A 57,671-nucleotide genomic window follows, 5' to 3' on the forward strand; every position below is an offset into this window, starting at 1 on the left:
TATAGGGATTTTTTTACGCCACGCAAGGGATTTTTTCAAAAAAATGACAAAAAAGTTTAGTTTGTGGAAAAATCATACAAAACAATTCGCTTTTAATTGAGTTCTATCACATCTAAAGATTCAAATCCCCACAAATTTAGTACTTGATTGAACTTTAATTCTTCATCAAAATGTTGGGTGCAAAACATTTTATTATATTTGTTATTTTTATCTTTCGCTTCTACTCCCATCAATAGAGATTGAACTCGCTTTGCAATCGCAACCCCTGATTCCATAAAATGTTTTACTTGTGGCAAACAAAATTGAATCTCTTCTTTAATTAACGGGAAATGTGTACATCCAAGAATTAATGTATCTAAATCTATCATCCCTATCCAAGGTTGCAACTCATTTTTTAATTTCACCATATCGACTGACTGCCCACGAATTTTTTGTTCGGCGATTTCAACTAATTTTGTTGAACCTAATCGTTCCACTTGGCAATCCATCGCAAATTTATTGATAAGCTCATCCACATAAGGACGCTTTACCGTGCCCTTTGTTGCCAATAAACCAATATGTTTTGTGTTTGAAATCTCTGCAGCCGGCTTAATTGCGGGAACAGTGCCAATAATAGGGATAGAAAAATTTTCACGTAGCGCCGGTAACACGACTGTACTTGCCGTATTGCATGCAATAACAATCGCATCTAAAGGATGAATAATATTAATCAGCTGGCATATCGCTAACATTCGCTGAATAATGCTTTCTTCACTGCGCTCTGAATAAGGAAAACCGCCATTATCAAAACAATAAAGATAATGCCAATCAGGTAATAATTTTTTTGTTTCGCGATACACGCTAAATCCGCCCATTCCTGAATCACAAAAGAGTATCGTTGGGCGCTCTTTTTTTATATCCATGAAAAACTCTTCCTTTATCGACTGCACTTTAAGCGTTTGAGTAAATTTCTTTATTCTTTAACCAGCGTTGAATTAAACTTTCCGCAACATCCGGATATTGCTGAATAAGTTGTTTGGCGTAATGTTGCACCGTTGGAATCATTTTACGATCACGCATTAAATTTGCCACTTTAAATTCAGCAATCCCTGTTTGTTTTGTACCTAGTACCTCACCCGGACCACGGATTTCCAAATCTTTTTCAGAAATGAAGAAACCGTCTTGGCTGTCTCGCAGCACTTGTAAGCGTTTTTGTGAAACTTTTCCTAAAGGCGGCTTATACATTAATACACAAAAAGATGCTGTGCTGCCTCGTCCGACACGTCCGCGTAATTGATGAAGTTGCGATAGCCCTAAACGTTCGGCATTTTCGATAATCATCAAACTCGCATTCGGTACATCTACACCAACTTCAATCACTGTCGTTGCCACGAGCAAGTCTAACTCTGCATTTTTAAACTGCAACATGACCTCTTGTTTTTCTTGTGGTTTCATTCTTCCGTGCACCAAACCAATTTTCAACATGGGTAAGGCTTTCGTTAAATCTTCCCAAGTGGCTTCGGCGGCTTGAGCCTCTAATACTTCAGACTCATCAATCAAAGTACATACCCAATAGGCTTGGCGCTTTTCCGTTAAACAGGCTTTCTTCACCCGTTCTACTATTTCGTCACGACGTTCTTCCGAAATCACCACCGTTGTAATCGGTGTACGTCCAGGAGGCAATTCATCAATAATAGATGTATCTAAATCTGCATATACTGTCATCGCTAATGTTCTTGGTATCGGGGTCGCCGTCATAATTAACTGATGGGGGTAAAATCCTGCTTTTTCCCCTTTATTACGAAGCATTAAGCGTTGATGCACACCAAAACGATGTTGTTCATCAATAATCACAAGAGAAAGCGCAGCAAATTCTACCTCTTCTTGAAACAGTGCATGAGTACCAACGATCATTTGTACCGTACCATTTTTGATTTTTTCCAACTCAGTTTGACGTGCTTTCCCCTTCACCTTGCCAGCTAACCAGCCTACATTAATCCCCAAGGACTCAAACCAATGACGGAAATTATTAGCATGTTGCTCTGCTAAAATTTCTGTCGGCGCCATCAGCGCCACTTGTTTACCATTGTCAATCGCAACTAACGCGGCTAATGCAGCTACCAACGTTTTACCTGATCCCACATCCCCTTGCACCAAGCGCATCATAGGATAATCTTTGGCTAGATCTTGTTCAACATCAGCGATAACCCGAGTTTGTGCATGAGTTGGTTTAAAAGGCAAGCTCATCAAAAATCGTTGTTTCAAATCCGTTTGGTAATGTAAAGGCAAAGATAAAAATTGTTGTGAACCTAACCGCACTTTTTGCATGGCAAGATTATGTGCGAGTAACTCTTCAAAAATTAATCTCTGCTGAGCAGGATGCTGCCCTTTTTCCAGTGCTTCTAAGGAAATATCCGGTGGCGGTCGGTGCAATAGATGCAATGCATCTTTTAAGTTGAATTGATGAGGATTAAATTCATTAGGCAAAATTTCAGCAATTTGTACTTTATCCAGTAAATTTAAGGCTTGCTCTACTAGCTTTCGTAACGTATTTTGCTTTAGACCTTCTGTAGTGGAATAAATAGGTGTAAGCGTTTCTTCCAATATAATCGGTGTATTGTCACGAATGATTTGATACTCCGGATGATGAATTTCCGGCATATAACGCCCCCGTTTGACTTCGCCAAAAGCCTTAACACGAGCACCGATTTGAAAGCTGTTACGCATTCCCGCATTAAAATTAAAAAAACGTAACATAATTTTTGATGTGCCATCAGACAGGCTGACTGACAAAATCGGACGGCGGGCAAAAGTGACCTCGCAAGTTTGCACAATCCCTTCAATAGTGAAATATTGATCAGGCCGTAAATCTGCAATTGGTGTAATACGCGTACGATCCTCATAACGGATCGGCAAATGAAAGAGCAGATCTTGTAAATTATGAATACCGATTTTGCTGAGTTTATTAGAAACTGCCGCCCCTACACCTGAAAGCGTGGTAAGTGGAATGGCATCAAGAAGTGAAAACCCCATACTATATTAGGCATTAATATTGCGCTTTGCACTCACCACGCCGGTAATTCTCTTAATACGAGATAAGATATTGGCGAGGTGTTTTGTATCTTTCACGCTAATTTGCAAAATTACCAACAACAAATTATTTTCCAACCCTTCCGTCCAAATGTTTTGAATACTGCCTTCACTTGCCCCGATCGCTGTCATTAAACTTGGCAAAGCACTTTTTTCATTTAAGATTTCAATTTGTAATTCAGCATCAAAATTAACCGCACTTTGCATTTTTTCCCATTTAGCTATGACTAATTGCTGGGCATTTCTAAGATTTTCACATTGTTGGTGATGAATAATGATCCCATGATTCGGCGTACTGCACCCCATAATCGGATCATTCGGAATCGGGTGGCAACATTTGGCAAATTCTATGTTAGCCATTAAAGTAGGCGCAATTGTTAAAGTGTTTGAATGATTTTCCGTATTACCATCCACATCAATTTCTATCGGTTCTCCTACTAGCTGATGTGCAATCACAGAGGCAAGTTGATTACCTAAACCAATTTCACGTAATAACCCATCAAGTGAAGAAAGTTTTCGCTCATCCAAAACCCTTTGAATTTGTTGCGGAGAAAGATCAGACAAACGATGCGGTTGCAAGGCAGCATTTAGTTCTCTTTCACCTATTTTTATCGCATCATCTTCACAGCGTTGTTTTAAATAGTGGCGTATACGGGTTTTCGCACGGGCAGTAACTACAAAATTCAACCAAGAAGCTTTAGGATGCGCATTTGGCTCTGTGATAATGTTCACTGTTTGACCGGATTCTAACGCCTTTGATAACGGATAAGGTTTATACTCAACCATTACACCGACACAAGTATTACCGATATCCGAATGTACCGCATAAGCAAAATCTACTGCGGTTGCCCCTTTCGGCAATTCAACAATACGTCCTTTTGGTGTAAAAACAAAAATTTCTTTTGGAAAAAATTCCGATTTTACATTTTCAATGAACTCAAAGGAATTTCCGACACTTTGTTGAATTTCAACCAAATTTTGTAACCAGCGTTGAGCCCGAATCTGAGCCGTTGTACTGTCATTTTTACCACTTTCTTTATATACCCAGTACGCAGTCACCCCCATTTCAGCCACTTGCTCCATATCTTCCGTATGAATGTGTACATCCACCGGTACCCCATGCGGACCAATCATAGAAGTTTGTAAAGACTGATAGCCGTTTGCCTTTGGCACAGCAATATAATCTTTCACACGTCCCGGGCGAGGTTTATACAGACTGTGCATTTGACCCAATACGCGATAACAATCATCAATATTTTTCACAATAATACGGAACGCATAAATGTCCATAATAGAGTGAAATTCTTGATCTTTCGCCCGCATTTTCTGATAGATCTTATAAAGATGTTTTTCTCGTCCCCACACTCGTGCAACAATCCCCGCATTTTCTAACCGCTCTTTAATTTCATTAGCAATGCGTTCGATAAGGTCTTGACGATTATTTCTTGCTACTTCAACTAATTTTTTCAATACCTTATAACGATGTGGGTACATCGCTTCAAAGGATAAATCCTCTAATTCATTTTTGATATGCTCAATGCCTAAACGATGTGCAAGCGGGCAATAAATTTCAAGAGTCTCTTTAGCAATACGGCGTCGCTTGTCAGGACGTAACGACCCTAATGTACGCATATTGTGCGTTCGGTCTGCAAGCTTAATCAATACCACTCGAATATCACGGGTCATCGCCAAAATCATTTTGCGGAAATTTTCCACCTGTGCTTCTTGGCGTGTCCGGAATTTTAATTTATCAAGCTTTGATACACCCTCAACAATATCTGCAACACTTGCGCCAAATTCCTTTTTAAGATTTTCCTCCGTATAAGGCGTGTCCTCTATAACGTCATGCAACAACGCCGCCATCACTGCCTCATGATCAAGATTCATTTTCGCAATAATGGAAGCTACTGCTACAGGATGGGTAATATAAGGTTCACCACTTGAACGAAACTGTCCCTCATGTGCATTTTTTGCGATAATAAATGCACGTCTGACTAATTCAACTTTATCTTCGGGTAAATACCCTTGAATAATTCGTTCTAAATCTGCAAACAATTCCAAAGGACACCTGGCTTTTTTCGGGTTAAATGAATGGTTGAAATGAAACTGCGGTTGAAACCAACCGCACTTTTAAAATTACTCGGAAATTAATGCCACCGCTGCTGCTTCTACATGCTGAACAGCTGTGATAGCTTGATGCTCTTGGGCATCCATAATCTCATTAGAGATTAATCCTTTTTCAATTTCACGCAATGCGATAACGGTCGGTTTATCATTATCTTCCGGTACTAAAGGATCACGTTGATGTAATTGCAATTGTCTCGCACGGCGTGCTGCGGTCAAAATTAAATCAAAACGGTTGCCAATTTTTTCTACCGCATCTTGTACTGTAACACGTGCCATATTCTATTACTCCGGTTCATCTAAAAATAAGGGATATAAAGAGGAGCTATCATACTAAATCTTATGATTTTTATCTAGTAGCTGATAAATTAAGCTGGTATTTTCTGCTTGTTGATAATTTTTGGTTAAACGTTCCGCACGTAAGATACTCTGTAAATCTGCTAATGCTTGCTCAAAATTATCGTTGATAATGACATAATCGTACTCATCATAGTGGGAAATTTCATTCTTTGCTTTTGCCATACGCTCCATAATTACCGCTTCACTGTCTTGACCACGACCAATCAAACGACGCTCTAACTCCGGCAACGACGGGGGAAGAATAAAGATACTTTTTACCTTTGCCACTTTTTTACGAATTTGTTGCGCACCTTGCCAATCAATATCCAAAAAAACATCAATTCCTTTTGCCAGATTCTCCTGAATTGCCGGCAATGATGTACCATAATAATTTCCACCAAACACCGTAGCATATTCCAAAAATAAATCTTGTTTGATCAAGGACTCAAATTCTTCTTTAGAAACAAAATAATAATGTACACCGTCAATTTCACCGGGTCTCGGAGCACGCGTTGTATGCGAAATCGACACCATTTTTTGTGTGGAAGAATCACGTTCCAATAATGCTGAAATTAACGAAGATTTACCCGCTCCGCTTGGAGCTGAAAGAATGTATAAATTGCCTTGTGACATAGTTTGAACCTTTCCTAAATATTTCAGTCTATTATGCCGATTATTTAATAGAAAATCATTAAAGTGCGGTCATCTTTTCGGAAGTTTTTATCTAAAAAAGTATTTTTAGCGTGATCTAGATCACAAAAAAATCGGATTTCTAGTTTTATCTAAATGCTCGTGCTATAATCCGCTCCATATTCTTTTTCTTTAAGGAGCGTACTTGCTTCTTAAACGTAACGGTTTGTTTAACTTAACTAAGAAGGTAAAATCTTATGGCAATTAAAATTGGTATCAATGGCTTTGGTCGTATCGGTCGTATCGTATTCCGTGCAGCACAACAACGTGATGACATTGAAGTTGTCGGTATCAACGACTTAATTGATGTTGAATACATGGCCTACATGTTAAAATACGATTCAACTCATGGTCGTTTTGATGGTACTGTTGAAGTTAAAGACGGTAACTTAGTGGTTAACGGTAAAGCGATTCGTGTGACCTCAGAACGTGACCCGGCAAACTTAAACTGGGGTGCTATCGGTGTTGATATCGCAGTTGAAGCAACAGGTTTATTCTTAACCGATGAAACAGCACGTAAACACATCACTGCCGGTGCGAAAAAAGTAGTTTTAACCGGTCCGTCTAAAGATGCAACCCCAATGTTTGTGCGTGGTGTAAACTTTGGTGCGTATGCGGGTCAAGATATTGTTTCTAACGCTTCTTGTACAACAAACTGTTTAGCGCCTTTGGCACGTGTTATTCACGAAACTTTCGGCATTAAAGATGGTTTAATGACAACCGTTCACGCAACCACAGCAACACAAAAAACCGTTGATGGTCCATCTGCTAAAGACTGGCGTGGTGGTCGCGGTGCGTCACAAAACATCATCCCATCATCAACCGGTGCAGCAAAAGCAGTAGGTAAAGTATTACCGGCATTAAACGGTAAATTAACCGGTATGGCTTTCCGTGTTCCAACACCAAACGTTTCTGTTGTTGACTTAACTGTAAACCTTGAAAAACCTGCAACTTACGAGCAAATCAAACAAGCAATCAAAGATGCTGCAGAAGGTAAAACATTCAATGGCGAATTAAAAGATGTTTTAGGCTATACCGAAGATGCAGTTGTATCTACTGACTTCAACGGTTGCACATTAACCTCTGTATTTGACGCTGATGCCGGTATCGCATTAACCGATTCTTTCGTGAAACTTGTATCTTGGTATGATAACGAAGTCGGTTATTCTAACAAAGTATTAGACTTAGTAGCGCATGTTTACAACTACAAAGGCTAATCAAAATAACTAATATACTAACCGCTCTTCGGAGCGGTTTTTTATTTTCCAATCCTATTGGGTTCTTATCACACATTGTACAAAAGCTCACTCAAAATCATCAAAAATATTAAAGATTTATCTGGCTTTTCTTTTCGTTTAGCCTTATATTAGCGCACAACTGTTAGCTCAATTAACATTAAACTAAATAAGGTTAATATGAATCTTGATCTTCATTTTATTCATCGTATTGAACAACAAGTAAAAACACGAGGAAATACGACCGCACTTCGCCATAAAGAAAACGGCGTCTGGAAAGATATCACTTGGATCGCATTCCAAAATCAGCTAAACCAACTTTCTCGCGCATTACTCGCTTGTGGCATTCAGGTACAAGATAAAATTGCAATTTTTGCTCATAATATGCCAAATTGGACGATTGCCGATATTGCGGCGTTACAAATTCGCGCGGTTACCGTTCCTATTTATGCAACTAACACGGCGCAGCAGGCTGAGTTTGTATTAAATCATGGCGATGTCAAAATTCTATTCGTAGGAGATCAAGAACAATATGACCACGCTTTAGAAATTGCTTCACTCTGCCCTCAATTACAAAAAATCGTGGCGATGAAACCCAGTATTAAACTTCATACTGACGCTCTTTCTTGTTCTTGGGAAGAGTTTATCAAGCTTGGCACAATGGAGCATCAAGCCGAATTAAATCAACGTTTGCATGATAAGCGAATGGACGATTTATTTACGATTATCTATACCTCAGGGACGACAGGTGAACCAAAAGGCGTGATGTTGGATTATTCAAATCTAGCTCATCAATTAGAAGCGCACGATCTTACACTTCATGTCACACCGCAGGATATTTCTCTCTCATTTTTGCCTTTTTCTCATATTTTCGAGCGGGCATGGGCCGCTTATGTTCTTCATCGTGGCGCAATACTTTGTTATTTGGAAGATACAAATCAAGTGCGCTCGGTTTTAGCGGAAATTCGTCCTACATTAATGTGTGCAGTACCACGTTTTTACGAAAAAATTTATGCCGCCGTATTAGATAAAGTACAAAAAGCCTCGAAATTTCGCCAGATTCTTTTTCACTGGGCGATCGCTATCGGACAAAAACGCTTCACGCTATTAACAGAAAGAAAACCGATTCCTTTCTTACTAAAAAAACAATATGCACTCGCTGATAAACTCGTCTTATCCAAACTTCGCCAATTATTAGGCGGTAGAATTAAAATGATGCCTTGTGGCGGCGCAAAACTAGAACCAGCTATTGGGTTATTTTTTCAGAGCATTGGAATTAACGTTAAACTTGGTTATGGTATGACAGAAACCACAGCAACCGTTTCATGTTGGCACGATAACCAATTTAACCCTCATTCCATCGGGACACCAATGCCGAAAGCTGAAGTCAAAATTGGCGAAAATAACGAAATTCTTGTTCGCGGTAATATGGTGATGAAAGGCTATTACAAAAAGCCGGAAGAAACCGTTCAAGTCTTCACAGAAGATGGTTTCCTAAGAACCGGCGATGCAGGCGAGATCGATGCTGAAGGTAACCTTTTCATTACGGATCGTATTAAAGAATTAATGAAAACCTCTAACGGCAAATACATTGCACCACAATATATCGAAAGTAAAATCGGTAAAGACAAATTTATTGAACAAATTGCCATTGTGGCAGATGCAAAAAAATATGTCTCTGCTTTGATTGTACCTTGTTTTGATAGTTTAGAAGAATACGCCAAACAGCTGAACATCAAGTACCAAGATCGGATGGAATTGATTAAAAATTCTGAAATATTAAAGATGTTTGAACAACGTATTAATGCGGTACAAAAGGAGTTAGCACACTTTGAACAAGTGAAGAAATTTACTTTACTCTCTCAGGCATTCAGTATCAAATTAGGTGAAATTACCCCGACCTTAAAACTCAAACGAAAAGTCATTATGGAACGTTACCGTAATCAAATAGAGGCGATGTATAAACAAAATAACGAGACGTAAACTAGAAAAGTGCGGTCAAAATTGACCGCACTTTTACATACAAACTCAAGAAAAAATCCCCTTATGGGGATTTTTGTTTAATTAATTTTAAGGGGTTCAATTTTCCAAATATTTTTGGCATATTCCAAAATAGTCCGATCTGAAGAGAAAAAGCCCATATTGATGATATTTTGGATAGTGCTTTCAATCCATTGATCTCGATTTTTGTATTTTTCATCTACGAGTTTTTGAGCTTCCACATAACTATGGAAATCAGCAAAAACTTGGTAATAATCGTAGTATTGCAGCCCCTGTAACAGCGGTAAATAGCGTTGAGGTTCTTCTGGTGAGAACACACCGGCAATAATTTGATCAACCACAGTGCGTAATTCTGCATCATTTTGGTAATAATCAAACGGATGATAACCCTCACGGCGAAGCTGTTCTACTTGAGCTACCGTATTACCAAAAATAAAAATATGATCCTCGCCTACATTATCCAAAATTTCTACATTCGCACCATCTAACGTTCCAAGTGTTAATGCTCCATTAAGTGCGAATTTCATATTACTGGTTCCCGAAGCCTCCGTACCGGCAAGGGAAATCTGCTCTGAAATGTCTGCCGCAGGAATAATAAGCTGTGCCAAACTCACACTATAATTAGGAATAAATACGACCTTTAAACGTCCTTGCAAGCGTTCATCATTATTGATGATATTCGCCACATCATTAATGAGGTGAATCGTCTGTTTTGCCGCATAATAAGCTGATGCCGCTTTACCTGCTAAAATAAATACGCGCGGTTGTCAATTTTTTTCAGGATTGGCAAGCATCGCATTGTAACGGGCAACGATATGCAGCACATTTAACATTTGGCGTTTGTACTCGTGAATACGTTTTACTTGTACGTCAAATAGCGCTTTAGGATTCAATTCAATTCCGAGTTCCCGCTTCACATAATCGGCAAGTTTAACTTTGTTGACATATTTAATGTCTGCAATGCTCTCTTTAAACGCCTTTTCATGTGCTACGGTTTCTAACTTTTTGATTTGGCTTAAATCACAACGCCATTCCTGACCAATATATTTATCAAATAATTCAGCTAATTGAGGATTAGCCACGGCTAACCAACGACGAGGCGTAATGCCGTTCGTCACATTAGTAAAACGCTCCGGATAAATACGTGCAAAATCAGCGAAAGTGGATTTTACCATTAGCTCAGAATGAATTGCCGCCACCCCATTAACTTTATGTGACCCGACCACAGATAACCACCCCATACGAACTTTGCGTTGATAGCCTTCTTCAATGAGCGATACACGTCGAATAAATTCATTATCCGTTGTGATATAAGTACGCACATATTCTAAGAAATGATCGTTAATATCAAAGATCATTTGTAAGTGGCGTGGTAAGACTTTCGCCATCATCTCAACCGGCCAAGTTTCCAACGCCTCCGACATCAGCGTATGGCAAGTGTAAGAGAAAATACTGCATGTGATATCCCATGCTTTTTCCCATTCAAAGCCTTCTTCATCAACCAACATCCGCATTAATTCCGGAATCGCTAAGGCAGGATGTGTATCGTTCAAGTGAATCGCCACTTTATCAGCCAAATTATCAAGGCTATTATGAACACGCTTATGGCGTCGAATAATGTCTTGTAAGGACGCTGACACTAAAAAATATTCCTGGCGTAAACGCAATTCACGTCCATTCCAAGTGGAATCATCCGGATATAGAACACGAGATAAATTTTTACTGGAGGCACGAGCTTCTACCGCAGCTAAATGCTCCCCACGGTTAAATTCCGTAAGATTAAAACTTTCTCCCCCATGAGCTGACCATAATCTCAAGGTAGAGGCAGAATCATTTTTATAACCCGGAATCATCTGGTCGTAGGCAAGTGCGGTGACTTCTTCTTGTGGGGTCCATACACATTTTTTTCCTTCAAAATGAATATTTCCACCAAACGAGACATGGAAGCGTTTAGACGGACGTAAAAATTCCCAGGGTGCGCCTTTTTCCAACCACGCATCGGGGCGTTCCACTTGACGACCATCTTCGATTTTTTGACGGAACATACCGTATTCATAACGAATTCCATATCCCATTCCCGGCAATCCAAGTGTCGCAATAGAATCCATAAAGCAGGCAGCCAAACGACCTAAACCACCATTTCCTAGACCCGGGTCAACTTCTTTTGCAATAATTTCCTCTAAATCAACATTTAATTCACTTAATGCTTCTTTTGTTAAACTGTAAACATCTTCCGCAATTAGTGCATTAGAAAGGGTACGACCAATTAGAAACTCCATAGAAAGGTAATAAACTCGGCGAGCATCATCGGCACGGGCTTGACTAGCCGTGCTAATCCATCCTTCGGTAACAAGATCCCGTGCTGTATATAATGTTGCATTTAACCAGTCCCGTTTACTTGCTTCCCGTGGTGAACGACCGATAGAAAAAATTAATTTATAAACGATAGATTTTTTTAATTCTTGAACATCCAATTTAGGACGATGATAAAGAAATGGAGAATCAAAATTATCCATTATCATAGTAATAAGCCTCTGTTAATAAATAAGAAATAGGATAGATAGCTAAACAATGTAAAATTCCGATATGAACCAAGTAGGCGTTGAACAAAAATACCAAACTTCAATACTACTACCTATTTGACTAAACATTCCTGTAGATTAACTATAAAGTATCTAGCCCCATAAAACGCGTAAATTTTAGCCTTTATTAGTTAAAAAACAATCAATTTTATAAGATTTTGGTAATTTTTTAATCATAACTATAAACGCTGATACAAACTAAAATATTCTTTGGCTGCTTTATGCCAACTAAAATCTTGTTCCATTGCGTTGCTTCGAACCATTTCCCATGTACGGTGTTCTTGCCATAGAGCAAAAGCATCTTGTAAGCAATGACGAAGCTCTACAGCGTTCGCATGGTTAAAAACAAAACCTGTTGCAGTACGATCTTTAATGTTTTCTAATGAACTATTTACAACGGTATCAGCCAACCCTCCGGTTTTTCTTACAAGCGGCAACGTCCCATATTGCAAGCCGTAAAGTTGGGTTAAGCCACAGGGCTCAAAACGGCTTGGTACGAGAATCACATCACCACCGGCTATCATCAGATGAGAAAGTGTTTCATCATATCCGATTTTCACTGCAATATTTTGAGGATAAGTAGCAGAAAGTTGTAGAATCGCCTCTTCTAAATGTGCGGCTCCCGACCCAAGAATGGCGAGTTGCCCACCTTGTTTAACAATTTCATCCGCACTTTCAACCAGCAAATCAACGCCTTTTTGCTCCGTTAAGCGGGTCACCATAACAAAAAGTAATGTGTCATTCTCCGGTAAATTAAAGTAAGCCTGAAGTGCGATTTTATTTTTCTGTTTTCCTGCCATGGATTTTAAGTTGTAATGATACTGAATATACCCATCACAGCTCGGATGCCAAATTTTTTCATCCACACCATTTAAAATACCGACCAATCTCCCCTGATCACGCAATCCGCTTAACAAGCCTTGCAAACCGTAAGCAAATTCTTCAGTGGTAATTTCTTGAGCATAAGTCGGACTAACGGCTGTGACTACATCAGAATAATATAAACCGGCTTTTAAATAAGATATTTGACCAAATAATTCCAAACCGTTTATGTGGAACATTCCTTCCGGTAGCCCGATTTCATATAAGTGACGGTGATGAAATAACCCTTGATAAGCCAGATTATGAATGGTAAAGACCGATTTCGCCGGTTTTCCTTTATTAAACAAATACGCAGCGGTAAGCCCGGCATGCCAGTCATGCGCATGTACAATTTCCGCACGCCACCAAGAATCAAGCCCTGTGGACAATTCCGCTCCTACCCAGCCTAACAAGGCAAAGCGCTTATAATTATCCGCATAATCATTGTAATTTACATCATGATAAGGGTTCCCCTCACGATCATATAGATGTGGTGCATCAATTAAATAAATACCCACACCCTGATATTCGCCGTAGCGCAATACCACATGCCCTGCAAAATTATCAAACTCAGCAACAATATGGGTTTCTCCAATGCCTCGATAAATGGCGGGATAAGCAGGCAATAAAATTCTTGTGTCTATTCCTATCTCTTTTTGAGCAAAAGGCAACGCCCCAATAACATCGGCAAGCCCCCCCGTTTTTAATAAGGGATAGAGTTCCGAGCAAACATGTAATACTTTCATTGAATATCCTATTTTCTAATCTCCTCCCCTCTATTTTAAGAGGTTAGGATAAATTTAATTAAGAAAGTGCGGTCAATTTCAACCGCACTTTTCAGTTTATTTTATTAATCTAAATGGTCTTCCGAAGCGACTTCCTCTCCCTTCAATTTTTGTAGCATAGTATGAGTAACCAGAATAACTTTGCCCGTAGAACTTATGCGGAAATGCTTTTTATCTTCTTCGATATCAAAACCGATTCGCATACCATCAGGGATTTTACAATTGCGGTCAACAATACAATTTTTCAAAGAACAATTTTTCCCGATTTCCACTTCCGGTAAGATAACACAATGATCAATATGAGAACCTTCTTCAATTTTGATTCGATCAAAAAGCACAGAATAATTAATGGACGCATCTGTAATCACGCAACCACCACCAATCAAAGAATTGTCAACCGGACGAATATTGGCATTTTTATAGAAGAATTTAGACGGATAGGCTTGCACCGGATTACCGCGAATCGGCCAACTTTGATCATAAATATCCAATTGTGGTTTTTCCGATACTAAATCAATGTTGGATTGCCAAAAGCTATCCAATGTCCCCACATCGCGCCAGTAAATTTCTCCCTCAGTATTGCGTCCCATGCAAGAGCGGCTGAACGGATGAGCATAAAGCGTTTCTTCCATTAAACATCTTGGTAGTACATCTTTACCGAAATCATGGCTGGTTTGTGGCTTATGTACTTCACACTCAAGCATTTTATAAAGATAATCCGCATCAAATACATAAATTCCCATTGAAGCAAGAGATATATCGGGTTTACCAACCATCGCAGGCGGATCTTTCGGTTTTTCAACAAATGCTTTCACTTTTAAGTTTTCGTTTACCGCCATGACACCGAATTCATGAGCTTCTGAACGAGGTACTTCAATACAGCCTACGGTACATTTTGCCCCACTTGTTACATGGTCCATCAACATCACGCTATAATCTTGCTTATAAATATGATCGCCTGCCAAAATTAAAATATATTTCGGACGATAATGATCACGAATAATCGCCATATTTTGATAAACCGCATCAGCCGTACCTCGATACCAGGTGGAATCATCAATTTGTTGACGGGCCGGAAGCATATCAACAAATTCGCCACGTTCCTGTGGTAAAAATGACCAACCGGTTTGTAAATGGCGTAGTAAAGAATGGGCCGCATATTGGGTCACAACACCAATACGATTTCAGCCGGAATTAATACAGTTTGACAAGGCAAAATCAATGATACGACGGTTACCGCCAAAATAGAGCGCAGGTTTAGCGCGTTTATCGGTTAGTTCATGAAGACGTGAGCCACGTCCGCCGGCTAAAATAAGAACCAAAGTATCTTTTACAAGAGCATTTTTATCAGGGCTTTTCATTGTAAACTCCGTTTGTCTTTAATTATTCACTCTATACAACAAACAAAATGCCATACTGCTTACCGTTACTTCCTGTGACTGAATAAATGTTAAGTTTGTTGTTTCCACAAAGGCTTTCCATTGGCTTACAGCACAATTAGGCAATATGAAAGTCTGAGATTCTGCTTTCGCATTAATTAACAGGAGCCATTTGTCGTCCAATAAAATTTGTAACGCTTTAACTCCAAGGTTATGCCAATCTTCTTGCTGCATAGGTATTCCCCACACATTCAACCAGTTGACATTATCATTTGACCACCAAGCATCCTTTTGCAAACTGCGAATTTGCTGACGAAGTGCAATGGTTTGCTTCGTGATTTCAAATAAATTGTTATTAAAGTTTCCCCATTTCAACCAAGCAATTTCGTTATCTTGGCAATAAGCATTATTATTACCGTACTGCGTATTGCCAAACTCATCGCCTGCCAATAACATCGGTGTTCCATTGGCAAGCAGTAAACTTGTCAATAAGGCAATCTGAGCAAAAGTGCGGTCATTTTCTACGGTACTTTTTTGGGGTTCGTCTAAAAATTCCGTGGATCCCTCTACACCGTGGTTATAGCTGTAATTTTCGTTGAGTCCGTCGCGATTTTCTTCACCGTTCGCTTCATTATGCTTGTGGTTATAACTCACTAAATCATGCAATGTGAAACCATCATGCGCCGTGATAAAATTAAGGGAACGATGGGGCAAACAACCATCTCTTTTAAATAAATCGCTCGATCCGGCAAAACGTTCGGCAAATGCGCCGATTTCACCACTTTTCCACAACCAAAAACGGCAAATATCATCACGGAAACGATCATTCCACTCGGCAAAATAATCAGGGAAATTGCCCACTTGATAACCGTAATGCCCGATATCCCAAGGCTCTGCGATCAATTTAATATTTTGTAAACTCGGAGCATTAGCTATATCGACAAAAAGTTGGGCTGAAGAATTAAAATCCGGTTTATCCCGTCCAAGCACGGTTGCCAAATCAAAACGAAAGCCATCAACATGACATTCTTCCACCCAATAACACAGGCAATCGACCACCCATTTCCGTCCTACATCCGAGGACAAATTAAGCATATTGCCACACCCCGTCCAGTTGATGTAATGTCCGTTATCATTCCGCCAATAGTAGGTTTGATCATCGATTCCGCGCTGACAAAATGTAGGGAAATGTTGTTCCGATTCGGCTGAGTGATTAAATACGACGTCTAAAATTACTTCAATGTTTGCTTGGTGAAAGGCTTTCACCATTGACTTAAATTCGCTGAGCGGATCGCCCGTTGCCGCATATTTTGGCTCAACTGCAAACATAGCAAGAGGGTTATATCCCCAATAGTTTTGCAAACCTCGTGCCTGTAAGTGCGGTTCATTTAGATGGAAATTGACGGGCAATAATTCTACCGTCGTCACACCTAATTCTTTCAAATACGCAAGATTCATCGGGTGTGCCAAACCGGTATAAGTGCCTCGTAACGCTTCAGGAATTTTTTCGTTTAATTGGCTAAAACCTTTAACGTGCAATTCATATACGATGGTTTCAGCCCAAGGAATATGAGGTTTTTGATCCCCATTCCAATCAAAATCCTCATCAACAATGACCGCTCTTGGGGCTATATGGGCATTGTCACGATGATCACTGAGTAAGAACCACTGCCATTTTTCCGCACAACTTAAATCAGGCTTATGGCTTACTGCTTTGGCATAAGGATCGAGCATTAATTTTTGTGGGTTCGAATGTGGCCCGTGAATCCGAAAACCGTATTGTGTACCGTTCCGTACACCGATAACCGCCAAATGCCAAATATTATCGGTACAAGCCATGGTGAAACGGGTTTCGGCTTCGCCCTCAAATAAACAGAGCTCCACCTTACTTGCGGCAGCCGAAAACAAACTAAAATTAGTCAATTCCATGCCATTTTCGACTTTTTTCGAATAACCAAACGGAGTCGGCACACCTAAATCAAAAACCTTGAACATCGCCTTATCATCAATTCCTAAATAATTCCCGCCAACCAAATCGGCGAAGATAAAAAATAAACTATCCCAAATATTTCAAATAAATCGTTGCTAATGGAGGAATAGAAACCGAGATTGAATTTCCTCTTTCATGACTTTCGATCGCTTCACTTTGGACGCAACCAAAATTACCTACGTTAGAACCCTGATAATACATTGAATCGGTATTCAGAATTTCTTCATATTTACCTGCCACATTCACCCCAATACGGTAATTATGGCGGGGGACGGGGGTAAAATTGCTGATGACAATAATCCGTTCCCCCTGACTGCTTCGGCGTTCAAAGGCAAAAACGGAATTTGCCGCATCATTTACCACCAACCAATCAAAGCCTTGCGGAGAATGATCAAGTTCAAAGAGCGGTCGATTTTTCTGGTAAATATGATTTAAGTCTTTGACCAGTTTCAACACGCCTTTATGCCAACCACCGCCAATGTTTTCATCAAGTAAAAACCAGTCTAAACTTTCTTCGTAATTCCACTCTCTACCCTGCGCAAATTCATTCCCCATAAACAGCAATTTTTTACCCGGGTAGCCCCACATATAACCGTAGTAAGCCCGTAAATTGGCAAATTTCTGCCATGTATCACCCGGCATTTTGTCAAGTAAAGAACATTTCCCATGAACCACTTCATCATGGGAAAGCGGCAGCACAAAATTTTCACTGTATTGATAAACCATACCAAAGGTCATTTTATTATGATGATATTGGCGATAAATCGGATCGAGCTTCATATAAGAAAGCGTGTCATTCATCCAGCCCATATTCCACTTGAAATTAAAACCTAAGCCGCCATTTTCACTAGGGTGGGTTACGCCGGTAAATGAAGTGGACTCTTCCGCAATAGAAATTGCGCCCTCCATTTCATGGTGAATTTTCCAGTTGGTATGTTTTAAAAATTCAATCGCTTCAAGATTTTCACGCCCACCGTATTGGTTAGGAATCCATTCGCCTTCAGAGCGGCTATAATCCCGATAAATCATGGATGCCACTGCGTCCACACGAATACCGTCCAAGCCAAAACGTTCCAGCCAATAAAGTGCATTACTGGAAAGAAAATTGCGAACCTCATTGCGACCATAGTTATAAATTAGCGTATTCCAATCTTGATGATAGCCTTCGCGCGGATCAGCATGTTCATACAGTGCCGTACCGTCAAAAGCCACTAATCCATGGGTATCACTAGGGAAATGTCCCGGTACCCAATCTAAAATCACATTAATACCGGCTTCATGAGCCCGTTTAACCAAGCGGCGGAAACCGTCTGCTGTGCCGAAACGGCTGGTTGGTGAATAAAGCCCAAGAGGTTGATATCCCCAAGAGCCATCATAAGGAAATTCAGAAAGTGGTAAAAACTCAATATGAGTAAAGCCCATATCTTTCACATAAGGAATGAGTTCATCAGCAATTTGGTCATAATCCAGCCAAAAATTATTCTCAAGATTACGTCTCCATGAGCCCAAATGCACTTCATAAATCGAAATAGGTTGATTCGCTTGATTGGCTTTACGGCGGGCTTCGGTCATTTCCACCACATTCGGTAAGACACTCACTTGAGAAGCAGTATCCGGACGAAGCTGAGAACTAAAGGCATAAGGATCCGCTTTCAAACGGAAATGACCATGGCAATCAATGAGTTCAAATTTATAGAGTTGTCCAAGGCTGACTTTCGGCAGGAATAATTCCCATACCCCACTTTTTGAATGGAATCGCATTGGATGGCGGCGACCGTCCCAATAGTTGAAATCGCCCACAATGGAAACCCGTTTTGCATTCGGCGCCCACAAACGGAAATTCACCCCGCTCACGCCATCACATTCCATAAAATGCGCCCCTAAAACTTCATAAGGACGTAACATTGAGCCTTCAGAAAGCAGCCAATGTTCCAAATCATCAATCATCAGGTGAAAACGGTAAGGATCTTCAATAATCTGCGCTTCATTACCCCAAAAAACTTGTAATTGATAAGCAAAAAATTGATGACAGTTTGGCATCACGCCGGCAAAAAAACCACGTTCGTCTAAACAATTTAATTCGGCAACGGGTTCTCTCGATTCCCGCTCTATTACAATAACGCGATCCGCATCAGGCAATAAAACACGAACTTCGATGCCACGCTCAGTTTCGTGCATCCCTAAGGTTGCAAAGGGATCGCCATTGGTTGCGTCAAAAAAACTATCAATAATAGAATGGGTAATGGCGGTTGTCATAGCTGACTCCTTACACTTTGCGCGCTTCATTAATCATCGCAAAGAAAGTTTGCAATGATTCATTAGTAAAAATTGACTCTAAAGGTTGAGCAAGTTTTTTGCTCCAATTTGGATATTCATCTAAAGTGCCGGGTAAATTAAACATCACTTCTTGGCTTAATAAATTTTCCAGTTGAATACCAATTAATTGACTTTCGCTTTCCGCTAAATACCGATGAATCACAAAATTTAAATTATCGTGCATCGCCATCGAAAGGGCATCGCCTTCATAATTTGGTGGTAAATAATGATCCCGATGTAGGCTGTTAAGCAACGCTTGTTTGTCAATCATCCGTTGATCATATTTTTGTTTTAGCGCTTCGCCCCTTAAAATGTTGAGTTGCTCAAACAATTCTAGATCACGGCAATGCCAGAAACTTTGTAATGAGGGCACATCATGCGTGCCGATAGTGGCGTAAGCATTTTTCGGATAATCTGAAGTATGTGGAAAGTGCAGATCACGCCGGGCAAAATACAGTACAAAATAAGAAAATATCTGAAGTTCGTTTAATTTAGACCGCACTTCATCCGGCACGGTGCCGAGATCCTCACCGATAATTAAACATTGACTACGCACACTTTCAATGGCAAGAATCGCCATTAATTCATCGAAAGGATAATGAACATACGCCCCTTCTTGTGCCGTTTTTCCTTCAGGAATCCACCACAAACGGAACAAGCCCATCACGTGATCGATACGTAATACGCCAAAATATTGCATATTGGCTCGCAACATCTCAATAAAAGGTGCAAAACCACGGGCTTTTAATACGCTTGGATTATAAGGTGGCAAATTCCAATTTTGTCCTACCGGTCCAAGGGGATCCGGCGGCGCACCAATAGAAATATTGACACAATACAATTCAGGATCGCTCCACACATCCACACTACCACGTGAACTGTTTACCGCCAGATCACCATAAATACCTAACTGCATACCGCATTTTTTACAAAGTGTTTGCAACTCGGCAAGTTGTCGCTCCGTCAACCATTGCAACCATGCGAAGAATCTTATTTGTTTTCGATAGGTTTTGAGCAATGTTTTACGTTTTGTCGCACTTAAATGTTGCCATTCTTTACGCCAACCAAGCCAACCGATGGTATTTTCTTTCCCTTGATGATCAGCATGTTCCTGCCCATCTAAAACATTAAACAATCCTTGCAATTGTAGTGCTTCGCCTTTGGATTTTACATATTGTTCAAATAGTTGACGGCGTTCGACAATTTCAGCAGATTTACTCCGATTAAAAAAAGCAAAAAGTTGTTCAAGTGCGGTCAGTTTTAACTGATAAACTTCACTGTAATTCACCGTCTCAGATTCGCGTAAAGTGAGAATTTGAGTTTGAGTCGCTTCAGCGTTGAACCAATTTTGTAATGATTTACAACGTCTAAACTCCGGTAAATTCGGAATATTTAAATAGAGTAAATTCAACCAACGGCGAGAAGAAGAGCTATAAGGACTCGCCCATTCGGGTACGGCTGGATAGGACAAATGCAATGGATTAATGCCCACATAATCTGCCCCTTGTTTAGCACTTTGTTCAATCAAATAGGCTAAATCGCCAAAGTCGCCTATCCCCCAGTTACTCTGAGAGCGTAAACTATAAAGCTGAACATTGATTCCCCAAATTTTTTTGTGTTTTAATAGCGGCGGTTGAAAAGCGCGCTTTGGAGAAACCAGTAGCCGAATCGAATAGCGATGAGATTTTGTTGAAAGCCGTAATTGATAGTAACCAAAAGAAAGGGGAGACAAAGAAAGTGCGGTAGAATTTTGAGTAATTTTTTTTGTTATTGAAATGCCGTTTTCATCAAGCAACTCAAGGGATATTATCGGTTCCGTCAGAGCAATTCGTTCAACATCATAATGAATAGGTTCATTTTCAAAACAAGCCAAAACGTCATCAAATTCCTCCTTTCGGCATTTATTTTCAAGCGGCTTAAGCAATTCAATAAAATGCGATAATGTTTCCGGGCTAGCATAAATAAGCCGTCCATCAATATCATAATGCGCAGGGGCAATTCCCAACTTTTGGGCGGTTTGTTGAAGCAGTTCTAATTCCATACGACTAAACACACTACAATTAACAACTTAGTTTCATTCTAGTCTTGCTTAGAAGAAATACAATGACTTTTATTTAAATTAGTGATCTCTGTCAAAATTTAATTTTCTATCTCCTCGTTTTTCTTAAAAAATTTCCCCAAAATCATGCTTTAAACGACAGAAATAGAGACCCGATACCGAATTTTTTATAAATAAAGCGCTAGAGTTTTTCTATTTTCTGATTTAGAATCGTGCGATTTAATTTTTTATCACTCACATTAATCCATTCATTTGCAGCTAAGGGGTAAAATCATGAAACTTGTCGAAGTTAAGCATCCGCTAGTAAAACACAAATTAGGTGTTATGCGCGAAGCGGAAATCGATACAAAAAAATTCCGTGAACTGGCAACCGAAATCGGCAGTTTATTAACCTATGAGGCCACTGCAGACTTAGAAACAGAAAAAGTGATTATTGACGGTTGGAACGGTCCTGTTGAAATTGATCGTATTAAAGGCAAAAAAGTGACCGTCGTACCTATTTTGCGTGCAGGTCTCGGCATGATGGATGGTGTATTGGAACACATCCCAAGCGCACGTATCAGCGTGGTAGGGATTTATCGTAACGAAGAAACCCTAGAGCCTGTACCTTATTTCCAAAAATTAGCGAGCGATTTGGAAGAACGTCTTGCCATTGTGGTGGATCCTATGTTGGCAACCGGCGGTTCAATGATTGCTACCCTTGATTTATTAAAAGCGAAAGGCTGTAAACACATTAAAGTATTAGTGCTTGTCGCAGCCCCTGAAGGAATCAAAGCGTTGGAAGCTGCGCATCCTGATATTGAGCTCTACTGCGCATCTGTCGATGATCACTTAAATGAACAAGGTTATATCATTCCGGGTTTGGGTGATGCGGGTGACAAAATTTTTGGAACAAAATAATCCCCTGTTCTAAAACATTGAGACGGCTTTCAAGCCGTCTTTTTTCGGGCGGAAAACAGTTCAAAAGCTGACCGCACTTTCAAGTTAATTCAAACAGAGAGTTGAAACTAAAATGACTAATCAAAATCAAACCACTTCTACTCAACCGGAAGAAGTGCAAAGTATTGCAAAACAATCCTTTGTCGGCTTACAAATGCTTTTCGTCGCCTTTGGCGCACTTGTGCTTGTGCCGCTTATCACCGGTTTAGACTCTAACACTGCTCTACTTACCGCTGGCATAGGCACGTTATTATTCCAGCTTTGCACCGGCAAACAAGTGCCTATTTTTCTCGCTTCCTCTTTCGCTTTTATCGCGCCTATTCAATATGGCGTACAAACTTGGGGCATACCAACTACAATGGGAGGGTTAGCTTTTGCCGGATTGGTCTATTTTGCGCTTTCCGCACTGGTTAAAATTCGTGGTAGCCAAGCCTTAGAGCGTATTTTCCCACCGGTTGTGGTCGGCCCGGTTATCATCATTATCGGTATGGGACTCGCCCCTGTCGCCGTCAATATGGCATTAGGCAAAGACAGCGCCTATGCTTATAACGATGCCGTACTGGTTTCCATGATCACCTTAATCGTCACCCTTTCCGTTGCGGTTTTCGCCAAAGGATTAATGAAATTAATCCCGATTATGTTTGGTATCACGGCAGGCTATATTCTTTGCCTTTTCCTCGGTCTAATTAATTTTCAACCGGTAATCGATGCACCTTGGTTTGAACTACCGAAACTCACCAAACCGGAATTTAACCTTGAAGCCATTCTCTATATGTTGCCGATTGCCATTGCACCTGCAGTGGAACACGTAGGGGGCATTATGGCAATCAGCTCCGTAACCGGAAAAGATTTCCTAAAAAAACCGGGATTACACCGCACTTTATTAGGGGATGGTGTCGCCACGGCTGCCGCTTCATTAGTCGGTGGCCCACCAAATACCACTTATGCAGAAGTGACCGGTGCTGTCATGCTAACCCGTAACTTTAACCCGAATATTATGACTTGGGCGGCAGTATGGGCTATCGCTATTTCTTTCTGTGGAAAAGTGGGCGCATTCCTTTCTACCATCCCTACTATCGTAATGGGAGGTATTATGATGCTTGTCTTTGGTTCTATTGCCGTAGTAGGAATGAGCACCTTAATCAAAGGTAAAGTCGATGTTACAGAACCTCGCAACCTTTGCATTATTTCCGTGGTGATGACCTTTGGTATCGGTAATATGTTTGTGAATGTTGGCGATGCCGTTTCATTGAAAGGAATCAGCCTGTGTGCCATCGTGGCAATCATCCTGAACTTAGTTTTGCCAAAAGCAAAAAATGAAGTAGAATAACCAAAAAATTAAGGGCTGAAATAGCCCTTTTCTTTCTTAATCAAGAACCCGATATCATTTTGAATCAGCAGTTACCTTTGCCCATTCATCAAATTGATGATTATACACTTGAGAATTTTTATGGTGACAACAATTTGTTGTTGCTTGATTCTTTACACAAAAATTCACAGCAGATTCAACAACAATTTTTCTACATTTGGGGAATGGCAGGCTGTGGCAAAAGCCATTTGCTTCGCGCCCTCAGCAACCAATATTTAAATGAGCAACGTGCCGCCATTTATGTGCCACTGAACAAATCCCGTTATTTCTCCCCTGCTGTACTGGAAAATCTGGAACAACAATCACTCGTCTGCTTAGATGATTTGGATTCCGTCATGGGTGATCCTGAGTGGGAAATCGCCCTTTTTGATTTATTTAATCGAATCAAAGCAAGCGGGCAAACCCTTTTGATTGTGAGTGCGTCCCTCTCTCCTTCCGCATTAAATGTGCAATTACCCGATTTAGCCTCACGTTTAAAATGGGGTGAGATTTACCAACTTTCGCCACTCACAGATGAGCAAAAATTAGAAGTGTTACAAAAAAATGCTCATCAACGTGGCATTGAATTACCCGCTGAAACCGCACAATTTCTCCTAAAGCGCTTAAACCGTGATACCCACACGCTATTACAAGCCTTAGAAAAGCTCGACAAAGCCTCATTACAGGCACAACGTAATCTCACCATTCCTTTTGTGAAAGAAACACTGGATCTTTAGAAAGAAAAAAGTGCGGTCAAATTTAACCGCACTTTTTCACATTATCTTTTTGCTTTCTTAATAAATTTCATCAAGCGTTTTCTTTTGCGTAACTGATTCGGCGTCAGTTTATTTTTACGTCCGGCAAAAGGGTTCGCACCTTCTTGGAAAAGCAGGCGAATCGGTGAACCGATGATTTTCAAACTCTTGCGATAATAATTGGATAAATAACGTTTATAAGCATCCGGTAATTTTTCCATTTGATTACCATGCACTACAATGATTGGTGGATTATACCCACCCGGATGAGCATATTTTAATTTAATACGGCGACCGCCTACCATTGGCGGTTGATGTTCATCTGTCGCCATTTGCAAAATACGGGTCAGCATTGAAGTGGTCATTTTCTGCGTAGCACAAGCATAAGCTTCTTTGATGGAATCAAACAAATTACCCACACCGCTACCGTGTAAAGCAGAAATAAAATGCACTCGGGCAAAATCAATAAAATCTAGACGGCGGTCAAGCTCTGACTTCACACGATCTTTAATTTCTTGATCAAGCCCGTCCCATTTATTCACCACAATCACAAGGGAACGACCGGCATTCAAAATAAAACCGAGCAGAGATAAATCTTGATCTGAAATATTCTCACGGGCATCAATCGTTAACAATACAACATTGGCATCTTGGATCGCTTGTAAAGTTTTGATAACCGAAAATTTTTCCACCGCAAGATGCACTTTTCCCCGTTTACGCACACCCGCCGTATCAATTAGCGTATATTGCTGACCATCACGTTCCATCGGAATATAAATACTGTCGCGAGTAGTGCCAGGCATATCGTAAACCACTACCCGGTCCTCACCTAAAATACGATTGGTTAAGGTCGATTTTCCCACATTCGGACGACCCACAATGGCAATTTTGATATTTTTATCTTGCTCATCTTCGTTTTCTTCTTCCAATGCTTCATCAAGGAGAGAGGTGTCTTCTTCCGAATCAAAATCAAACTCTTGCTCCCACTCGTCCTGCTTTTCATCAGAAGTGCGGTCGGTTTTCTCACCGTTTTCAATTTGTTCTGCAAAAGGTGCTAGGACTTGTTCCATTAATTGAGTCACACCACGCCCTTGAGAAGCAGCGATTTGTTCAATTTCACCCAAACCTAGTTGATAAAACTCGGCACAGTGAGAATCCGCATCAATACCATCGGTTTTGTTCGCCACGACCACCGTAATTTTATTTTGGCGTTGACGCAGGTAATTTGCGATACCGATATCCGCCGCCGTTAAACCGGCACGAGCATCGACGAGAAAAAGCACAATATCCGCTTCTTCAATAGCAAGCAAAGACTGCTCTGCCATTTTTTCTTCTACGCCTTCCTCGGTACCGTCAATACCACCGGTATCTATTACAATAAACTCACGCCCGGCAATATTTGCATGACCATATTTTCTATCACGGGTTAAACCGGGAAAATCCGCCACCAACGCATCACGAGTCCGTGTTAGGCGGTTAAACAGCGTTGATTTTCCGACATTTGGGCGCCCGACTAGGGCCACAACAGGAGTTGCCATAAAAAATCTCTTATCTTTTCAAAAATGGAGGGCATTATAGCGGAAGTTGGGGCATTGGTAAAAACTCATTTGAAAATAAGCAAATAAAAAGCCACGAACAAAAATCGTGGCTTTCCAAACACTGTTTATTTATTCATAACTTTCGTTATAATAATCTCGCTTTCAAGGTTAGGTCTTGAAAGCGAGGGTTGCGCTTTTTCGCAACGTTTGAAGAGGATAAGTGTATGATTCAAATCATTATCCTTGTCGTACTGCTATTATTGATAAGCTTGCCTGTTTATTGATAATAACGACATACTGGGGAGTTCGCCGCTCCCTAGTGCTTCAAATCTTAAAAGTTTACAAAAATATTGTCAAGGAGCGAAACAAATTCCAGGCATAAAAAAAGCACCCATAGGTGCTATTTATCGTCAAAAAATTGGCGGAATGGACGGGACTCGAACCCGCGACCCCCTGCGTGACAGGCAGGTATTCTAACCAGCTGAACTACCACTCCGCAACTTAATCTTTTTATTGTTCACTTTCGTAAACACATCAATAAGGAGTAAATAAAATTTGGCGGAATGGACGGGACTCGAACCCGCGACCCCCTGCGTGACAGGCAGGTATTCTAACCAGCTGAACTACCACTCCGCTAAGTGCTGCGTATCATAATGATCCGCCCTTATCTCGTCAATCTTTTTTTTTAATTTCACACTTGTTCGTTCATTTAATGCACGGATTCATCATTTGTATGTAAATCCCATAGGCAATTTCCATTACTTTTTTTATTGATCACTTTCAATAATTCCAAATGGGCTTGCAATTCTTCCTCATTTGGTTGTAAACGTTTTAAATTATTAGAAAAAGCTACCGCACTTTCCATTGATTCAGCAGCATTTCTCTCTATTGTAGCCATCATGTTGATTTCTTCTTCCCCTTCATCAAACAGGCTGGTTTGCCCGCCAGTCATGGAAAGATAAACGTCAGCTAAAATTTCCGCATCCAATAACGCACCGTGCAATGTTCGTTTGCTGTTATCAATTCCTAATCGATCACACAAGGCATCCAAACTATTGCGTTTACCCGGATACATTTGGCGTGCCATTTGCAAAGTATCTGTTACCACACAAATATCCGTTGTTTTTACAGCCAATCCAAGTTTACTAAATTCATAATCCATAAAGCCCACATCAAAGGGCGCATTGTGAATTAAAAGCTCTGCGCCTTTAATGTAATCTAAAAATTCTTGGGCTACCGTTTTAAATTCCGGTTTATCGGCAAGCATTTCATCAGTAATACCATGAACTTTAACGGCTTCCGGATCCACCGGTCGGTTCGGATTAATATAAATGTGGAAATTATTGCCCGTATAACGTCGGTTCACCAACTCCACTGCGCCAATTTCAATAATGCCATGTCCTTCATAATGCGCACCAAGTTGGTTCATCCCCGTTGTTTCCGTATCCAATACAATCTGTCGATTTGGATTAATCATTTGTTCAACCTATTTCTTTCCTTTAGAATGACCGCTATTTTACACAACAACGATTTTGTTATGCAAAAACAGATTGAAATTTTTACCGACGGATCCTGTCTCGGTAATCCCGGTGCGGGTGGGATTGGTATTCTATTACGCTATAAAGAGCATGAAAAACAACTTTCTAAAGGCTATTTCAATACCACAAATAATCGCATGGAATTACGTGCAGTAATCGAAGCGCTCAATACCTTGAAAGAACCGTGCCGGGTTACTCTCTATAGTGATAGCCAATATATGAAAAACGGTATCACCCAATGGATTACAAATTGGAAAAAAAATAATTGGAAAACCAGTAACGGGAAACCGGTAAAAAACCAAGATTTATGGTTAATGCTAGACGATGCCATTCAACGTCACAAAATCGAATGGAAATGGGTAAAAGGGCATGTCGGACACCGTGAAAATGGAATTTGTGATGTTTTGGCAAAAAAAGGGGCTGAAAATCCGACTCTTGAAGATGAGGGCCATTGCCCGGAATAAATCATGACAATACGTTTTTCTGTTTTATAAACAAAAATTGTTCAATTATTACCCTTATTTGATTTAAAAATGTGATCTTGATCTGATATTTGGAATATTACAACTTTTTTCCATTGACAGAAAAATGGCTTTTTGCAATGATCCCTGCCGCCTATCTAGGCGATTGACATTTTAGATAATGAAAAGTTCAGTCTTGGTTATTAACACACCAATAAGGAATAACGATTATGAAAAAGACACTAGCAGCATTAATCATCGGTGCATTTGCAGCTTCAGCAGCGAATGCGACAGTAGTTTACGATAACGAAGGAACTAAGGTTGAATTATACGGTTCGCTTCGTTTAATTATGGAAAAAGCCGAAGTTAAAAAAACTTCAGCATCAGGTCAATCTACAAAAGACCGCAGTTCTGCTTTACGTAATGCGGGTTCACGTTTAGGTTTTAATGTTAAGCACAATTTAGATAACGATTTCTATGCATTAGGTCGTGTTGAATTCCGTTTTGATGATACAGAATCTCGTGATGAATTTGGTAGCCTTTATGCTAAACGTGCTTATGTTGGTTTAGGTAGCAAAGCAACTGGTGATATCACTTTCGGTCGTCAAGTTACAATTTCTGATGATCTAAGTCAAACAAACGACTACGAATACGGTATCATTCCAAAAGGTGATTATATTCCTACTTCTGGTACTGGTGTAGTCCGTTATGATTATCGTGGTATTGAAGGTTTACAACTAAGCGCAAACTATAACTTTGGTCAACGTCATAATGACAAAGGCAGAGCCCTTAATCCTGCCATTAAAAATGCATTTGGTGTAGGAGCAATCTATGCAAGAGATGCGTATGATGTACGTTTCGCTTATGGTCACACCAACTATGAAACCGGTTCAAATGCATCACATCGTAAAGATGGTTATTTAGCGTCATTAAGCTATGCATTTGGCGATTTCAAATTAATCGGTGACTTTGGTTATGCTCACGAGAAAAATCAAGGTCAAAAAACAGATCAGTTCTATGTATCTCCAGGTTTTGAATACCAAGTACTTGCTAAATCAAAAATCTATGGTAACTACCTATATGAGCGTGTAAAAACTAAAGATGAAGGTAAAGACAAAACTCACGGTTTCTTACTTGGTGCAGATTACAAACTTCATAAACAAGTGGTTGTATTCTTAGAAGGTAAATATTTACGCACTAAAGAATATACTAACAACCTCAACGGTGGATACGACTACAAAGGTAAAACAGACGACAAAGCTATCGGTGTAGGTATGCGCGTATATTGGTAATTTTAAATTACACTAAAATATTTAAAGGCGAATCTTAAGATTCGCCTTTTTGCTTTAAACCAACCCAAAGTGCGGTCATAAAAACCAACGTTTTTTAAACATTGCTTTTTTCAGTTTCATGATTATTTTTGACTACATACTGCAATAAAATGCAATTTTTGTTCAGGATCATTAAAGGTTTTAAACATTCGTTTAAATTGCTCACGGTTTTCAGTTTTCATTGCATTTCTAAAGATTTTTAATGTACCCAACACGCCTTCATCATAAATCATTCCCTTTGGTGAAAGTAATGTCATTTCTCCTGAAAATGTATCCACATTCCGGAATCCGCTTTCTTGAAAAAGTCCTTTCCAGCCCTCTTTAGTTAAAGGGGTAACCGTAACATTAATCGCTTTACGCATATTATCAAGCATAGTCTGATGATCATCATCGACTAACATCACATCATGAGTCAGTAAAAAACCACTCGGTTTTAACACTCTGAAATATTCTGCAATGGCTTTTTTCTTCGCTTCCACCGGCAACATCGTCAACATTGCTTCATTAATCACGATATCAAAGGTTTCATCTTCAAAAGGCAACTTCATTGCATTGGCACGTTGAACATGGATTTTATCTTGTAAATTATTGGCGACGATATTTGCTTTCGCTTTTTCTAACGCTTCCTCATCTAAATCCACGCCCTCAATATGGCAACCAAATTGTTTCGCCAAACCAATTGCCGTTGTTCCCATATTACATGCCACTTCTAACACTTTTTTATGCTGAGTGAAATCACCGTTTCCTATCAACCAATCCGTTGCTTTTTTGCCACCGGGACGTAAACGTGTTTTGCCTAAACGTGCCAGAAAATTATGTCCCACTTCTTCCTTCGCCATGTTAATCTCCTACTCTTAAACTAAGTTTTTATATTATAGATAAAAATTATTCTTATTAAAGACAATAAAGAAAAAATCCATACCGTTGTAACGATATGGATTTTTTAATTTTGATTCAATCTGTTTTTTTATGATGACAAATTGGGTTTCCATTCCCCGTTCAATACCGTACCAATCACCTCATAATTTGGTGTAAACACGGCAAGATTCGCCACTTTGCCTTTTTCTACCGAACCTAAACGATCATCCACGCCGATAGCTTGAGCCGGGTAAAGATTACTCATACGAATCGCTTCCGCCAGGGGAATTTCAACATATTCCACGGCATTTTTGATGGATTCCATCATCGTAATCGAAGCCCCTGCAATGGTGCCGTTAGCGTCATAGCAACGTCCTTCCCTTACATAAATGGTTTTGCCTTCAAAGGTAAAACTTTCCAATTCAGGGCCTGCTCCTGCTGCGGCAATAGAATCGGTGACGATACATAATTTATCGCCTTTGATTTTTTTATCCAGTCTAACATTGCCATAATTAACGTGTACACCGTCTATAATAATGCCGGTATAAATATCAGAATCTAACACAGCGCCCACAACCCCCATAGCCCGACCTGAGCTGATTGGCGACATGGCATTATGCAGATGGGTGGCAAAACTTGCCCCTCTACGGAACGCAGCCTTCGTTGTTTCATAATCGGCATTGGAATGACCAATTGAAACAATGATACCGCTTTTTACAAAATCCGGTATATATTGTGAAGTAGGATTTTCTGCAGCAATCGTGATCTTAGTGATCACCTCGCCATTTTCACACAGAAAATCTTTCATTTCAGGGGAAATCTCACGAATATACTCCGGACGATGTACCCCTTTTTTCTCCACACTAATATAAGGTCCTTCAATGTGTAGCCCAAGCGCTTGGTTTTTATGCTTGGTTAAATATTCACGCATGGTTTTAACCGCTCTTTTAATGCCTTCGTCCGGTGCGGTAATAAAGGTAGGTAAGAAACTGGTACAGCCGGATTTTAAATTAGTAGCTTGCATAATTTCCAAGGTTTCCACCGTAGTTTGATCGTTAAACATCACGCCGCCACAGCCGTTGAGTTGGAGATCAATAAAACCGGCAGTTAAATTATTACCCTGTAAATCAATAGTTTTAATGCCTACTTCAAGTTCATTTTGTGGAATAACGGCTTCAATAATCTCCCCGTTAATCACTACCGCAAAATCCCGAAGTACCTCATATTTTGTGTAAATGACTGAATTAATTAATGCGTATTTCATTTTGTCTTCCTAAAATCATCAAAAAAACAACCGCACTTTCGTGCGACATCGTTGAATTACAATACACTATGAATAGCCCGTTGCTCTAATTCATTGAAATATTTTACCGTTTTCACTTTTAATTCTTGCTGTGCCGGTTCATCACATACCAAGATAAAGTGGCGGTGCAACTGTAATGCACTAACCGTCCACATATGGTTCACCGCCCCTTCAACAGCGGCTTGCACCGCAAGGGCTTTTTGGTGTCCGGTGGCAAGAATCATCACTTCTTCCGCATCCAATAAGGTGGCAACGCCAATGGTTAAAGCATACTTCGGCACTTTGTTCACATCATTATCAAAGAAACGGGAATTAGCAATAAGCGTATCTTGCGTCAAGGTTTTAATCCGTGTACGGGAATTTAATGATGATGCCGGCTCATTAAAGGCAATATGCCCATCATTTCCTACACCGCCCATAAATAAATTGATTTTTCCGTAAGATTTAATTTTTTCTTCATAGCGGCAACATTCTTCATCATGATCCTCTGTATTACCGTTCAAAATATTAATATTTTGCGGTTGGATATCAATGTGATTAAAGAAGTTTTTATACATAAAACTGTGATAGCTCTCAGGGTGATCCTGTGGTAAACCCACGTATTCGTCCATATTGAACGTCACCACGTGTTTAAAGCTGACTTCACCGGCTTGATGAAGTCTAATCAATTCTTGATAGGTTTTTAAAGGTGTGCTGCCGGTAGGGAGTCCCAGAACAAAGGGGCGTTCTGCTGTAGGCCGAAAATGGTTAATTCGATCAACAATATGACGAGCCGACCAACGGCTCACTTGTTCATTGGTTTGTAAAGGGATAAGGCGCATAATAAATTCCTTATATTTTGACCGCACTTAGTACATTGCACCATGTTAGAGAATATTAATTCCTACAGAATGGGCTATTGTGCTAAGTGCGGTCAATTTTTTATAAATATTTCTGTTTTAATTCTTTTGCTTTTGCAAGTTGTTCCGATGTTGCTTTTGCCGTCATCGGCTCACGACAATAACCTGCTTCTACCCCTTCCAACTTGAGCAATTCTTTAATGGTTAAATACAAACCATTAGATAAAATACCCTCAATCAAATCATTGGTTACGTGCTGAATCGCTAAGGCTTCTTGAAGTTTGCCGGCTTTAGTTAATTCAAAAATTTGACGGGCACGTACACCATTGACGTTAAATGTCGAACCAATCGCCCCATCTACCCCTAAAGACGCTGCAGGCAACATCATTTCATCAAAACCAGCCCAAATGAGGTGATTCGGATAAGCCTTTTTCAAACGTTCCAAGAGATAAAAATCGCCTGCGGTAAATTTCACACCAATCACTTTCGGGTTTTTATAAAGTTCACCGAATTGCTCAATCCCCATATTCACACCGGTTAAGAACGGAATAGAGTACACGATCATATTATTGCCCGTTTTCTCAATAATGGTGTCGTAATAATGTTTGATTTCAGGAAAACTAAATTTGTAGTAAAAAGGCGTAACGGCAGATAAACAATCGTAACCTAATTCGGTTGCATATTGACCTAACTCAACAGCCTCCTGTAAATTCACGCTGCCCACTTGAGCGATAAGCGCCACTTGATCTTTAGCTTCATCTTTTGCGATGCGGAAAATTTCTTTCTTCTCTGCGGTAGAAAGCATAAAATTTTCACCGGTAGAACCGCCCACATATAGGCCGTCCACTTTCATTTTATCAATGTTATAACGAATAATTTGGCGCAATCCTTTTTCATTAATTGAACCATCTTCGTTGAATGACACTAATAACGCACTAAAAATACCTTTTAAATCACGCATAATTTTCTCCTATTTTATACGTTGCTCGAGAATAACATCGAGTGTTTTTTGCTTTATTTCTATCGCTCTATCCTGCTCACTTTGCACTAATAAAGCGTAAATCAAATCCAATACAAAAAGCTGGGCGATTTTAGTACCAATGGAATCACCCTGTAATTTGCCTTGTTTATTGCCGTTCACTAATACAAAATCGGCAAAACTTGTAACCGGTGAACGCAGACTATGAGTAATGGCTACTGTAGTTGCGCCGTTTTGTTTGGCAATTTTTAACGCATGAGCGGTTTCTTGCGAATAACCGGAATGGCTAATCCCAATGGCGACATCCTGTGCTTTTAACAATGCAGCCTGCATATACATAAAATGGTTATTTCCAGTGGCATCTACCTGAAAGCCAATGCGCATTAACTTATTTTTAGCTTCTTCTGCCGTAATACCCGATGATCCTACGCCAAATAAAAAAATACGATTCGCACGGCGTATCGCATTGACGGTTTCTTCTAACTGAGCAAAATCAAGTAAATTAATTGTTTCATCTACTACGTTCGTAATAGCGGTTTGTAATTTTTGAGCAATATGGCGTGAGCTATCGGTAGGTTCAATATCATTTTCCAGCAATGGGTGGGAATCATTGTCTTTTGTTGCCAGTTCAATGGAAAGCTCCAGTTTAAAATCACTAAACCCCTTAAAGCCGACTGAACGGCAAAAGCGGACAAAAGTGGCTTCCCCTACCCCTAAACTCGCTGCAATTTCGGAAAGCGGATACCCCACAACAAGATCCGGAGAGGATAAAACAGTATCGGCGATTTTTTTTTCGGTTTTCGTCAGGCTTTGATAAAGCGAACTTATAGTATTTAAAATATTCCCATTTTTAGTCATAGTTTCCTCCCGGCAATTGCGCAAGTAAGAAATCTTTTACCCAATAGGCTGCCCCTACTAAACCTGCGTCTTGGCCAAATTGAGCCGGAATAAGGTCACAATGATAAACTTCCGGCATTTCATTCAAAAACTGTTGTATCAAAGGTAAATAACCTTCCGCCAATCCAACACTTCCACCAATAGCGATTTTCTGCATATCCATAGAAATTTTTAAATCAGCGACTAAATTGGCAATGGCAAAGGCTGAACGCGCTACAAGTGCGGTCGCTTTTTCATCATTTTTTCTAAAACGATCGAAGACTTCTTTGGGTGAACAAGGATCATTCCACGTTGATGCGACCGCTTCAATCGCACGTCCAGCTGCGATAGCCTCAACACAGCCACGTCGTCCGCAGCCGCATAAAGGTCCGTTCGGATCAGCCAAAGTATGACCGATATGCCCTGAAATACCATTTGGTTCGGTAAGTAATTGATGGTTGACAATCAGTCCTCCCCCCACTCCCGTCGAAACTGTAATAAAGGCAAAATTAGCTAATTTATCCCGATCCTGTAATTGGTATTCCGCATAGGCGGCAGCTTGTACGTCATTTAGTAACCCAATCGGTTTATCCGTGTGGCGGGCAATACTTGCTTTAAGCGGAAATTCTGCTAATCCGCCTAGATTCTTAGGATTAAGTGCGGTCAAAATACCTTGATTTATAATTCCGGTGGAAGCAACCGCAACATAATCAAACTGTTCTGCATATTCCGATAATAGTCGGGCAATGCTCTGATGTAATGCCTCTGCTGCATTATTTTTTGGGGTAGCAATTTGACGGCGCTGAGTAACTTCGCCACCCTGAACAATTGCAGCAGCAATTTTAGTTCCACCAATATCTAAAGCTAAACAGCGCATAGTGAATTCCTTCTCTTATTTTGCAGATTTCACTGCATCGGCAAACCAACCGACGATATGTTCAAGGCGGGTTAATGCAGAGCCAACCGTCACAAAGTCCGCGCCGATTTCAATGGCGGTTTTGGCTAATTCCGGTGTGTTGTAACGCCCTTCCGCCATCACGCGACAACCTGCTGCTTTCAAATCTTTCACGAGTTGATAATCCGGTTCTTCCGGTACAGCACCACCTGTATAGCCGGACATCGTGCTACCGACAATATCAAAGCCAAGTTTTTGACAATATAATCCTTCTTCCAAATTGGAGCAGTCCGCCATCGCAAGACAGCCTAATTCATGGATTTTTTTGACTGCACTTTCTAAATCAACAGGGCGGGGGCGAAGGGTGCCGTCCACAGCGATAATATCAGCGCCGGCATTAGCCAGCTCTTCAATATCATTCAGAAATGGAGTAATACGGACAGGGCTATCAGGTAAATCACGTTTTATTATGCCGATAATCGGAACATTTACCGTTGGGCGGGTTGCTTTTAAATTCTCTACTCCCTCAATGCGAAGCCCTGCCGCACCACCAATAATAGAGGCTTGAGCCATTGCCGCAACGATTTCCGGTCTATCCATCGGACCATCATCTACAGGCTGGCAAGACGCAATCAAACCATTTTGAATGTGCTGAAAAATCTGTTCGTGTGTAAGTCTAGACATAGAAACCCTCATTCCTACTCGGATCAACTGAGATCATTAAAATCCCGATTTTCACTATTTTTCCTCATTATATAGAAATAAAACTTCATTTTAAATTTGTTTTTGAAGTGCATTTTCTTAAATGTGATCAATGTCTCACTTTTGAAATAAAACTCCATAAACTATTTTAAAAACATTTTTTTACTCTTAAAATGAAAATCGAATAAATTGTTTTGGGTCCTGTTTTACCAAAATTCTCATGCTAACACTATCAATGCTGATAGTTTCCACATTAGGAGCCACATCATGAAATTTACTAAACTTTTTCTTACAGCTGCCATTACTGCCGGTCTATCTTCTGCCGTTTTCGCTGCAGATTATGATTTAAAGTTCGGTATGAATGCCGGAACCTCGTCTAATGAATATAAAGCGGCAGAAATGTTTGCTAAAGAAGTAAAAGAAAAATCAGCTGGAAAAATTGAAGTATCACTCTATCCTAGCTCACAACTAGGCGATGATCGCGCAATGTTAAAGCAGTTAAAAGACGGTTCTCTTGATTTCACCTTTGCGGAATCCGCACGTTTCCAATTGTTCTATCCGGAAGTCGCCGTGCTTGCACTACCTTATGTGATCACAGACTATAATGTGGCACAAAAAGCCTTATATGAAACCGCATTTGGTAAAGATTTGATGCAAAAAATGAATAAAGAGTTAGGAGTAACGTTACTTTCTCAAGCATATAATGGAACACGTCAAACGACTTCAAATCGCGCAATTAACAGCATTGAAGATATGAAAGGTTTGAAACTCCGTGTACCGAATGCGGCAACGAATTTGGCATACGCAAAATATGTGGGCGCATCTCCGACACCAATGGCATTTTCTGAAGTCTATCTTGCTCTTCAAACCAATTCTGTAGATGGCCAAGAAAATCCTTTAGCAACAGTACAAGCACAAAAATTCTATGAAGTGCAAAAATTCTTAGCCATGACTAATCATATTTTGAACGATCAGCTTTATTTGGTGAGTAACGAAACTTATCAAGATTTACCGGAAGATCTACAAAAAGTGCTGAAAGAAGCTGCTGAAAATGCAGCGAAATATCATACCCAATTGTTCACCGATGGTGAAAAAGATTTGATCTCTTTCTTTGAAAAACAAGGTGTTACAGTAACCAAACCGGATCTTGCGCCATTCAAAGCTGCGATGAAACCTTTCTATGATGAGTTTGTAAAACAAACCGGTAGCAAAGGTGAAGAAGCTTTAAAAGAAATTGAAGCAATCAAATAACGAGTTAGTCTTGAATGCACCTCCTGTTTGGTGCATTCAATTTTGTCCTTTTTCTTTTCGTCTTCGTTCATGGAGTGAAGCATGAAAATTTTTAATAAATTAGAAGAATGGCTTGGCGGTGTGCTATTTCTCGTCATTTTCTGCATTCTTATCGCTCAGATTCTTTCCAGACAGATATTTCACTCACCCTTAATTTGGAGTGAAGAACTTGCCAAGCTGCTTTTCGTATATGTGGGTATGCTTGGTATTAGCGTTGCAGTCAGAAAACAAGAGCATGTTTACATTGATTTTCTCACTAATTTAATGCCGACCAAAGTGAGAAAAATCTCAAATACTTTTGTGCAACTCGTCATTTTTGCCTGTATTTTCTTTTTTATTCATTTTGGTATCCGAACCTTTAACAGTGCATCTTTCCCGATTGATGCATTAGGCGGAATTTCAGAGAAATGGATTTTTGCCGCTTTACCTGTTGTTGCAGCTCTGATGATGATCCGCTTTTTTCAAGCTCAATCGCAAAATTTCAAGGAAGATAAAAGCTATTTACCCGCCACTTTCTTTATTGTAAGTGCGGTCATTTTATTGGCAATTTTATTTTTTGCGCCGGATTGGTTTAAAGTTTTGCGTATTACCAACTACGTAAAACTGGGTTCTAGTGCCGTCTATGTCGCCTTGCTTGTATGGCTTGTCATTATGTTCTTGGGCGTACCTGTGGGTTGGTCACTGTTCATCGCAACCCTCCTTTATTTTGCCATGACCCGTTGGAATGTGGTTAATGCCGCCTCAGACAAATTGGTATATAGCTTGAACAGCTTCCCATTACTTGCCGTACCATTCTATATTTTAACCGGTATTTTGATGAATACAGGTGGAATTACAGAGCGTATTTTCAACTTTGCAAAAGCCTTACTCGGTCATTACACTGGCGGAATGGGGCATGTAAATATCGGGGCAAGTTTATTATTTTCCGGTATGTCAGGCTCTGCCCTTGCGGATGCGGGCGGTTTAGGACAACTGGAAATTAAAGCCATGCGCGATGCAGGTTATGATGATGATATTTGTGGAGGGATTACAGCGGCCTCTTGCATTATCGGTCCTTTAGTACCACCAAGTATCGCTATGATTATTTACGGCGTCATCGCTAACGAGTCCATTGCGAAACTCTTTATTGCCGGTTTTGTGCCGGGTGTATTAGTGACCATTGCTTTAATGGCAATGAATTATTATGTCTCTAAAAAACGGGGTTATCCAAGAACACCAAAAGCTTCTCGTGAACAGCTTTGTAGCGCATTTAAAAAAGCATTTTGGGCAATTTTAACGCCATTACTGATTATCGGCGGCATTTTCTCCGGTTTATTCAGTCCAACAGAATCTGCTGTCGTTGCAGCCGCTTATTCCGTGATTATCGGAAAATTTGTTTATAAAGAACTCACCCTAAAAACGCTTTTCAACAGCTGTGTCGAAGCCATGGCAATTACCGGTGTAGTTGCATTAATGATTATGACGGTGACTTTTTTCGGCGATATGATCGCCCGTGAACAAGTAGCAATGCGTATCGCTGATGTCTTTGTTGCCGTGGCTGATTCACCATTAATGGTGCTAGTAATGATCAATGCGCTATTGCTTTTCCTCGGTATGTTTATTGATGCTTTAGCATTACAATTCTTAGTGCTTCCAATGCTTATCCCAATTGCAATGCAATTTAATATCGACCTTGTATTCTTTGGTGTGATGACAACTTTGAATATGATGATCGGTATCTTAACACCGCCAATGGGAATGGCGCTCTTTGTGGTAGCTCGTGTGGGCAATATGTCGGTATCCACCGTCACCAAAGGGGTATTACCGTTCTTAGTGCCTATTTTTACGATGTTGGTTTTAATTACTATCTTCCCACAAATTATTACTTTTATACCGAATCTGTTGATTCCGTAGCCTAAAGTGCGGTTAAAAATCATCGAGTTTTTGACCGCACTTTAAATAACCACTCTATTCAATGCCGTTTTATGAATAGCAAACCCTAACATTACCCAATGAGGTTTATTATGACATTAACAAAAACAGCATTATGCACTGCACTTTTTGCCACCATAACATTTTCCGCCAATGTTCAAGCCTACCCAGATCTTCCCGTTGGGATTAAAAGCGGTGCCGGCGCTTTAATCGGTGATACCGTTTATGTTGGATTAGGTTCCGGTGGCGATAAATTCTACTCCCTTAACTTAAAAGATCCGGCTGCGCAATGGCAAGAAATTGCCGCATTCCCCGGTGGAGAACGTAATCAACCTGTCGCAGCAGCCGTAGAAGGAAAACTTTATATATTTGGCGGCCTACAAAAAAATGAAAAAGGAGAACTTCAACTGATCAATGATGCCTATCAATATAATCCGATGGACAACACTTGGACAAAATTACCAACCCGTTCACCACGTGGTTTAGTGGGTTCATCCGGCGCCTCGCACGATGATAAAGTTTATATTGTCGGTGGATCTAATCTTTCTATCTTTAACGGTTTCTTCCAAGATACAGTGGCTGCTGGTGAAGATAAAATGAAAAAAGATGACATCACGGCAGCCTATTTCGACCAACGTCCAGAAGATTATTTCTTTACTACGGAATTATTAAGCTATGAACCATCAACAAATAAATGGCGTAATGAAGGTCGAGTGCCATTTTCTGGTCGAGCCGGCGCAGCATTTACTATTCAAGGCGATAATTTAATGGTCGTGAATGGAGAAATTAAACCCGGACTTCGCACAGCAGAAACCCATCAAGGTCAATTCACAACTAAAGGTGTTCAATGGAAAAATCTACCGGATTTGCCGGCACCCAAAGGCAAAAGCCAAGATGGTTTAGCCGGTGCGATGGCGGGTTACAGTCATGGTCATTATTTAGTTACAGGCGGGGCAAACTTCCCGGGTTCCGTTAAACAATTTAAAGAAGGTATGCTGCATGCCCATAAAGGTTTAAGCAAAACATGGCATAAGGAAATTTATACCCTGAATAATGGGAAATGGCGTATTATTGGAGAGTTACCCATGAATATCGGCTATGGATTATCTGTCTCTTACGATAATAAAGTGCTGTTAATTGGCGGTGAAACCGATGGTGGAAAAGCCTTAACTTCCGTAAAAACATTAAGTTATGACGGTAAAAAATTGACTGTGGAATAATCGCTAATAAAATACAAAAAACAGCTTGTGAATACATCATTCGCAGTCTGTTAGTAAACAATACAAGGAGTATTTATGAGCATTCTTAGCTATGCACAAAAAATTGGGCAGGCGTTGATGGTTCCTGTAGCCGCATTACCCGCTGCCGCATTATTAATGGGGATCGGCTATTGGCTTGACCCTGACGGTTGGGGCGCTAACAGTCAATTAGCTGCCTTATTAATCAAATCAGGGGCCGCGATTATTGATAATATGGGCTTATTATTCGCTGTCGGTGTGGCTTTTGGTTTATCAAAAGACAAACACGGTTCAGCCGCTCTTTCCGGTTTGGTAGGCTTTTATGTAGTAACTACCTTGCTTTCACCGGGCGGTGTAGCACAACTTCAACATATCGATCCAAGCCAAGTACCTGCTGCCTTCAACAAAATTAACAACCAGTTTGTCGGGATCTTGATTGGTGTTATTTCTGCCGAACTTTATAATCGTTTCTATCAAGTGGAATTACCAAAAGCGCTTTCCTTCTTTAGTGGAAAACGCCTCGTCCCGATTGTGGTGGCTTTTGTAATGATCGCCCTCTCTTTCGTTCTCCTATACGTTTGGCCACATATTTTTAATGCGCTCGTTTCTTTCGGTGAGTCCATTAAAGATTTAGGTGCTGTTGGTGCCGGAATTTACGGTTTCTTTAACCGCTTGCTTATTTCTGTAGGCTTACACCACGCATTAAATTCTGTGTTCTGGTTTGACGTAGCCGGTATTAACGATATCCCAAACTTCCTCGGTGGGGCAAAATCCCTTGCAGAAGGAACCGCAACCGTAGGCGTGACGGGAATGTATCAAGCAGGATTCTTCCCTGTGATGATGTTCGGTTTACCGGGGGCTGCTTTAGCGATTTACCACAGCGCCAAACCAAGCCAAAAAACCAAAGTAGCGTCAATTATGTTGGCGGCGGCATTTGCTTCATTCTTTACCGGAATCACTGAACCACTTGAATTTTCATTCATGTTCGTTGCACCGATTCTTTACGTCATTCACGCACTCTTAACCGGTCTTTCCGTATTTATTGCAGCAAGTATGCATTGGATTGCCGGTTTTGGTTTTAGCGCTGGGTTAGTGGATATGGTACTTTCTTCTCGCAATCCACTCGCGGTGAATTGGTATATGCTTATTGTACAAGGTCTAGTCTTCTTCGCGATTTACTATGCGATATTCCGCACCGCAATCAAGGTCTTCAACCTAAAAACTCTTGGACGCGAAGAGCAAGAAGAAGCGATGGAGGAATCTTCGGCAACAACCACATCTTCTCGTGAGGAAACCGCCATCAAATTCATTGATGCATTAGGCGGAAAAGCAAACTTTAAAAATATTGATGCTTGTATCACCCGATTACGTTTGACCTTAGTTGATCACAACAATATCAATGAAGTACAGCTAAAATCCTTAGGCTCAAAAGGCACGATCAAAATAGGGAATGATGGCTTGCAGGTCATCTTAGGACCTGAAGCAGAATTAGTGGCTGAAGCAATTAAACGTCAAATCCATTAATAAGAAAATAGCTACTTAGACTATATACCGTTCAAACCATTGAGCGGTATTTTTTTGTAAAAAATAAAAAACCACTTTATAAGATCAATTAGGGGAATATTAGAATTTTAGGAAAAGAGTTGAGAATCTATTAGATTATGCTTGGGTGGTGAACTAAGCAGAATTGGTCTTAACAGCAAGTGGCTTACTGTACGCATCCTTGCGGAATTTCTACCTAGCTCACCATGGAGGTGTTCTAGTCTGCGCGACATAAAACGATAAAAAAGGTCTTTCAACCTTTTGAGCCACTTTTCAGGAGACCAATCCTGTTTTCCTACGCATTTGTAGGAACCTGCACATAATAAGGTCCTTTTCTCCTATTGTCAATTTAATGTGTATCTATTTGAATATTAAATATGCAAAATTTATTTTTTAATATAAAAAAACCCCTTTTCAGGGGTTATCTTTTATCTTACGCCATAAACAACGATCGTTTTACCATGGGCGTAAATCAAATTTTGATCTTCTAACATTTTAATAATACGCCCTACCGTTTCACGAGAACAACCGACCATTTGCCCAATTTCTTGGCGTGTAATCTTAATTTGCATACCATCCGGATGAGTCATTGCCTCTGGTTGTTTTGCAAGATTAATCAGCGTTTGTGCAATGCGTCCGGCTACATCTAAAAACGCCAAATTACTTACTTGGCGGGAGGTATTTTGCACCCTACGCGCTAACTGTGCAGTTAAAAACATTAAAATTTCAGGATTAATTTGGATCAATTGACGATATTTTTTATAAGAAATTTCAGCAATTTCACAAGGCGTTTTAGTTTTCACCCAAGCTGAACGCTTTGAACCTTCATCAAATAAGCCGGCCTCGCCAAAAAACTCACCGGCACCGAGATAAGTTAAAATCATCTCTTTGCCTTCATCATCTTTGGCTGAAACCATCACTGTACCTTTAATGACATAATAAAGCGTGGTTGCATCTTCTCCTGCATAAATCAAAGTGGATTTAGCAGGATATTTGTGTAAATGACAATGTGTCAAAAACCAATCTAAAGCGGGATCTCTTGTAGAATGTTCATCTTGCAATTGTTCCACTTCAATATCAGCATCAATATAATCTGACATATTGACTCCTTAGCAGTTTCTATTTCAAAAATTCCATTTTATCTTTTATATCAATGGATTCGTGTAATTCTGACCAAATAATAACCGCACTTCCATTACGGATTTTTTCTAATAGTTGTTCTTTTTTACGCGCAAGTGGAATTTCTTCTGCACCGTAATCCGTCCCCTCTCGCAATATTACACTTTCAACAATATTGTCAAGGGTTGCAGGTTCTAACTCTTGCCATGGAATAATCATACATTTCCCTAAGAAAGTCAATTAAGCAAATAAGGGCTCAATAAAGCGCCATTGTTGTTCAAAGGATTGACTTGATGTTGTACGGAAATTTGTCCGCACATAACGCATAAATTGTCCCTCACATAGAGTCACCAGATGTGACGCAATAATGCGAATATCCACTGCAAACCCCTTTCCTTCCCGCAATTTACGCATTTGTAGAATATTCACAAATTGCATTTCAAGACGATCGAAAAACATGGCAACCCGCGCCTGTAGTTCCGCATCTTCAAACATTAATGCATGTCCTGTTAAAATACGTGTAAAACCGGGATTTTTGCGGGCAAAATCTAAAATCATCTGCAAAATATCATGTATTCGATTCTGCGTATTAGTTTCATTGCGGATAGAGGCATTGATTCGGCTCAATAAATTACTTTCAATATTTTCAATCAACGCTTCAAATATTTTTGTTTTACTCGGGAAATAACGATAGAGAGCCGCCTCCGATACACCGACCTCCTGAGCCAATCGGGCAGTAGTCATACGCTCCATTCCCCGTTCAGAATGTAACATGTGTGTTAATACCGTTAGCACTTGCTGACGACGCTCTTTCACGGTGCGTTTTTCAATTTTAGGTGGTTTAACTTCCGGTGCAATTTCATCCACACCGGATAAAGATAATTGTTCTTCTATCATAGATTATTGTTTGCCTGAATGCCCAAAGCCGCCTTCACCGCGCTCGGTTTGTTGAAAATCCTGCACAAGATTAAACTCTGCCTGCACCACAGGGACAAATACCAACTGCGCAATGCGATCACCGACTTCAATTTTAAACGGTTCGGTACCACGATTCCACATTGAAACCATCAAAGGTCCTTGATAGTCCGAATCGATTAATCCCACTAAATTACCTAACACAATCCCATGTTTATGCCCCAGACCTGAACGAGGTAAAATCACTGCGGCTAGGTTTGGATCGGCAATATAAATGGATAAACCCGTCGGAATCAATTTGGTTTCATTAGGCTGAATCTCAAAACTTTCATCAATTAATGCCCGCAAATCCAGGCCGGCAGAACCTTCCGTAGCGTAAGTGGGTAAAGGAAATTCCTTCCCAAGGCGTTGATCCAAAATTTTTACGTCTATTTTTTTCATCTCATACTCCGTTTGAAATTCTGTTTTTTATATAAAGTGCGGTCAAAAATTATAATGTTTTTTGGTATCGTTCAACGATTTCATTGACTAAATCAGCAGCAAGCTCAGTTTTCGATTTTAAAGAAAGGGTTTTACTTCCCTCTTGCCAAAAAAGCTGTAAAGCATTGTCATCTGCATTAAATACCTGCCCTTCAGAAACATCATTCGCACAAATCATATCTAAATTCTTGCGTTTAAGTTTCTCTTTTGCATAATCGGCAAGGTTTTGTGTTTCTGCCGCAAATCCCACAGTGAAAGGGCGATATTCCGTTAAATGCCCTACATCTGCAATAATATCCGGGTTTTTAACCAATTTAAGTAACATTTCATCTGCAGATTTTTTAATTTTCTGATCTGCAATATCCGCAACACGATAATCCGCTACCGCCGCACAACCAATAAAAATCTGATTTTTAACGGCATTTTCAAGTGCGGCTTGCCACATTTCTTTCGCCGAGACGACATCAATACGAGTTACATTATTCGGGGTCGATAAAGTGACAGGTCCTGCAATTAATGTCACATTCGCACCACGCTTCGCAAAATTTTCAGCAATAGCAAAGCCCATTTTGCCTGAACTGTGATTAGAGATATAACGCACAGGATCAACGGCTTCACGGGTAGGGCCTGCAGTGATCACTACATTCAATCCATCTAAGTCTTTGCTTTGCTTGAAAAAATCTGAAAGAGCCTCAAATATCTCCGAAGGTTCCGACATTCGTCCCGCCCCTATATCGCCACAAGCCTGAAAACCGTTATTTGGGCCTATAAGCTGTATGCCTCTTGCTTGAAGTGCGGTCAAATTTTGTTGCGTTATTTGCTGACGAAACATTTGTTGGTTCATTGCTGAGGCGAGAAAAATTGGTGCATTGGTTGCCAAGCAAATTGTAGAAAGTAAATCATTTGCCATTCCTACCGTAAAACGTGCGATAAAATCCGCACTCGCCGGCGCTATTACTACTGCATCAGCCCATTTCGCAAGCTCAATATGCCCCATTGCAAGTTCCGCTTGAGGATCAAGTAAAGATTGTGCGACGGCATTACCGGAAATCGCCTGTAAAGTCAGTGGTGTAACAAATTCTGCGGCAGCGGGCGTCAATACCACACGAACTTCAGCCTCATCTTTGCGTAATAAGCGAATAAATTCAATGGTTTTGTAGGCTGCAATTCCTCCGGTTATCCCCACAACAATACGTTTTCCGCTTAACTTCATTTCCTCTCCATTAATTTGTTAGTGGTTAACCACAATTTGTGTATTTTACTTCAATTTAGTTGAATAAAAAATTTTATTTTCGCGATCCGCTACGCAGTATTCATACTCAAAACTTGTCCCATAATATGAGAATAGTCAAAATCTCGAAAAACTTTTATTAACATAAAACAAGCGATGGAATGCCCTCAACTTATGCCACGTGAAAAATTATTAAAACACGGCGTAACCACACTTTCAGACCAAGAACTCCTGGCAATTTTTTTACGCACCGGTATAAAAGATTGTCCCGTTATGCAACTTTCCGAACAAGTGCTTGAGCATTTTGGTTCGATCCGAGCATTGCTTTCTGCCGATCAAATCTCTTTTTGTGCAATGAAAGGTTTAGGTATTACACAATTTATTCAACTCCAAGCCACCACTGAAATGACCAAACGTTACCTTAAACAAGAAATGTTTCATGCACAAATTTTTACTGAACCGGAAACCGTTAAATTCTATTTGAGAATGGAATTACAACACGAAGAACGGGAAATTTTTATGGTGTTATTTTTAGACAATCAACACAGACTCATAAAAAAAGAGCGGTTATTTTTAGGCACAATTAATGTAGCAAACGTGTATCCGCGTGAAATAATAAAAGAAGCGCTTTATTGCAATGCTGCAGCAATCATTTTAGCGCATAACCATCCTTCGGGTATTGCAGAACCCAGTTATGCAGATCAGTTCGTCACGCAAAAAATTTGTGAGGCTGCAGAATTAATGGAAATTCGTGTTCTCGATCATTTCATCGTAGGAAAAAACGATTGTTATTCCTTTGCTGAGCATAACTTTCTTTAATTCTCATAAAAACTACTTATTTTTTCTCCGTTCCTCCAGGAAAATCGTATTTACACTTGAGAAATGGAAATAAAGTCAGTATAATCTGCGACCTTTAATATAGTAAGCGGGTCGGATTTGCGCGACCTGACGAGGCAGCAAATCTAGTCAAACTAGGTTTAGAACAATCCGAAACGTAAGCTCGAGCTTATATTTAATTATTGGAGATTATTATGTCTAGAGTTTGTCAAGTAACAGGCAAGCGTCCAGCTGTGGGTAATAACCGCTCACACGCAATGAATGCGACACGTCGTCGTTTTCTTCCAAACCTTCACACCCACCGTTTTTGGGTTGAAAGTGAAAACCGTTTCGTAACTTTACGCTTAACAGCGAAAGGTATGCGTATTATTGATAAAAAAGGCATTGATGCAGTGTTAGCTGAAATCCGTGCTCGTGGCGAAAAAATCTAAGGAGCTAAGACATGGCAGCGAAAGGCGCACGTGAAAAAATCCGTTTAGTTTCTACTGCAGAGACCGGTCACTTTTACACAACTGATAAAAATAAACGTAACATGCCTGAAAAAATGGAAATCAAAAAATTTGATCCGGTAGTACGTAAACACGTTATCTATAAAGAAGCAAAAATCAAATAATTTTGCTGATTTGAAAAAGCCCGAGGTTGCTCGGGTTTTTTTGTACACGAAATTCATTAGAGAGCTCAACGATGCCCGAATTACCTGAAGTTGAAACCGCCCTACGTGGTATAAGCCCTTATTTAAAAAGCTTTATTATTGAAAAAATTATTGTTCGCCAACCGAAATTACGCTGGGCTGTTTCACCTGAATTAATGGAATTGTCTAATGTGCGAATTCTAACGCTCTCACGTCGAGCAAAATATCTGATTATCCACACGGAAAATGGGTATATTATCGGGCATTTAGGTATGTCTGGCTCCGTTCGAATTATGCCGCATGATAGCCCTATTGATAAACATGATCATGTGGATATTGTGATGAATAACGGAAAATTATTACGCTATAACGATCCCCGTCGTTTCGGCGCATGGCTATGGGCAAAAAATCTTGAAGAATTTCATCTTTTTTTAAAACTCGGCCCCGAACCGCTTTCTGAGGAATTTAACGCAGAATATCTCTTTAAAAAATCTCGCAAAAAATTGACCGCACTTAAAACCTTCTTAATGGATAATGCAATTGTTGTCGGTGTCGGTAATATTTATGCCAATGAAAGTTTATTTTTATGTGGCTTACATCCACAAAAAGTGGCTGCCAATCTAACCCGAAAACAATGCGAACTCATCGTTACCACAATCAAAAATGTACTTGCTAAAGCCATTGAACAAGGCGGTACCACGCTCAAAGACTTTTTACAGCCTGATGGACGCCCCGGTTATTTTGCTCAAGAATTACTAGTTTACGGTAATAAAGACAAACCTTGTCCAAAGTGCGGTACAAAAATTGAAAGTTTAGTTATTGGGCAACGCAACAGTTATATTTGTCCTCATTGCCAGAAGAAAAAGTGAAAGTTTATTATACCTCAAGCTACCTTTCAATTAGCAAATTTTTCGTGCCAAAGTAATAGATTTAAAACAGTTCCTCCAATAATTAGCTAAGTAACAGAAAACTGTTTTGTCATATGTTTTTTCTCTTAACATCCTTCAAATCAATTGTTTTTATCTCCGCTTGAGTTTTTTTCATTTAAATTTAGAATACGCCCATTGCTAAGTGGGTAATTCTCATAATCTCTTGGCAGATCATTCAAATTCAACTTATCAAAGGCTAGTCAGGAATAACAAAAAATGACCGAACAAGATATCGCTCTCAAACTTTGTTCCGATTCAATGATGGCTAATTTTAATCAATAATTCCTTGAAAAATTACAACTTCGTTCTTGGAATCGAGAATTAGGTACGAAAGATAAACTTCAGCATACAAAAAACTCTACTTTTTCAGCAATGTTTGTGGACGCGGATCTCGCTTATTCTAAAGAAAACCTATTATGCTGGATAAGAGTGTTGAAAAATAATGGTTTATTATTAATGGAGCGTATTGATGAAAAAACGCCTGAAATATTGACCGCACTTTTTCCCGATCTTTTAACTTTCCACGAAAATCCAAATCTGAATGTTTGGATTTTCAGTAAAAAGGCTCCTGATGTAGCTGAACTTCAGTCAAAAATAATACAGGCAATTAGTGAAAAAGCACCAATCAACCGCCTTCTTCCGCTGTTGGACAAAATGGAATATGCCTCGCCACATTCTGTTTTGCCTCATTTTATCCGAAGTAAATTATTTCATAATACGCCTTCTGTTAGCCAAGAAAGTTGGCAATGCTTGTCTGACAGAACCCTCTCTTCGGTAATGGACATCTATGCAGCCTTAAATACGTTGTCCAATGGAGATTATCAAATAGGCTTTCAACAACGAGAAAGGGTTTTAGGCCATACTCATCTACGTCGGACCCCAACACCACCATCAGAAAAATTTTATGAGAAACGTTGGAAAGGTGAAGATTTAGCGGGAAAAACGATCGTAGTTTGGACTGAGTTTGGTTTAGGTGATGAAATTATGTTTGCTCAATTAGCCTATTATTTTAAAACCCAAGGAGCAACAGTGAAATGGATAGTACAAAGCCCGATTGTTTCTCTTATTTCCACCCACCCCGATATTGATTGGGTGATTGATTCCACCAAATTGAAAGATCAATCCATTGATCAATCAAAGCTCATCGGAGAATTTGATTATTGGGTTTATCCACACGAAATTTTAGCTTATGTAAGCACTCCTTTTCCACGTTTACCTAAACGCTTACCTTATCTTTTTGCAGATCCTAATATGCAGAAAAACACTATACTCTTATTTCCAGATACGGGAAATTTAAAGGTCGGCATTGTTTGGCGTGGCGACCCAACTCATGAAAATGATGCCTACCGTTCTATTCATCATTTAGGTCATATTGAAACCCTATTTCAAATGGAAGGGATCGATTGGTATTGTGTTCAAAAATCCTGTAATGAACAAGAGGTACAGTTGCTGGAAAAATACAATGTTCCTAATATAGCGAAAAATGCAAAGGATTTTGCTGAAACAGCAACAATGCTGCCTCACCTTGATTGTCTCGTTTCCGTTGATACTTCCGTGGTTCACGTTGCCGGTGCAATGGGTATTCCGAGTTTATTGATGTTGCCTTATATTGGAGATTGGCGTTGGGGATTGGTTGAATCAAACAATCTTTGGTATCCAACCGTTCAACTCTTTCGTTGCCCTACACCATTACCAGTTTGGGATAGAGTGATTGAAGAAATACAACAAGCATTAATTGAACGCATAGATTGGAAACAGTAAATTAATCACTCTTTTTCAAAGTGCGGTCAAAAATTTAATTTATTAGAGTGCTACAAGATAACTCTTTAGGAGTATTTTTATTTTTTCCTTTGATCTAAAACAGTTTTTTCTCAAATCATTCTAGAAAATAGTCTAACTTTTGCTATTGTTACAATCGTATGAATCCTCTTTTTTAAGCTATTTCAACAGCTTATCAATAATGGTTCTCATTTTAGTGCTATTTTACTTTCCTTATTTTTAATGGAGTGATTATTATGAACGCATTGAGAAAAAGCCTTATCTTGGCAATTTCCTTCGCAACTTTAGGCACCTACACTTCAGCAATGGCTGAAATGGTTTACAAACCGGTTGAGCAGCCTGTAGAAGCACCAAATCCAAATTTAAAAATTGAAGCGGTGAATGAAAAATTCGCAGAAAAATATCCAAAACAGTTCCAATCTTGGAAAGCCACAGAAAAAGGCGACAAAATAATTTATGCCGATGAGGAAGATCCGCGTTTAATCGTACTTTGGGGCGGCTACGCGTTTTCTAAGGAATACAACGCACCTCGTGGGCATGCCTATGCGATTGCAGACGTACGTAATATTTTGCGTACCGGTGCACCAAAAACCGCTAATGACGGTCCTCAACCAATGGCCTGCTGGACATGTAAAGGTCCCGATGTGCCTCGTTTAATTGCGGAGTGGGGAGAAGAAGGCTATTTCAATGCAAAATGGGCTAAAGGTGGGCCTGAAATTGTCAATTCTATTGGCTGTGCTGACTGCCATGACACAACATCAAAAGATTTTGCCGAAGGCAAACCTGCATTACGTATTGCTCGCCCACACGTTTTACGTGCCTTAGATCATCTCAATAATGCCCTACAGGCTAAAGCAAAAGCAGAAGGAAAAGCACAATCTGATCTGAGTTTTAATACCGCAGCACGTACTGAAAAACGTGCAGAAATCTGTGCAAACTGCCACGTTGAATACTATTTTGCTGGTGACATCAAACAAGTGACCTTCCCTTGGAATAACGGTCAAACAGTCGATGACATTGAAAAATACTACGATGATATCGGTTTCAGCGATTGGACTCACTCCCTTTCTAAAGCACCAATGTTAAAAGCACAGCACCCTGACTTTGAAATTTGGTCTTTAGGGATGCACGGCAAAAACGGCGTGACCTGTGTGGATTGTCATATGCCTAAAGTACAAGATGCTGATGGTAAAGTTTACACGGATCACCAAATCCAAAACCCATTTGATGCCTTTGATTCAACTTGCGCAAACTGTCATGATCAAAGTAAAGAAAAATTAAAAGAGATCGTAGCTTCACGTAAAAAAGACGTGAAAGATGTGATGGGTCGCTTAGAAGATCAAGTTGTAAAAGCCCACTTCGAAGCCAAAGCAGCTTGGGATGCAGGTGCAAGCAAAGAAGAAATGGAAGCGGCATTAATGGATATCCGTCACGCTCAATGGCGTTGGGACTACGCTGCAGCGAGTCACGGTGGTCATATGCACGCACCTGATGTAATGCTTCGCGTATTAGGTTCCGGTTTAGATAGAGCCGCAGATGCACGTGCTAAACTGGCGACTATCTTAACAAAACACGGCGTAAAAACACCGGTCGAAATCCCTGATATTTCTACCGCTGAAAAAGCATGGAAAGTGATGGGGATTGATATTGAAAAAGAACGTCAAGCAAAAGAAGAATTCTTAAAAACAGTTGTGCCTCAATGGGAAAAAGAAGCAAAAGCTAACGGCAAATTAGCTGAAGATACCGCAACAAAATAGTAAGAAAAGTTACCGCACTTTTATGTTAAAAGTGCGGTCGTCTTCCATAATAAATTTGAGGTTCCAAAATGAATTTAACTTCTTTTCTTCGCAATATGGCAAAAGCCACAGCATTTCTTGTCTTTGCTGCCGCAACACCAATGATTGCTCACGCACAAACGGATTCTACACTAAATTATGAACCGCAATTAGACAATCAGCGTGACCCAAACCAATACTGTGCAAAATGTCATAAGTTTGACAAAGTAGATAAAAACCAAACCTTGGATCAATCCGGCGGTGAATTACACTTTGGGAAATTCCACGGTGCACATTTAAATCAAAAAAATCCAAACAATGGCAAACCAATCACTTGTGTAAGCTGTCACGGTGATATTACTGAAAACCACCGTCGTGGTGCGAAAGACGTAATGCGCTTTGAAGGTGATATTTTTGGTGAGAAAAAACCAATGTATTCCGTGCAAGAGCAAAACCAAGTGTGTTTTGCCTGCCACCAACCGGATAAACTCCGTGAAAAATTATGGGCGCACGATGTACATGCGATGAAATTGCCTTGTGCAAGTTGTCACACCCTCCATCCAAAAGAGGATGCGATGAAAGGCATTCAACCAAAACAACGAGTTAAACTCTGTGTTGACTGTCATGGTGAACAACAAAAACGCCAAGCAGAACAAGAAAAATCAACCGAACAAAAGGATAAACAATGACAACTTGCTCACGCCGAAACTTTGTTTCCGGCATGGGGGCTGTGATCCTTATGACGGGAACGTCTTTAACATCTTTAGCAAAAGAAAACAAGGCGGATAAAACCAAACGTTATGCGATGGTACATGATGAAACGGCTTGTATCGGTTGTACAGCCTGTATGGATGCCTGTCGTGATGTCAACCAAGTACCGCAAGGCGTATCTCGTTTAGAGATTTTGCGTAGCGAACCCTATGGAGAATTTCCAAATCAGGAATATGAGTTTTTCCGTCAATCTTGCCAACACTGTACCAATGCGCCTTGTGTAGCGGTTTGTCCGACCGGTGCCTCATTTATTGATAAAGATACGGGCATTGTTGATGTGCATAAAGACTTATGTGTGGGCTGTCAATATTGTATTGCGGTCTGTCCGTATCGTGTGCGTTTTATTCACCCGGTTCACAAAACTGCTGATAAATGCAATTTCTGTCGAGACACTAATTTAGCTAACGGTAAACAACCTGCTTGCGTGGAAGCCTGTCCGACAAAAGCTCTCACCTTTGGTGATATGAACGATCCAACCAGTGAAGTAGCACGTAAAGTAAAAGAAAAACCGGTTTATCGCACAAAAGTGGAATTAGGTACACAGCCAAATCTTTACCATATTCCATTCCAACACGGGGAGCCTAGAAGATGACGTTAGATTATCCAGTTCCATTCCACACCCCCAATTTAGTGTGGGATTCGACCATTGCGATCTATTTATTTTTACTTGGGATCTCATCTGGTGCAGTACAATTAGCTATTGCATTTAAACGTAGTAATAAATTGGAAAATCCAAGCCAAAACTGGATCATTCGTGCTGGGATAATTTTAGGCTCAGTACCGACATTAATCGGTTTAACCCTGCTAATTTTCCACTTGGCACGCCCTTGGACATTCTGGAAATTGATGTTCAATTATCAATTTAATTCTGTGATGTCTATGGGGGTCATGCTTTTCCAAATTTATATGCTGTTCTTGGTATTATGGGGCGTAGTGATATTCAAAAATGAAATTGGAGCACTTATCCATCGTTTTATGCCAAAACTAAAATTTGTGATGAAATTAATTGGCGTTGCCGAACGTTTAATTAGCCCCGTAGAAGTGATTCTATTCATTTTAGCGGCTGTATTAGGCGCTTATACCGGTTTCTTACTTTCAGCTCTTATCAGCTATCCAATGCTGAATAATCCCGTATTGCCGGCATTATTCTTGGCATCCGGTACATCATCAGGGATTGCAGCCACGTTCTTAATTATTCTCATCGCCGGCAAATTGAAAGGTGATTCTCACGAATCTCATTTCATTCATAAATTTGAAGTACCGATTATGGTGACTGAACTCGGCTTACTTGTGTGTTTCTTTGTGGGATTATATTTTGGTGGCGGACAAAAAACCTTGGCATTATACAATGCACTTTCAGGATTCTGGGGAGCCGTATTCTGGATTGGGGTTTTCTTTATCGGAATTTTAATTCCATTAATGGCAAATATGTTTGCTCCCGACCGATTCAAATATAACCGTACTTTCATTATTTGGGTGTCGATTTTCGACTTAATCGGTGTTCTCTGTTTACGCTACTTTATTTTGTATGCGGGACAATTAACCGTAGCATAGGCAGGAGTTGTTTTATGAAGAAAGGCGTATTAATATGCGCCTTTCTTTTTTGAAACCCGATTTTAATCACTGAAAAACAAATTTATTATGCTTCCAGAACTTGGTCTCCTCTCTCTTTTAATTGCGACTATCAGTGCACTGTTTCTTGTATTGCTGCCACAGGTGGGTTTATTCAAAAAAAATCCAACCTTAATTAACTCTGCTTGGTGGTTAAGCTATATTTTCACTATTGCAACCACATTTTCTCTCGCGATTCTCGCTTATTCTTTCGCCATCGATGATTTCACCCTTGAATACGTCGCAGCCCATTCTAATTCCCAGCTTCCAACATTTTTCAAAGTCGCAGCGACTTGGGGAGGACACGAAGGCTCTATGCTATTCTGGTTATTTTCATTGAGTTTATGGCTTGCTGCTTTTGCTTTTTTTAACCGAAAAAACGACCGCACTTTTTCCGCACAAAGCCTATCTTTACAGGGAGTAATTTGTTTTGGCTTTGCGGTATTTATTTTGTTTTATTCCAATCCCTTTGGAAGAATTTTCCCCGCTCCAATAGAAGGCCGAGATCTCAACCCCATGTTGCAAGATATCGGATTAATTTTCCACCCACCGTTACTTTATATTGGTTATGTCGGGTTTGCGGTAAATTTTGCTATGAGCCTAAGCGCTCTTATTTATCATCAACCCGTTCAACAAATCGCCAATAAAATGCGTGGTTGGGTGTTGGTATCATGGTTATTTTTAACCCTTGGCATCGTGCTGGGTGCATGGTGGGCATATTATGAACTGGGCTGGGGCGGCTGGTGGTTTTGGGATCCCGTGGAAAATGCCTCGCTGATGCCATGGTTACTCGGGCTTGCCTTACTGCACAGTTTAGTCATCGCTGAAAAACAAGGCGCATTCCCTTATTGGACAACCTTATTTTCTCTCCTCACTTTTGCCTTCAGTGTACTCGGCACCTTTATTGTACGCTCTGGTGCGCTCACCTCCGTTCATGCTTTTGCTGTCGATAATACCCGTGGTTATGCCTTGCTAATCATCTTCTTTTTGCTCATGGTATTTGCCTTTGGGCTATTTGCATTGCGTTCTAACAATGCCCAAAAAAGTGCGGTCAAATTTCAGCTTATTTCAAAAGCCGGTGGGATTTTATTACTCAATATTTTATTAACTATTGCCACAGTTTCCACTTTTTTAGGCACCTTCTATCCCATGTTATTTCAAGCGATGAATTGGGGATCAATTTCTGTCGGCAGTCCCTATTTTAATAGTATTTTCTTACCTATTTTGACTATCATGTTGATGGCTATGGTGGTGTCTCTCTCATTACGTTGGGCAAAGTTTGAGCAATCTTTTTTTATCCGCCGTTTACTATTAATTATCCCCGCCGGAGGCGTTGCACTATTGATGATTTGGCAACAAACCCATCATAATGAATCCCTCAAGTTCCATGGTTTCGCCTTTCTTTTATTAACTCTTGCTATCTGGCTTTTCTTTGCCACTTTATGGCAAAATTGGCGAAAAATTTGCTTAGCGCAACTGGGTATGATTCTTGCCCATTGCGGTGTGGCTATTGCCACCATGGGTGCCGTGATGAGTAGTTATTTTGGTAGTGAAATCGGTGTTCGCCTTGCGCCACAACAAAGCCAAAAACTCGGGCAATATGAATTTCATTACCGCCAATTTTCTAATGAAATCGGTCCCAACTTCACAACAGAAGTGGCATTTTTTGATGTCACGGAAAAGGGTAAACCTTACGCTAATCTCATACCTGAACGCCGCTATTATGATGTCCGCACAATGACGATGAGCGAGGTCGGTTTAAGTGGTGGATTCTGGGGTGATCTCTATATCGTGATGGGTGATCCTCTTGGGAAAGGGGAATTTACTTTCCGTCTGCATTACAAGCCGCTTATTCGTTGGCTTTGGGCAGGGGGAATTTTAATGGCATTAGGTGCCCTTTGTAGCACATTCGCTTTACGCCGAAAACAGGAAAGATAATGAAAAAAAAATGGCTCTTTTTTACACCGCTCTTGATGCTTTTAGGTGTATGTATCCTATTAATTGCCGGATTGAACCAAGATCCGAAAAAGATTGCTTCCGCGCTCATTGATAAACCCATACCGGAATTTTATCAGGCAAACTTATTTGAACCGACTCAAACCCTTAGCCTAAAAGATTTCCCTAAAACGCCATTTTTATTGAATGTCTGGGGTAGTTGGTGTGGCTACTGCAAAGAAGAACATCCGCTATTAATGGATATCGCCAAAACCATACCGATCATCGGCATTGATTATCGGGATAATCCACAAAACGGACGTGAAATGCTCAAAAGAATGGGAAATCCTTTCCTTTTGACCATTGATGACAGCCACGGTGAATTTGCCATGAAACTCGGTGTAGATGGCGCCCCGGAAACCTATTTAGTGGATGCTCACGGCATTATTCGTTATCGGCATTCCGGGTTGCTTGATCGAGAAACATGGAAAAATGTTTTTATTCCCAAAATTCAACAATTAATGAAAAAATGAGAACCTTTTTAACCGCACTTTTATTCGCCTTTAGCTTATTTGCACAAGCGGAAATGGTGGATACTTACCAATTCAAAAACTCGGCGGATCGCACCCGTGCCGTAGAACTGGCAAAATCTCTACGTTGCCCTCAGTGCCAAAATCAAAACTTGGTGGAGTCCAATTCCCCCATTGCCTACGACCTACGCATTGAAGTGTATAATATGGTGAATGAAGGCAAAACCAATCAGCAAATTATTGACACGATGACGGCACGTTTCGGTGATTTCGTGAATTATAAGCCTCCTTTTCAATGGAATACCGCATTATTATGGCTATTACCCATTGGGTTACTCGTTTTAGCCGCCGGATTGGTTTGGCATTCTCACAAAAAATCTCCCCAACTCAAGGATAATACCCTCTCTTCGTCATCTAACGCTCTAAAGCTAAACGAGCCATGCACGCTTTCTCCCCAAAAGAGCAATGGAAAAATCGCGCTAAGTATTTTTGCGTTACTCATTGCCATTCCCCTTGGCTATTATTTATCCCTTGACCGTTTTTCACGCCTACAAGAAGGCGAGCAAGCGATGATTTCCCAACATAACAAGCAAATTGAAATGGCAGACTTCCACAAAAAACAAGATGTGATTACGAAAATTCAAGATAAATTGCGGGCTGATCCGAACAATGTAGAAGCGTGGATTCAACTGGGTGAGGCTTATGTGCAAAATAATGAATTTGATCATGCCCTTATCGCCTATACAAACGCAGAAAAATTAATAGGCGCTAAACCGAATATTTTAGGTTTAAAAGCCACCGCACTTTATTATCAAGCGGGGCAACAACTGACTCCGGAAGCACAACAACTTCTCAGCCAAGCCCTCACACAAGATCCCAAAGAAATTTCCAGTATTTCTTTACTCGCTACCCTTGCCCTTGAAGCACGCAACTATGCGCAAGCCAAAGATTATTTACAGCAATTGCTAGATAGCGGGAATGCCGCCGTAGATCGCCGTATGGTGATTCAACGAATGAAAATGTTAGAATTTTTAGACCGAGGGCAAGCACAGTGACCTATTATTCCGAAACCCTCATTATCGGTGCGGGAGCTGCCGGCTTATTTTGTGCGGCGCAATTAGGGAAATTGGGTAAAGAAGTCACCCTATTGGATAATGGTAAAAAAATCGGACGAAAAATTTTAATGTCCGGCGGTGGTTTTTGCAATTTTACCAACCTTGATGTCACTCCTGCTCACTATCTCTCGCAAAATCCTCATTTTGTTAAATCCGCTCTTGCACGTTATACCAACTGGGATTTTATTTCACTCGTGGCTGAATACGGCATTACCTATCACGAAAAAGAACTCGGACAAC

47 protein-coding genes, 2 tRNA genes and 2 pseudogenes (1 of these 51 running past the window's edge) are annotated in these 57,671 nt (G+C 40.2%); 24 read left to right on the forward strand and 27 right to left on the reverse strand.

Annotation, left to right across the window (positions count from 1 at the left end; translation table 11 throughout):
- Window positions 1–92 precede the first annotated feature (92 nt).
- From murI to gmk, 5 genes are all read right to left on the reverse strand, one after another.
- Entirely contained in the window at window positions 93–902 is an 810-nt protein-coding gene (murI, locus tag BKG94_RS03095; RefSeq protein WP_077434125.1) for a glutamate racemase, read from the reverse strand.
- A gap of 28 nt (window positions 903–930) precedes the next feature.
- The gene (gene recG / locus BKG94_RS03100; RefSeq protein WP_077434127.1) at window positions 931–3,012 is read right to left on the reverse strand and encodes an ATP-dependent DNA helicase RecG; all 2,082 of its coding nucleotides are present in this window, start codon (window positions 3,010–3,012) and stop codon (window positions 931–933) included.
- 6 nt (window positions 3,013–3,018) lie between these two features.
- Window positions 3,019–5,130: a bifunctional GTP diphosphokinase/guanosine-3',5'-bis pyrophosphate 3'-pyrophosphohydrolase gene (gene spoT, locus BKG94_RS03105; RefSeq protein WP_077434129.1), complete on the reverse strand. Its 2,112-nt coding sequence runs from the start codon at window positions 5,128–5,130 to the stop codon at window positions 3,019–3,021.
- A 75-nt stretch (window positions 5,131–5,205) separates the two neighbouring features.
- Complete coding sequence (rpoZ, locus tag BKG94_RS03110; protein WP_018357122.1) at window positions 5,206–5,472, reverse strand: DNA-directed RNA polymerase subunit omega; 267 nt, start codon at window positions 5,470–5,472, stop codon at window positions 5,206–5,208.
- Between the two features lie 54 nt (window positions 5,473–5,526).
- A complete protein-coding gene (gmk, locus tag BKG94_RS03115) occupies window positions 5,527–6,165 on the reverse strand; it encodes a guanylate kinase (RefSeq protein ID WP_077434131.1) in 639 nt (212 codons plus the stop codon).
- Window positions 6,166–6,419: 254 nt separating this feature from the next.
- Here gmk and gap point away from each other — a divergent pair, with 254 nt between their 5' ends.
- Together gap and BKG94_RS03125 are read left to right on the forward strand one after the other, a co-directional pair.
- Window positions 6,420–7,439, forward strand: coding sequence for a type I glyceraldehyde-3-phosphate dehydrogenase (gene gap, locus BKG94_RS03120; protein ID WP_077434133.1), 1,020 nt, complete (start codon window positions 6,420–6,422; stop codon window positions 7,437–7,439).
- 198 nt (window positions 7,440–7,637) lie between these two features.
- On the forward strand, window positions 7,638–9,440 hold the full coding sequence (locus tag BKG94_RS03125; RefSeq protein WP_077434135.1) for an AMP-dependent synthetase/ligase: 1,803 nt from the start codon (window positions 7,638–7,640) through the stop codon (window positions 9,438–9,440).
- 77 nt (window positions 9,441–9,517) lie between these two features.
- On the opposite strand, the pseudogene BKG94_RS03130 reads toward BKG94_RS03125, so the two are convergent.
- The 6 genes and pseudogenes from BKG94_RS03130 to malQ form a co-directional block, all read right to left on the reverse strand.
- Window positions 9,518–11,980, reverse strand: a pseudogene (locus BKG94_RS03130) (glycogen/starch/alpha-glucan phosphorylase).
- Between the two features lie 239 nt (window positions 11,981–12,219).
- Window positions 12,220–13,647: a glycogen synthase GlgA gene (gene glgA, locus BKG94_RS03135; RefSeq protein WP_077434137.1), complete on the reverse strand. Its 1,428-nt coding sequence runs from the start codon at window positions 13,645–13,647 to the stop codon at window positions 12,220–12,222.
- Between the two features lie 104 nt (window positions 13,648–13,751).
- Window positions 13,752–15,047: pseudogene (gene glgC, locus BKG94_RS03140) on the reverse strand (glucose-1-phosphate adenylyltransferase).
- Window positions 15,048–15,065: 18 nt separating this feature from the next.
- Entirely contained in the window at window positions 15,066–17,060 is a 1,995-nt protein-coding gene (glgX, locus tag BKG94_RS03145; RefSeq protein WP_077434139.1) for a glycogen debranching protein GlgX, read from the reverse strand.
- A gap of 61 nt (window positions 17,061–17,121) precedes the next feature.
- Entirely contained in the window at window positions 17,122–19,311 is a 2,190-nt protein-coding gene (gene glgB / locus BKG94_RS03150; protein WP_077434141.1) for a 1,4-alpha-glucan branching protein GlgB, read from the reverse strand.
- 10 nt (window positions 19,312–19,321) lie between these two features.
- On the reverse strand, window positions 19,322–21,412 hold the full coding sequence (gene malQ / locus BKG94_RS03155) for a 4-alpha-glucanotransferase (RefSeq protein ID WP_077434143.1): 2,091 nt from the start codon (window positions 21,410–21,412) through the stop codon (window positions 19,322–19,324).
- Between the two features lie 291 nt (window positions 21,413–21,703).
- Between malQ and upp the strand changes: the two genes are divergently transcribed.
- The 3 genes from upp to hda all read left to right on the forward strand — a co-directional run bounded on the left by upp (window position 21,704) and on the right by hda (window position 24,454).
- Entirely contained in the window at window positions 21,704–22,330 is a 627-nt protein-coding gene (gene upp / locus BKG94_RS03160; protein WP_077434145.1) for a uracil phosphoribosyltransferase, read from the forward strand.
- Between the two features lie 112 nt (window positions 22,331–22,442).
- Window positions 22,443–23,699 carry a nucleobase:cation symporter-2 family protein gene (locus BKG94_RS03165; protein ID WP_077434147.1) on the forward strand — a complete coding sequence of 419 codons (1,257 nt, stop codon included), beginning with the start codon at window positions 22,443–22,445 and terminating at the stop codon, window positions 23,697–23,699.
- Window positions 23,700–23,758: 59 nt separating this feature from the next.
- Window positions 23,759–24,454, forward strand: coding sequence for a DnaA regulatory inactivator Hda (hda, locus tag BKG94_RS03170; RefSeq protein ID WP_077434149.1), 696 nt, complete (start codon window positions 23,759–23,761; stop codon window positions 24,452–24,454).
- A 41-nt stretch (window positions 24,455–24,495) separates the two neighbouring features.
- Here the strand turns inward: hda and der are convergent, their stop codons facing one another.
- The 4 genes from der to dnaQ all read right to left on the reverse strand — a co-directional run bounded on the left by der (window position 24,496) and on the right by dnaQ (window position 27,487).
- Window positions 24,496–26,010: a ribosome biogenesis GTPase Der gene (der, locus tag BKG94_RS03175; RefSeq protein ID WP_077434151.1), complete on the reverse strand. Its 1,515-nt coding sequence runs from the start codon at window positions 26,008–26,010 to the stop codon at window positions 24,496–24,498.
- Between the two features lie 419 nt (window positions 26,011–26,429).
- A tRNA-Asp gene (locus BKG94_RS03180) sits at window positions 26,430–26,506 on the reverse strand.
- 60 nt (window positions 26,507–26,566) lie between these two features.
- Window positions 26,567–26,643 (reverse strand) — tRNA-Asp (locus tag BKG94_RS03185).
- Between the two features lie 76 nt (window positions 26,644–26,719).
- Window positions 26,720–27,487 carry a DNA polymerase III subunit epsilon gene (gene dnaQ / locus BKG94_RS03190; RefSeq protein ID WP_077434153.1) on the reverse strand — a complete coding sequence of 256 codons (768 nt, stop codon included), beginning with the start codon at window positions 27,485–27,487 and terminating at the stop codon, window positions 26,720–26,722.
- 60 nt (window positions 27,488–27,547) lie between these two features.
- On the opposite strand from dnaQ, the gene rnhA reads away from it, so the two are divergent.
- Both rnhA and BKG94_RS03200 read left to right on the forward strand, forming a co-directional pair.
- Entirely contained in the window at window positions 27,548–28,012 is a 465-nt protein-coding gene (gene rnhA, locus BKG94_RS03195; RefSeq protein WP_077434155.1) for a ribonuclease HI, read from the forward strand.
- Between the two features lie 227 nt (window positions 28,013–28,239).
- Window positions 28,240–29,301 (forward strand): porin, encoded by a 1,062-nt coding sequence (locus BKG94_RS03200; RefSeq protein WP_077434157.1) that lies wholly within the window; start codon window positions 28,240–28,242, stop codon window positions 29,299–29,301.
- A gap of 122 nt (window positions 29,302–29,423) precedes the next feature.
- Here BKG94_RS03200 and BKG94_RS03205 read toward each other — a convergent pair whose 3' ends face one another.
- From BKG94_RS03205 to BKG94_RS03235, 7 genes are all read right to left on the reverse strand, one after another.
- The gene (locus BKG94_RS03205; protein ID WP_077434159.1) at window positions 29,424–30,179 is read right to left on the reverse strand and encodes a class I SAM-dependent methyltransferase; all 756 of its coding nucleotides are present in this window, start codon (window positions 30,177–30,179) and stop codon (window positions 29,424–29,426) included.
- Window positions 30,180–30,307: 128 nt separating this feature from the next.
- Window positions 30,308–31,462 (reverse strand): N-acetylglucosamine-6-phosphate deacetylase, encoded by a 1,155-nt coding sequence (gene nagA, locus BKG94_RS03210; RefSeq protein WP_077434161.1) that lies wholly within the window; start codon window positions 31,460–31,462, stop codon window positions 30,308–30,310.
- A 56-nt stretch (window positions 31,463–31,518) separates the two neighbouring features.
- Window positions 31,519–32,322 (reverse strand): glucosamine-6-phosphate deaminase, encoded by an 804-nt coding sequence (gene nagB / locus BKG94_RS03215; protein ID WP_077434163.1) that lies wholly within the window; start codon window positions 32,320–32,322, stop codon window positions 31,519–31,521.
- A 100-nt stretch (window positions 32,323–32,422) separates the two neighbouring features.
- Window positions 32,423–33,301: an N-acetylneuraminate lyase gene (gene nanA / locus BKG94_RS03220; protein ID WP_077434165.1), complete on the reverse strand. Its 879-nt coding sequence runs from the start codon at window positions 33,299–33,301 to the stop codon at window positions 32,423–32,425.
- Between the two features lie 9 nt (window positions 33,302–33,310).
- Complete coding sequence (locus BKG94_RS03225) at window positions 33,311–34,177, reverse strand: MurR/RpiR family transcriptional regulator (RefSeq protein ID WP_077434167.1); 867 nt, start codon at window positions 34,175–34,177, stop codon at window positions 33,311–33,313.
- Window positions 34,170–35,072: an N-acetylmannosamine kinase gene (locus BKG94_RS03230; protein ID WP_077434169.1), complete on the reverse strand. Its 903-nt coding sequence runs from the start codon at window positions 35,070–35,072 to the stop codon at window positions 34,170–34,172. The genes BKG94_RS03225 and BKG94_RS03230 overlap by 8 nt, the downstream gene beginning before the upstream one ends.
- A 15-nt stretch (window positions 35,073–35,087) precedes the next feature.
- Window positions 35,088–35,774: an N-acetylmannosamine-6-phosphate 2-epimerase gene (locus BKG94_RS03235; RefSeq protein WP_077434171.1), complete on the reverse strand. Its 687-nt coding sequence runs from the start codon at window positions 35,772–35,774 to the stop codon at window positions 35,088–35,090.
- Window positions 35,775–36,056: 282 nt separating this feature from the next.
- Between BKG94_RS03235 and BKG94_RS03240 the strand changes: the two genes are divergently transcribed.
- The 4 genes from BKG94_RS03240 (at window position 36,057) to nagE (ending at window position 41,755) form a co-directional block, all read left to right on the forward strand.
- Window positions 36,057–37,043 (forward strand): sialic acid TRAP transporter substrate-binding protein SiaP, encoded by a 987-nt coding sequence (locus tag BKG94_RS03240; RefSeq protein ID WP_143538900.1) that lies wholly within the window; start codon window positions 36,057–36,059, stop codon window positions 37,041–37,043.
- Between the two features lie 81 nt (window positions 37,044–37,124).
- Window positions 37,125–38,975, forward strand: a complete 1,851-nt coding sequence (locus BKG94_RS03245; RefSeq protein ID WP_077434175.1) for a TRAP transporter large permease subunit — start codon at window positions 37,125–37,127, stop codon at window positions 38,973–38,975.
- Between the two features lie 110 nt (window positions 38,976–39,085).
- The gene (locus tag BKG94_RS03250) at window positions 39,086–40,213 is read left to right on the forward strand and encodes an N-acetylneuraminate epimerase (RefSeq protein WP_077434177.1); all 1,128 of its coding nucleotides are present in this window, start codon (window positions 39,086–39,088) and stop codon (window positions 40,211–40,213) included.
- Window positions 40,214–40,288: 75 nt separating this feature from the next.
- Entirely contained in the window at window positions 40,289–41,755 is a 1,467-nt protein-coding gene (nagE, locus tag BKG94_RS03255; RefSeq protein WP_077434179.1) for an N-acetylglucosamine-specific PTS transporter subunit IIBC, read from the forward strand.
- A 446-nt stretch (window positions 41,756–42,201) separates the two neighbouring features.
- On the opposite strand, the gene crp is transcribed toward nagE, so the two are convergent.
- Genes crp through coaBC form a run of 5 tightly spaced genes read right to left on the reverse strand, consistent with a single transcriptional unit; the run spans window position 42,202 to window position 45,500 of the window.
- The gene (gene crp / locus BKG94_RS03260; protein ID WP_077434181.1) at window positions 42,202–42,873 is read right to left on the reverse strand and encodes a cAMP-activated global transcriptional regulator CRP; all 672 of its coding nucleotides are present in this window, start codon (window positions 42,871–42,873) and stop codon (window positions 42,202–42,204) included.
- A 19-nt stretch (window positions 42,874–42,892) separates the two neighbouring features.
- Entirely contained in the window at window positions 42,893–43,111 is a 219-nt protein-coding gene (locus BKG94_RS03265; RefSeq protein ID WP_077434183.1) for a YheU family protein, read from the reverse strand.
- Window positions 43,112–43,132: 21 nt separating this feature from the next.
- Window positions 43,133–43,789 (reverse strand): nucleoid occlusion factor SlmA, encoded by a 657-nt coding sequence (gene slmA, locus BKG94_RS03270; protein WP_077434185.1) that lies wholly within the window; start codon window positions 43,787–43,789, stop codon window positions 43,133–43,135.
- 3 nt (window positions 43,790–43,792) lie between these two features.
- Window positions 43,793–44,248 carry a dUTP diphosphatase gene (gene dut, locus BKG94_RS03275; protein WP_077434187.1) on the reverse strand — a complete coding sequence of 152 codons (456 nt, stop codon included), beginning with the start codon at window positions 44,246–44,248 and terminating at the stop codon, window positions 43,793–43,795.
- Between the two features lie 49 nt (window positions 44,249–44,297).
- Window positions 44,298–45,500 (reverse strand): bifunctional phosphopantothenoylcysteine decarboxylase/phosphopantothenate--cysteine ligase CoaBC, encoded by a 1,203-nt coding sequence (gene coaBC, locus BKG94_RS03280; RefSeq protein WP_077434189.1) that lies wholly within the window; start codon window positions 45,498–45,500, stop codon window positions 44,298–44,300.
- Window positions 45,501–45,674: 174 nt separating this feature from the next.
- Here coaBC and radC point away from each other — a divergent pair, with 174 nt between their 5' ends.
- The 13 genes from radC to BKG94_RS03345 form a co-directional block, all read left to right on the forward strand.
- Entirely contained in the window at window positions 45,675–46,337 is a 663-nt protein-coding gene (gene radC / locus BKG94_RS03285) for a RadC family protein (protein WP_077434191.1), read from the forward strand.
- Between the two features lie 212 nt (window positions 46,338–46,549).
- A complete protein-coding gene (gene rpmB, locus BKG94_RS03290) occupies window positions 46,550–46,786 on the forward strand; it encodes a 50S ribosomal protein L28 (RefSeq protein WP_005542826.1) in 237 nt (78 codons plus the stop codon).
- Between the two features lie 11 nt (window positions 46,787–46,797).
- Window positions 46,798–46,968, forward strand: coding sequence for a 50S ribosomal protein L33 (rpmG, locus tag BKG94_RS03295; RefSeq protein WP_005613503.1), 171 nt, complete (start codon window positions 46,798–46,800; stop codon window positions 46,966–46,968).
- 71 nt (window positions 46,969–47,039) lie between these two features.
- Complete coding sequence (gene mutM, locus BKG94_RS03300) at window positions 47,040–47,855, forward strand: DNA-formamidopyrimidine glycosylase (RefSeq protein WP_077434193.1); 816 nt, start codon at window positions 47,040–47,042, stop codon at window positions 47,853–47,855.
- 438 nt (window positions 47,856–48,293) lie between these two features.
- Window positions 48,294–49,676: a glycosyltransferase family protein gene (locus tag BKG94_RS03305; RefSeq protein WP_143538892.1), complete on the forward strand. Its 1,383-nt coding sequence runs from the start codon at window positions 48,294–48,296 to the stop codon at window positions 49,674–49,676.
- 254 nt (window positions 49,677–49,930) lie between these two features.
- Window positions 49,931–51,451, forward strand: coding sequence for an ammonia-forming nitrite reductase cytochrome c552 subunit (gene nrfA, locus BKG94_RS03310; protein WP_077434197.1), 1,521 nt, complete (start codon window positions 49,931–49,933; stop codon window positions 51,449–51,451).
- Window positions 51,452–51,519: 68 nt separating this feature from the next.
- On the forward strand, window positions 51,520–52,158 hold the full coding sequence (nrfB, locus tag BKG94_RS03315) for a cytochrome c nitrite reductase pentaheme subunit (protein WP_077434199.1): 639 nt from the start codon (window positions 51,520–51,522) through the stop codon (window positions 52,156–52,158).
- The gene (gene nrfC, locus BKG94_RS03320; RefSeq protein ID WP_077434201.1) at window positions 52,155–52,832 is read left to right on the forward strand and encodes a cytochrome c nitrite reductase Fe-S protein; all 678 of its coding nucleotides are present in this window, start codon (window positions 52,155–52,157) and stop codon (window positions 52,830–52,832) included. The genes nrfB and nrfC overlap by 4 nt, the downstream gene beginning before the upstream one ends.
- On the forward strand, window positions 52,829–53,794 hold the full coding sequence (nrfD, locus tag BKG94_RS03325; RefSeq protein ID WP_077434203.1) for a cytochrome c nitrite reductase subunit NrfD: 966 nt from the start codon (window positions 52,829–52,831) through the stop codon (window positions 53,792–53,794). Before nrfC ends, nrfD begins: the two co-directional genes overlap by 4 nt.
- Window positions 53,795–53,881: 87 nt before the next feature.
- Complete coding sequence (gene nrfE, locus BKG94_RS03330; RefSeq protein WP_077434205.1) at window positions 53,882–55,789, forward strand: heme lyase NrfEFG subunit NrfE; 1,908 nt, start codon at window positions 53,882–53,884, stop codon at window positions 55,787–55,789.
- Window positions 55,789–56,319, forward strand: coding sequence for a DsbE family thiol:disulfide interchange protein (locus BKG94_RS03335; protein WP_077434535.1), 531 nt, complete (start codon window positions 55,789–55,791; stop codon window positions 56,317–56,319). Before nrfE ends, BKG94_RS03335 begins: the two co-directional genes overlap by 1 nt.
- Window positions 56,316–57,371: a heme lyase NrfEFG subunit NrfF gene (gene nrfF / locus BKG94_RS03340; RefSeq protein WP_143538893.1), complete on the forward strand. Its 1,056-nt coding sequence runs from the start codon at window positions 56,316–56,318 to the stop codon at window positions 57,369–57,371. The genes BKG94_RS03335 and nrfF overlap by 4 nt, the downstream gene beginning before the upstream one ends.
- On the forward strand, window positions 57,368–57,671 hold the start of the coding sequence (locus tag BKG94_RS03345) for a BaiN/RdsA family NAD(P)/FAD-dependent oxidoreductase (RefSeq protein ID WP_077434209.1). It continues 905 nt past the right edge of the window; 304 of the gene's 1,209 nt are visible here — the first part of the coding sequence; the start codon lies at window positions 57,368–57,370; its stop codon lies off the right edge, out of view. Before nrfF ends, BKG94_RS03345 begins: the two co-directional genes overlap by 4 nt.

The organism is Rodentibacter ratti (assembly GCF_002000485.1).
Taxonomy (GTDB): Bacteria; Pseudomonadota; Gammaproteobacteria; order Enterobacterales; family Pasteurellaceae; genus Rodentibacter; species Rodentibacter ratti.

What these genes read in the sequence shown, in the direction of transcription:
- murI (WP_077434125.1), bottom strand. Translation starts at nt 902, where the DNA reads ATGGATATAAAAAAAGAGCGCCCAACGATACTCTTTTGTGATTCAGGA.
- recG (WP_077434127.1), bottom strand. Translation starts at nt 3,012, where the DNA reads ATGGGGTTTTCACTTCTTGATGCCATTCCACTTACCACGCTTTCAGGT.
- rpoZ (WP_018357122.1), bottom strand. Translation starts at nt 5,472, where the DNA reads ATGGCACGTGTTACAGTACAAGATGCGGTAGAAAAAATTGGCAACCGT.
- gmk (WP_077434131.1), bottom strand. Translation starts at nt 6,165, where the DNA reads ATGTCACAAGGCAATTTATACATTCTTTCAGCTCCAAGCGGAGCGGGT.
- gap (WP_077434133.1), top strand. Translation starts at nt 6,420, where the DNA reads ATGGCAATTAAAATTGGTATCAATGGCTTTGGTCGTATCGGTCGTATC.
- BKG94_RS03125 (WP_077434135.1), top strand. Translation starts at nt 7,638, where the DNA reads ATGAATCTTGATCTTCATTTTATTCATCGTATTGAACAACAAGTAAAA.
- glgA (WP_077434137.1), bottom strand. Translation starts at nt 13,647, where the DNA reads ATGAAAGTATTACATGTTTGCTCGGAACTCTATCCCTTATTAAAAACG.
- glgX (WP_077434139.1), bottom strand. Translation starts at nt 17,060, where the DNA reads ATGTTCAAGGTTTTTGATTTAGGTGTGCCGACTCCGTTTGGTTATTCG.
- glgB (WP_077434141.1), bottom strand. Translation starts at nt 19,311, where the DNA reads ATGACAACCGCCATTACCCATTCTATTATTGATAGTTTTTTTGACGCA.
- malQ (WP_077434143.1), bottom strand. Translation starts at nt 21,412, where the DNA reads ATGGAATTAGAACTGCTTCAACAAACCGCCCAAAAGTTGGGAATTGCC.
- upp (WP_077434145.1), top strand. Translation starts at nt 21,704, where the DNA reads ATGAAACTTGTCGAAGTTAAGCATCCGCTAGTAAAACACAAATTAGGT.
- BKG94_RS03165 (WP_077434147.1), top strand. Translation starts at nt 22,443, where the DNA reads ATGACTAATCAAAATCAAACCACTTCTACTCAACCGGAAGAAGTGCAA.
- der (WP_077434151.1), bottom strand. Translation starts at nt 26,010, where the DNA reads ATGGCAACTCCTGTTGTGGCCCTAGTCGGGCGCCCAAATGTCGGAAAA.
- dnaQ (WP_077434153.1), bottom strand. Translation starts at nt 27,487, where the DNA reads ATGATTAATCCAAATCGACAGATTGTATTGGATACGGAAACAACGGGG.
- rnhA (WP_077434155.1), top strand. Translation starts at nt 27,548, where the DNA reads ATGCAAAAACAGATTGAAATTTTTACCGACGGATCCTGTCTCGGTAAT.
- BKG94_RS03200 (WP_077434157.1), top strand. Translation starts at nt 28,240, where the DNA reads ATGAAAAAGACACTAGCAGCATTAATCATCGGTGCATTTGCAGCTTCA.
- BKG94_RS03205 (WP_077434159.1), bottom strand. Translation starts at nt 30,179, where the DNA reads ATGGCGAAGGAAGAAGTGGGACATAATTTTCTGGCACGTTTAGGCAAA.
- nagA (WP_077434161.1), bottom strand. Translation starts at nt 31,462, where the DNA reads ATGAAATACGCATTAATTAATTCAGTCATTTACACAAAATATGAGGTA.
- nagB (WP_077434163.1), bottom strand. Translation starts at nt 32,322, where the DNA reads ATGCGCCTTATCCCTTTACAAACCAATGAACAAGTGAGCCGTTGGTCG.
- nanA (WP_077434165.1), bottom strand. Translation starts at nt 33,301, where the DNA reads ATGCGTGATTTAAAAGGTATTTTTAGTGCGTTATTAGTGTCATTCAAC.
- BKG94_RS03225 (WP_077434167.1), bottom strand. Translation starts at nt 34,177, where the DNA reads ATGACTAAAAATGGGAATATTTTAAATACTATAAGTTCGCTTTATCAA.
- BKG94_RS03230 (WP_077434169.1), bottom strand. Translation starts at nt 35,072, where the DNA reads ATGCGCTGTTTAGCTTTAGATATTGGTGGAACTAAAATTGCTGCTGCA.
- BKG94_RS03235 (WP_077434171.1), bottom strand. Translation starts at nt 35,774, where the DNA reads ATGTCTAGACTTACACACGAACAGATTTTTCAGCACATTCAAAATGGT.
- BKG94_RS03245 (WP_077434175.1), top strand. Translation starts at nt 37,125, where the DNA reads ATGAAAATTTTTAATAAATTAGAAGAATGGCTTGGCGGTGTGCTATTT.
- BKG94_RS03250 (WP_077434177.1), top strand. Translation starts at nt 39,086, where the DNA reads ATGACATTAACAAAAACAGCATTATGCACTGCACTTTTTGCCACCATA.
- nagE (WP_077434179.1), top strand. Translation starts at nt 40,289, where the DNA reads ATGAGCATTCTTAGCTATGCACAAAAAATTGGGCAGGCGTTGATGGTT.
- crp (WP_077434181.1), bottom strand. Translation starts at nt 42,873, where the DNA reads ATGTCAGATTATATTGATGCTGATATTGAAGTGGAACAATTGCAAGAT.
- BKG94_RS03265 (WP_077434183.1), bottom strand. Translation starts at nt 43,111, where the DNA reads ATGATTATTCCATGGCAAGAGTTAGAACCTGCAACCCTTGACAATATT.
- slmA (WP_077434185.1), bottom strand. Translation starts at nt 43,789, where the DNA reads ATGATAGAAGAACAATTATCTTTATCCGGTGTGGATGAAATTGCACCG.
- dut (WP_077434187.1), bottom strand. Translation starts at nt 44,248, where the DNA reads ATGAAAAAAATAGACGTAAAAATTTTGGATCAACGCCTTGGGAAGGAA.
- coaBC (WP_077434189.1), bottom strand. Translation starts at nt 45,500, where the DNA reads ATGAAGTTAAGCGGAAAACGTATTGTTGTGGGGATAACCGGAGGAATT.
- radC (WP_077434191.1), top strand. Translation starts at nt 45,675, where the DNA reads ATGGAATGCCCTCAACTTATGCCACGTGAAAAATTATTAAAACACGGC.
- rpmB (WP_005542826.1), top strand. Translation starts at nt 46,550, where the DNA reads ATGTCTAGAGTTTGTCAAGTAACAGGCAAGCGTCCAGCTGTGGGTAAT.
- rpmG (WP_005613503.1), top strand. Translation starts at nt 46,798, where the DNA reads ATGGCAGCGAAAGGCGCACGTGAAAAAATCCGTTTAGTTTCTACTGCA.
- mutM (WP_077434193.1), top strand. Translation starts at nt 47,040, where the DNA reads ATGCCCGAATTACCTGAAGTTGAAACCGCCCTACGTGGTATAAGCCCT.
- nrfA (WP_077434197.1), top strand. Translation starts at nt 49,931, where the DNA reads ATGAACGCATTGAGAAAAAGCCTTATCTTGGCAATTTCCTTCGCAACT.
- nrfB (WP_077434199.1), top strand. Translation starts at nt 51,520, where the DNA reads ATGAATTTAACTTCTTTTCTTCGCAATATGGCAAAAGCCACAGCATTT.
- nrfC (WP_077434201.1), top strand. Translation starts at nt 52,155, where the DNA reads ATGACAACTTGCTCACGCCGAAACTTTGTTTCCGGCATGGGGGCTGTG.
- nrfD (WP_077434203.1), top strand. Translation starts at nt 52,829, where the DNA reads ATGACGTTAGATTATCCAGTTCCATTCCACACCCCCAATTTAGTGTGG.
- nrfE (WP_077434205.1), top strand. Translation starts at nt 53,882, where the DNA reads ATGCTTCCAGAACTTGGTCTCCTCTCTCTTTTAATTGCGACTATCAGT.
- BKG94_RS03335 (WP_077434535.1), top strand. Translation starts at nt 55,789, where the DNA reads ATGAAAAAAAAATGGCTCTTTTTTACACCGCTCTTGATGCTTTTAGGT.
- nrfF (WP_143538893.1), top strand. Translation starts at nt 56,316, where the DNA reads ATGAGAACCTTTTTAACCGCACTTTTATTCGCCTTTAGCTTATTTGCA.